We start from the raw sequence: 57,671 nt of genomic DNA on the forward strand, positions 1-57,671 counted from the left end.
AGCGCCATGACATTGCGACGGGCGCAACCGGGCGCAATCATGGCCTGCTGCACAGTGGTGCCCGTTACGCGGTGACCGACCCCGAATCCGCGCGGGAATGCATTGCTGAAAACCAGATCCTCAGACGCATTGCCCGCCACTGCATTGAACCGACCAACGGTCTGTTCATTACGCTTCCCGAAGACGATCTCTCATTTCAGCCAACCTTTGTGACCGCCTGCCGCGCTGCAGGGATTGAGGCTGACGTCATCGACCCCGAACTCGCGCGTCGTCTGGAACCGTCTGTCAACCCGGCCCTTATCGGTGCGGTGAAGGTCCCGGACGGCACGGTTGACCCTTTCCGCCTGACCGCCGCGAACATGCTGGACGCCCGTGAACACGGCGCACAGGTTCTGACCGGGCAGGAAGTGACCGGGCTTATCCGTGAAGGGAACCGCGTCTGCGGCGTACGTGTTTTTGATACGCAGTATAAGGAGCATGGCGAACTGTACGCCGCCGTGGTGGTCAACGCGGCGGGGATCTGGGGGCAACGCATCGCGGAGTACGCCGAGCTGTCTGTGCGCATGTTCCCGGCAAAAGGCTCGCTGCTGATCCTCGACCACCGCATTAACAACCACGTGATCAACCGCTGCCGCAAACCTTCTGATGCCGACATCCTGGTGCCGGGCGATACCATTTCGCTTATCGGCACCACCTCAACCCACGTGGACTATAGCGAGATTGATTACAACCGCGTGACCGCCGACGAGGTGGATATCCTGCTGCGCGAAGGGGAAAAGCTGGCCCCTGTGATGGCGCAGACCCGAATTCTTCGCGCCTATGCTGGCGTGCGCCCTCTGGTGGCGAGCGATAACGACCCGAGCGGGCGCAACGTCAGCCGTGGCATCGTGCTGCTCGACCACGCCGCACGCGATGGCCTGGATGGGTTTATCACCATCACCGGCGGCAAGCTGATGACCTACCGCCTGATGGCCGAGTGGGCAACCGATGCCGTCTGCCGCAAGCTGGGTAATAGCGAACGGTGTGTGACTGCAGAGCAACCTCTGCCTGGCTCGCGTCAGTCCACCGAGAAAACGCTGCAAAAAATCATCTCCCTTTCCGCCCCCCTGCGCGGTTCCGCCATCTATCGCCACGGAGACCGCACGCCGGTCTGGCTGGGGGAAGGACGGCTGAGCCGTAGCCTGGTGTGTGAATGCGAAGCCGTCACGGCGGGTGAAGTGCAATACGCCGTGGAGAATCTGACCGTCAACAGCCTGCTTGATTTACGTCGGCGCACCCGCGTGGGCATGGGCACCTGCCAGGGTGAGCTGTGCGCCTGCCGTGCCGCCGGGTTGTTACAACGTTTTCATACCACCACTGCCACCCAGTCGCTGGCACAACTCAGTGATTTCCTGAACGAACGCTGGAAAGGCATTCAGCCTGTCGCCTGGGGTGATGCACTGCGTGAAAGCGAGTTTACCCGCTGGGTCTACCAGGGGCTGTGCGGTCTTGAGAAGGAGCAACAGGATGAAATTTGATACCGTGATTGTCGGTGGTGGGCTGGCGGGTCTGCTCTGTGGTATCAGGCTAACGAAGCAGGGGCTGCGCTGCGCCATCATCACCCGGGGCCAGAGCGCACTGCACTTCTCGTCGGGTTCGCTGGATCTGCTGGATGAGGCATATCGCGATGCCCTGCCGCCAGAGCATCCCTATAACCTGACGGGCAGAGACACCGTCGACCGCTTCGCCCATGAAGCCGAAACCCTTCTGGCCGAGTGCGGTGCACGGCTGCAGGGTAACGCCCGGAAAAATCATCATCGGGTTACCCCGCTCGGCACCCTGCGCTCTGCCTGGCTCAGCCCGGAAGAGGTGCCTGTTGCCCCCTTTAACGCAGGACGGGTCCTGGTCGTGGGTATTAGCGGTTTTCTTGATTTCCAGCCCCACCTCGCTGCGGCATCGCTCTGTCGCCAGGGCGTGAACGCACAAACGGCTGAGATAGAGCTTCCTGAGCTTGACGTCCTGCGCGACAACCCGAGCGAGTTTCGCGCGGTGAATATTGCCCGTTTTCTCGACAACGACGATAAATGGCCGCTGCTGTATGCCGCGCTCCGGCCGCTTGCCGAAGGTTGCGACACGCTGTTTATGCCCGCCTGCTTTGGCTTAAGCGACAACCGGCTCTGGCGCTGGCTCTCGGATCGCCTGCCCTGCTCGCTTGGCCTGCTGCCGACGCTTCCCCCTTCTGTCCCCGGCATTCGCCTGCATACCCAGCTTCAGCGGCGGTTTATCGCTCAGGGTGGCGTGTGGATGGCGGGTGACGAGGTGAAAAAAATCACCCTGACGGATGGCTCGGTGAGCGAAGTCTGGACGCGTAATCACGCTGATATTCCGCTTCGCGCGCGTTATACGGTACTGGCAAGCGGCAGTTTCTTCAGCAACGGGCTGCTGAGCCGTCGGGACGGCATCCAGGAGGCCATTATGGGGCTGGATGTCCGGCAAACGCCCTCCCGCGCGGACTGGTATCAGAGTGATTTCTTCACCCCGCAACCCTGGCAGCAGTTCGGCGTGATTGTCGATAAGCAACTGCACCCGCAACTTTCTGGTCAGCCGGTCAGTAATCTCTATGCAATTGGCTCTCTTCTGGGGGGATACGATCCCATCGCTCAGGGTTGCGGCGGCGGGGTCTGCGCCATCACGGCGCTGTATGTGGCAGAGCAAATTGGCCAGCGCATGGAGGCTGAGCAATGAACGATACCCGGTTTGAAAGCTGCATCAAATGCACAGTTTGTACCACCGTCTGCCCGGTCAGCGGTGTGAATCCGCGCTACCCGGGTCCGAAACAGGCTGGGCCTGACGGCGAGCGCCTGCGTCTGAAAGACGGTGCGCTGTACGATGAGGCGCTGAAATACTGCATCAACTGTAAACGTTGCGAAGTGGCCTGTCCGTCGGACGTGAAGATCGGCGATATCATCCAGCGAGCCCGCGCGCGTTACAGCACGCAAAAGCCGTCCCTGCGCGATGCGATCCTGAGTCACACCGACCTGATGGGCAGTGTCTCCACGCCTTTTGCCCCGCTGGTGAATGCTGCAACGTTTCTCAAGCCGGTGCGAAAACTGCTGGATGCGACGCTGAAGATAGACCACCACCGCAGCCTGCCAAAATACTCTCACGGTACCTTCCGGCGCTGGTATACATCCGTGGCAGCGGAACAGGCGCAGTACACCGATCAGGTCGCGTTCTTCCACGGCTGCTATGTCAACTACAACCACCCGCAACTGGGAAAAGATCTGCTGAAAGTACTCAACGCGATGGGGACCGGCGTGCAGCTCCTGAATAAAGAGAAGTGCTGCGGTGTGCCGTTGATTGCCAACGGTTTTACCGATAAGGCGCGCAGACAGGCCAAAAGCAACGTCACGTCCCTGCGCGAGGCCATCGTTGATAAAGGGATTCCGGTGCTGGCCACCTCGTCCACCTGTACCTTCACCCTGCGTGATGAGTATCCGCACCTGCTGGACGTGGATAACACCGGTCTGCGCGAGCACATTGAGCTGGCGACGCGTTTCCTGTGGCGCAAACTGGACAGCGGGCAGACGCTGCCGCTGCGGGAACTACCGCTGAAAGTGGTGTATCACACACCGTGTCATATGGAGAAAATGGGCTGGTCGCTCTATACGCTTGAGCTGTTGCGGCTCATTCCGGGGCTGGAGCTGACGGTGCTGGACTCGCGCTGCTGCGGCATCGCGGGCACTTACGGCTTTAAGCGAGAAAACTACGAAACGTCACAGGCGATCGGCGCCCCGCTGTTTCGCCAGATTGAAGAGAGCGGCGCAGATATCGTGGTCACCGACTGCGAAACCTGCAAGTGGCAGATAGAGATGTCTACCAGCAAGCGCTGCGAGCATCCGATCACTCTGCTGGCGAAGGCGCTGGGCTAAACCGTGCCGGGGCAAAACGCCCCGGCAAAGGCATCACTCAACAAACAGCGATTCGACAACATTAATCCAGCCGTGTTCGCTGGCCACCTCTTTACCCTTCAGCCAGCGGCGCAGCATGTTCAGCGCCATCATGGCGCAGACCTCCTGACGTACCGCCAGACTGTGGCGGGTAATGCTCATTTTAACCCGCAAAGCATACGTGCCTTCCGGCGTCGCCAGCGCAAAGTTGAGATGTTCCTCATCCAGCCCCCCCACAAACAGCGCCAGGCCAGCAAAATGTTTCACCCTTCTTTCCGAAGCCCAGCGCGCGGTCTGCGCCAGCGTTTCCTGCTGGAACGGTACCACTTCACTGGCCAACAGCGGCGCACTGGCGCGCGACAGCTGTAGCGCCAGCAGGCCGCCGGTGAACTGTTCGCTTAAGGTCACGCTCAGCTGCCGAGACTGCAGATGTGACGCAATCTGCGCCGGCAGCCCCTCGGTGCCTTCAAAGATCAGGCTTTCACCTGCCACGCGCTGCACCTCCGGCCAGAGCGCCAACATCGCCGCCTTCTCTGAGGCCGGCCCTGTCAGCTTGAGTTCAATGATGGGCATGGAGGAGCGGTAGCCCATTGAGACACCGGGTGGCAGGGAGAGATGATCAAGACTCTGGGCCAGATCGCTTTCGGAGCGGCCAAACGTGGTCAGACGCAGGCAGAGCGGGGGCTCAGGCAGGGTAAAACGTTCGCGAAGGCGCGGCAGGATCTGCTGCTCGACCATCACTTTAAATTCTGACGGTACGCCCGGCGTGAAGAACATCAGGCAGCGGTTCAGCGTAATGGCAAACCCACACGCGGTACCCACGGGGTTATCGACCAGTTCGGCGCTGGCGGGAATTTCCGCCTGCTTGCGGTTGCTGGGTGCCATAACACGGCCACGTTCGGAGAAGAAACGCTCCATCTGCGCCAGCCACTCTTCATGCAACACCAGCCCTTCACCTTTTGCGGTCGCGGCGGCCAGGGCGCTGAGATCGTCGCTGGTGGGACCGAGCCCGCCGTTCACAATCAACACGTCGGCGTGTTCGCTACGCTCGCGCAGCACATTCACCAGTGACTCAAGATTGTCGCCCACCGTATTGCGACGCGTTAACGGTAATCCTTGCTCAAAGAAAAGATCGGCAAGCCAGGCAGCATTGGTATCAATAATTTGTCCATGCAGCACTTCGTCGCCGGTGGATAACATCTCCACGTTAATCATTGTGTTCTCCCGCTTATATGGTCAAAACACTATAGCGCAAATGGATGTCGGGAGAAGAGAGAAACTGGCGCGACAGAATGCCGCGCCGGCGTGATTAGAACCCTGCGCTGACCCCCACGTACGGACCGTCAGCCAGTGCGTTGTCGCGGTTGCCGTCTTTACCCGCCAGGTTCAGATAGCGATAGCCTGCTTCAATCGTAATCGGACGCATGATGGTCCAGCGCGCGCCCGCGTTGGCTTCTTCATAGCTGTCGATACCGCTGGAGAGCGAATCCGGTGAGTAGTAATACTCGCCAAACAGGCCGAAGCTATCGCCAATTTTCCACTGCAGGCCGCCGCCTACCGCCGCCGCGTAACCTTCATCACCGTCGTTCGGGTTAGTGTAAATCCCCTTACCGCCCACGGTAGCCAGGAACGGGCCAAGCGGAATGTTCAGACCCAGGCCGAGGCTTGCCGCATCGCCATCGTCATCGTTATGTGTCCAGCCGCCGGTCATCGCCAGACCGGAGGTCTCGGTCCCAAGGCCAAAGCCGAGGTGAGTATAATCCTGACCCGCCGAGCCGTTGAAGCTGATGGCGTTCGCCGCCGAAGAAACAACCATCAGGCCTAAGCCCACTAATGCCACTTTTTTCATTGTCGTGATCCCGCACAATTTTATAGAGAAGTCCCAAAACCGCGAGATTTTAACCTGAGTCGCCCGGGGATCAAGCACTCTGCGTGCGGCAGGCGAGTAGTTTGTAACGATTTGATACCCGGTGTTTTTTTACGTGAGCAGCAGAAAACGCATTTTAACGCTCAGGCCACCCAGCGTTTCGCTGCGCGTCAGCTGCAAAGGACTTCGGTGCAGACGGGCAATATCAGCGGCCAGCGCCAGCCCGATCCCTGACCCGGCGGCATCTCCGACGTTATCCAGCCGGTGGAAAGGCAGCATCGCCTGCTGGATCTGGTCCTCTTCGATGCCCGGACCACTGTCCTCCACGCTCAGCTCAACGGCGCCCTGATCTGTTCGCAGGAACACGGTCACTGTCCCTTCTGCAGGGGTATATTTGATCGCATTCTCCAGCAGGTTGGCGCACAACTCCCCCAGCAGCACGTCATCGCCTTCGATCATGACCGGCTGCTGCCGACCGTCATAGCCCAGGTCAATCGCTTTACTGCGCGCCTGCGCCAGCCGGGAGAAGCAGCAGTTTTGCACCACCTGAACCAAATCCACCGGCGCAAACTGGCCCTCCCCCTGCTCCTTACGCTTCACAGCGGAAAGCTGCAGCAGCCGTTCGGTCAGTACAATGGTGTCATCCAGGGTCGCATTCATTGCCCGCAGGCTCTCCTGCCACAGGGCGGGATCCTGACGCATCAGGGCAACGGAGACCTGGGTTTTCAGCACCGCCAGCGGGGTTTTGAGCTGATGCGAGGCATCCGCGTTGAAACGTTCCTGACGCGACAGCACGCCGCGCAGCCTGTCGATATAGCGGTTGAACGCCACAATCAGCAGCCGGGTCTCAGACCAGGGCAACAACTCCGGCAGCGGCGCGAGCAGGCCTGGATCACGACGCACCATCAACGAAGAGAGCTGGCGCATTGGGCGCAGTACGCGACGCAACAACCACGCGGTCAACACCAGGGTCAGCAGCACCAGCAATCCCTGAGAGACCCATGATGAAAAGAGCAACTGACTGGCGAGATAGCGGCGGGACTGGAGCGTCTCCGCAACATAAATCTCCGCCATGCCGACGATATTCCCTTCATTGACGGGCTGCAGCAGACGCGCGACACGGATCGCCTGCCCGCGATATTCGGTGTGATAAAACCAGGCCAGCGCCGGATAGAGCGTGGTGCGGGATGTTGCCGGGGGCATCCGGGGCAGATCGTCATAACCCGAGATTACCCGCCCGTCGGGATCGACCACTTTATAATAGAGCCGGTCGTTCATATTGAGTTCAAAGCTGTCGAGCACCACCCAGGGAACATTCACGCCCAGCCTGCCGTCGTGAACCTCCAGCCGCTCCGATATTGTTCGGGCAGAGGATAACAGCGTGCGGTCGTAAGCCTGCGTGGCCGCCTGCAATGCGCTGACATAGCTGTTAAATGCTGACAACCCCCACAGCAACAACAACGGAAGCCCAAGAAACAGCAGCAGTTGCAGGTAAAGCGACTGCGGCTTAACCCACCTCATCGCCGCACTCCAGCACATAACCCAGTCCGCGAAGGGTGGTAACCCTCACGCCGCTACCGCTGAGCTTTTTGCGCAGACGATGAATATAGAGATCGATACTCTCCGGGCTAACGTCGTCATTCAGGCTAAACACCTGATCGAACAGCTGCTGTCGGGAAACGGGCCGGGTCCGGCGATGCATCAACACCTTCAGCAGCGACAGTTCACGCGGCGTGAGCGACAGAGGCTCGTCGCGCAGCAGGAAAAAGCCTTCGTCGTCATATTCCAGCTCCCCAAGGCGCTGACGCTCCTGCGTTCGCCCTTCGCTTCTGCGCAACAGGGCGCGCAGCCGCGCGTCAAGCTCCTCCAGCTCAAACGGTTTCGGCAGATAATCATCCGCCCCGGCGTTGAGCCCTTTCACCCGGTCCGCCACGTTACTGCGCGCGGTGAGAAACAGGACGGGCAGCGTCTGACCGCGTTTACGCAGACGATGCACGACCTCCAGACCGTCAAAGCCGGGCATTCCGATGTCCAGAATGGCAACCGCATAGCTTTCTCCCTGCAGCAGATGGTCGGCAGCGCGCCCGTCAGAAACGCAGTCCACGGCAAAGCCCTCCTGCACCAGCGCTTTCTCCAGCCAGTGAGCCAGCTCACGATTATCTTCCGCCAGTAAGAGACGCATATCACATCCTGTAAAGTTGGTGTCGCTTTGAAAGGGAAATGAAAGGTTATTGTTTTAACAATCACGCAACGGAACCGCTACAAGGTGGTTCACATAATCAGAAAAAAGACCCGTACCCGTACTCCCGGAACTCCGGCGTGAGGATAAACGATGAAAAAACAACTACTTTCGACTCTTGCTGCAAGCGTATTGATGATAAGTGCCTCTGTCGTTCAGGCGCAGGATGCCCCGTCCCGCACCGAGTGCATCGCGCCGGCGAAACCCGGCGGCGGTTTCGATCTCACCTGCAAACTCATTCAGGTCAGCATGCTGGAGACCGGCGCTATCGCAAAACCCATGCGCGTGACCTATATGCCCGGCGGCGTGGGTGCCGTTGCGTACAACGCGATTGTCGCGCAACGCCCTGCGGAAGCCGGCACGGTGGTGGCTTTCTCCGGTGGCTCGCTGTTGAACTTGTCTCAGGGGAAGTTTGGCCGCTACGGCGTGGATGACGTGCGCTGGCTGGCAACCGTCGGTACTGACTACGGCATGATTGCCGTGCGCGCGGATTCACCGTGGAAATCCCTGAAAGACCTGCTGACCGCCATGGAAAAAGATCCGAACAGCGTGGTGATTGGCGCCGGTGCCTCCATCGGCAGCCAGGACTGGATGAAAGCCGCCCTGCTGGCACAGCAGGCGAAGGTTGATCCTCACAAGATGCGCTACGTGGCGTTTGAAGGGGGCGGCGAACCGGTGACGGCGCTGATGGGAAATCACGTTCAGGCGGTATCCGGCGATCTCAGTGAAATGGTGCCCTACCTGAACGGCGATAAAATCCGCGTGCTGGCGGTCTTCTCTGAGAACCGCCTGCCGGGCCAACTGGCGAACGTCCCTACCGCAAAAGAACAGGGTTATGACCTGGTCTGGCCGATTATCCGCGGTTTCTTCGTCGGGCCAAAAGTGACCGATGCCGAATATCAGTGGTGGGTCGAAACCTTCAATAAACTCCAGCAGACCGAAGCGTTTAAAAAGCAGCGCGATCTGCGCGGGCTGTTTGAGTTCAACCTGAGCGGCAAGCCGCTGGATGAGTACGTCAAAAAACAGGTCAATGACTATCGCGAACAGGCGAAAGCCTTTGGCCTTGCCAAATAACCGGAGGCGGTATGAGCGATCGTATTTTTGCCGGGATTTGGCTGCTGCTCTGCGTCGGTGGGATGTTCGTCGCCTGGCAGATCCACAGCGAATACAGCTATGAACCAGTGGGGCCGCGCCCTTTCCCGATGGGCATTGTTGGACTGATGCTGCTCTGCTCGGTGGCCCTGCTGCTCCGTCATCCGGATACCGTAGAGTGGCCACCGCGCCGTATTCTGCAGCGTCTGCTGGTGATGGTCATTGTTCTGCTGATGTACGCCTGGGGTTTTGAGTGGCTCGGTTTTCCGGTGGCAACCGCCATCCTGACGATGGTGATCGGCATGCTGTTTAACGCCACCCTCCCGGCGGCGGGGATTTCCGGCGCGGTAATGGGGATCTTGCTGTGGTTTGCCTTTGACCGCCTGCTGGATGTGACCTTACCGCTCGGCGCATGGTTTAATTAACGGAGCACGCTATGGATACCTGGATTTATCTCTCGCAGGGGTTCGCCGTGGCGATGACCCCGGAAAACCTGGTGATAGCCCTGATCGGCTGCTTTGTCGGGACCATTGTGGGTCTGCTGCCCGGCCTTGGGCCGATTAACGGCGTTGCCATTTTACTCCCGCTGGCGTTTGCCCTGCATCTGCCTGCGGAATCGGCGCTGATCCTGCTGGCGACGGTGTATATCGGCTGTGAATATGGCGGGCGTATTTCCTCCATCCTGCTGAACGTGCCCGGCGATGCGGCGGCCATTATGACCGCGCTGGATGGCTATCCGATGGCACGGCAGGGTCGCGGTGGCGTGGCGCTGTCCATCTCCGCGGTCAGTTCGTTTTGTGGTTCACTGATTGCCATCGGCGGTATCATTCTGTTTGCCCCTGCGCTGGCCCAGTGGTCGCTGGCGTTTGGCCCGGCAGAGTATTTTGCGCTGATGGTCTTTGCCATCGCCTGTCTCGGCAGCATGATGGCGCAGAATCCGCTGAAATCGTTTTTGTCCGCGCTGATTGGCTTAGGGTTAGCCACCGTCGGCGTGGATGCCAACACCGGGGTTTATCGCTTTACCTTTGACAGCGTGCACCTTTCCGACGGCGTACAGTTTATCGTGGTCGTGATTGGCCTGTTCTCGGTCTCTGAAATTTTATTGATGCTGGAACATACCAGCAGCGGACAGACGCTGGTGCGTAAAACGGGCCGCATGCTTTTCAGTGCCAAAGAGGGCGCACAGTGTATCGGCGCGACGCTGCGTTCGTCGGTGATTGGCTTCTTCGTCGGCATTCTGCCGGGGGCCGGGGCCACCATCGCCAGCGCCATCACTTACATGACCGAGAAAAAGCTCAGCGGCAACAGTGACAGCTTCGGCAAGGGCGACATTCGCGGGGTAGCGGCCCCAGAGGCTGCGAATAACGCCTCGGCCTGCGGTTCGTTTATCCCGATGCTGACCCTTGGCGTGCCGGGCTCGGGCACCACGGCGGTGATGATGGGCGCGCTGACGCTCTATAACATTACGCCTGGACCGGCCATGTTTACCGAGCAGCCGGATATTGTCTGGGGGCTGATTGCAGCGCTGCTGATCGCCAACGTGATGCTGCTGGTCATGAACATTCCGCTGATTGGTCTGTTCACCCGGATGCTGACAATTCCCCTGTGGTTCCTGGTGCCGGCTATCGCGGCCGTCTCTGCGGTGGGGGTGTATGCGGTACACAGCACCACTTTCGATCTGGTGCTGATGGTGCTGCTTGGCGTACTGGGCTACATCCTGCGTAAGATGCACTTCCCGATGTCACCGCTGATTTTAGGCTTTGTGCTGGGAGAGATGCTGGAGCAGAACCTGCGCCGCGCCTTGTCCATCAGCAACGGCAATATGTCTATTCTGTGGGACAGCAGCGTGACGAAGGTGCTGTTAGCGATGGCCATTCTGGTGATTGTGGTTCCGCCGGTATTGCGTCTGCTGCGTCGCCGCCAGCGCAAACCGGCACCGGATATCGGTTGATTATCCTTTCAACAGACGGGTGACCCACTGTTTTAATGCCTGGCGGGAGATCTTAATCCCGCCATTTTTGAGCTCTGCCGGCAGCATCAGCCAGTGCACCGGCTGCTCAAAGCGCGCCAGTTTACCCTGTACCCACGCCGGGAAGCCGGTGATATCGGTTCCCGGTTCACACTCCACCACCGCCACCGGACGCTGACCGAACTCGGCGTCATCGAGTGGGACGATAAACGCCTGGTTTATCTGCGGATGGCGGGCAATAACCCGCTCAAGGCTTTCCGGCTGGATCCCTTCGCCCCCGCTGAAAAAGAGGTTGTCCATTCGGCCAAGGATCGTCAGGCGCCCGTTATGCCATTCCCCGCGATCGCGGGTGGCAAACCAGCCCTGAGCATTGGTCAGCGGAATCAATGCACCGTCCCGCCAGTAACCTGCGGCCATACTTTGCGCTTTGATCCACACTTCACCGTCAACCACCCGCACCTCTCTGCCCGGCAGCGCAGCGCCGACGTCCGGTTCACCGTCCGCCTCTTTGGCACAAACCGTTGAGGCAAACTCCGTCAGACCGTAGCCACAGAAAGTGCGGATCCCCCGCTGACTCGCCTGCTGAGTCAGGTCAATGGGGATCGCGGCCCCGCCAAGCAGTACGGCTTTCAGCGCGACAGGCTGGTGTGCATTAAGCAGACGCCAGAGCTGCGTCGGTACCAGTGAGGCATGCGTACAGCCCTGCAGGGCCTGCGCCAGCGGCTGCTTCTCGCGGACGGTTAAGCGCGCGCCAGCCTGCAGCCAGCGCCACAAAATCCCCTGCCCGGAGACATGAAACAGCGGCAGGGAGAGCAGCCAGTCGTCTTCATCGTCGTAGGGCATCAGCGAAAGCACGCCGCGCGCACTGGCAAGATGGGCGGCACAGGTATGGACCGCCGCCTTGGGTAAACCGGTTGAACCGGATGTCAGCGTCATGGAAGCCAGCCGCGATGGTTGCCACACCACGCGACACCTGCCCGGCGCCTCGCGCATACTGAGCGCGACCAGCCCGTCGTAGACGCCGTCCAGCACCAGAGCAAAGCGCAGCGTCATCTGCGGGAGCAACACGTCCAGCAGCGGGTGCGGCAGCTGCGGGTTAACGGGAAGAATACGTGCCCCGCACTGAAGCAATGCCAGCCACGCCATCAGGGTTTGCGGGTGATTATGCGCCAGCAGCAGTACGCCGTCGCCCTCCTGCACACCCTGCAGCTGAAAGCCCGCGGCCAGTCTGTCGATGCGCGCACACAGCTGTTGCCAGCTGAGCGTCTCATCGTTCAGCCTCAGGGCCGGTTTATCAGCATACTGCGCGCACCAGTGTCGCCACGGCCAGTCGGTAAAACTCATAGCAACGGCTCCAGCCCCTCAACGTCAAGGAGCGGCAGCGTGCTGTCTGGCCACGGACGGATAAGCTGATTTTGCATCAGGTTCAGCGTATCGAGACCGGGGACAGTGTCTGGCGTTAACCAGGCGGCAATGCGCGCCAGTTGGGTTAGCCCCAGGCTGGACTCAATCGAAGAGCTGATGACCGCCGTCAGCCCGGCGGCATGGGCCGCCGCGACCTGCTCGCGTACCTTAGCAAGGCTGCCGGTCAACGTCGGTTTAATGACCACCGCGCGGACACCCGGTTCGGCGACAAACGCAAAGCCGTCTTCACGCAGGCTTTCATCCCACGCGATGGCAATGCCGGTTTCACGGGCAAACGCCCGGGAATCGTCGCGGGTTTTACACGGCTCTTCCAGAAACGCGATGCGACTGCGGTACGCCGGGTTTACGTACTTCGCGAACTGCTGCGCCTTCAGCGGCGTCCAGGCGCGGTTAGCATCCAGACGCAGATGCAGGTCGGGCAATGCTTCCAGTAAGAGGTTAGCGACCATCCCATCGCGTACCGCTTCATAGAGACCGACTTTGATTTTCGCCACTTTCTCGCCCGGCATGGCGGCGAGCAGCGCAAACAGTTCATCCGGATCGCCCGTACAGAGCGGTGCCGCGCGGTAATTAGCCTCTGCAGGCAAGCTACCGTCCAGCTCCGCCAGCGCGCAGCTAATACCAAAAGCCGCGGAAGGCACCTCCGGCAACGCCGGGTTCGCGCCCTCACGCCACTCACTGGCCCACGCCAGCAATACCGCCTGCGCGTCCTCCAGCGATTCAAGGCTAAAGCCCGGCAGCGGCGAAATCTCGCCCCAGCCTTCCTGCTCGCCCTGCTGCAGATGCACCAGCATGCCATCACGGGTTTTTAACCGCCGTTCACGCAGCACCACGCCCGCGTCCATCGGTATCTGCCAGCGGTAAACCTGCGCGCGACGCATTACGGATTCCGTTTATATTTGCTGAAGTCAGGCTGGCGTTTTTCGTTAAAGGCGTTGCGACCTTCCTGCCCTTCTTCGGTCATGTAGAACAGCATGGTGGCGTTACCTGCCAGCTCCTGCAGACCTGCCTGACCGTCACAGTCGGCATTCAGGGCCGCTTTCAGGCAGCGCAGCGCCATTGGGCTGTTTTGCAGCATTTCACGACACCAGCGCACGGTCTCTTTCTCGAGGTCGGCAATTGGCACCACGGTGTTCACCAGACCCATATCCAGCGCTTCCTGAGCAGTGTACTGACGGCACAGGAACCAGATTTCGCGGGCTTTTTTCTGACCGACAATGCGAGCCATGTAGGAAGCCCCCCAGCCACCATCGAACGACCCCACTTTCGGGCCCGTCTGGCCAAAGATGGCGTTCTCTGCGGCAATGGTCAGGTCACACATCATGTGAAGCACATGGCCGCCGCCGATGGAGTAGCCTGCCACCATCGCCACCACCGGTTTTGGACAGGTGCGGATCTGGCGCTGGAAATCGAGCACGTTCAGGTGGTGAACGCCAGAGTCATCCTGGTATCCGCCGTAATCGCCGCGCACTTTCTGATCGCCACCGGCACAGAACGCTTTTTCACCTTCGCCGGTCAGGACGATAACACCGATGTTGTCATCATAGCGCGCGTCTGCCAGCGCCTGAATCATCTCTTTGACGGTCAGCGGACGGAACGCGTTACGCACCTGCGGGCGGTTGATGGTGATTTTGGCAATGCCGTCTGCGGATTTGTGGTAACGAATGTCGGAGTAACCTTCGGAGCAGTCTTGCCATTCAACCGGCGCATAGAGCATGTGTTCATCAGGATAGATCATAGAGAGTCCTTTATTCGAAGACGCAGTATCTGAGCCAGACTCGCAGCAACCGCAGCGGGGTTTTCCCGGTGGGCGTTGTGTCCGGCATGGGGGATCGCATGGCGTACGGCGTGCAGTTCAGCCGCAAGGGCTTTGAACTTCTCATCACGTTCACCATATAAATAATCAAAAGCGACGTTGCAGGCGCTCAGTCCCGGACGCAAATCAGGCTGCACGGCCAGCGAGGTGGCCTCGAGCATCATCGCCAGAGTCGCGCCATTGTTCTGGCTACGCAGGCGAATAAGCGCCTGCCGCTGAACGTCCGTCAGGGAAGCAAATACGGGTTGTCGGTACCAGTCGGTGAAAACCACGTCGAGCGCCTCGGTACGAAAGCGCCGCGCCCAGCGGCGATCGGATGCCAGCCGCGCACTCCGCTCACTGGCATCCTGTAGCCCAGGATGGCCGCCTTCCACAATAATGCCCTTCAGCCCCTCTGGCTGCTGGCAGGCATGGAACATCGCAATGCGGCCGCCGAGGGAGTACCCCACCAGCCAGAAATTCAGTATGTTGTAACTAAGCAGGGTTCGGGTCAGCAAATCGCTCATCTCCTCGAACCCGGTCACGCCAGTATTGCCGGATTCACCGTGCCCCGGCAGGTCGAGATACAGCCGCGGGTAATCGCTCAGCGCCGCCCCGACCGTCTGCCACTCGCGGCAATCCCCGGAAAAACCGTGCAAAAAGACCAGCCAGGGATAACCTGGCTTTCCAGCCTGCTGCACGCCCGTAAGGATCACAGGTGGCTTACCTGGGCCAGCAGGCTTTGCAGTTTCTGCGCGCCGTCAGCATCGTTCACCACCAGCTCGATCAGCGTCGCACCGGGCTGTCGCCAGGCGCTGCTCAGGGCCGCATCAAGCGCCTCCCAGCTTTCCGGGCGATGGTATTTCAGGCTGAACATTGCCGCGGCGTGTTCAAACTGCACGTTCTGGGGCATCAGATAGAAACGCTCACGTTCGCTCTGCGGGGTGGGCAGCAGGGAGAAAATCTGTCCACCGTTGTTGTTAACCACAATCAGCACAAACGGTGCCGAAACCTGACGCAGCAGCGCCAGGGCATTGAGGTCGTACAGCGCGGAGAGATCGCCAACGATCGCCAGCGTAGACTTCGCGCTGGCACGCTGTACGCCCGCCGCCGTGGAGATCAACCCGTCAATGCCGCTGGCCCCCCGGTTACTGTAGACCGGGTAACCGGCTGGCAGCTTTGAAAAGGCATCTATCAGGCGAACCACCAGGCTGTTGCCGACAAACAGCTGCCCCTGCTCGGGCAGATACTGACGAATACGGTGTGCCAGCCCGGCCTCACTGAACGCTTCGCAGCTCGCCTGGGTTAACGCCCAGGCCTGTTCCGAAAGCGCCGGGATCGCAACGGCCCAGGGCTTGCGTTTTTCAGCCGGATGGAGCGCAAGCCAGGCGTCAATCTCACTGACCAGACGACGACCACGATGGTGCGCCGGGTCGAGCCGCCCGTCCAGCGAGTCCACCAGCCAGTACTCTTCCGGATCACAGGTAGCCTGCCACTGCAGTAACCGTTTGCCGGTCAGGCCTGAGCCGAGCTGGATAATAATCTGCGCCTGCGCAAGCTCGGTGACCGCCTTCGCATTCCCCAGCCAGAGATCGGCACACGGCAGCGGCTGACCGGTCTGGGAAAGTACGTCGCCAATCAGCGGCCAGCCAAGGGTTTGCGCCCATTCCGCAACCAGCTTGCCTTGCGCGGCGCTCATGCGCCCGGCAACCACCACGCCACGCTTCTGCCGCCAGAAGAACCAGTCACGTTGTCTGGCGCTTTCAGGATGCGGTTGTGCACGCAGCCACGGCTTTTCACTTTGCCACCACTCACCCAGGGTGCGCTGCCATTCAAGACCGGTGTCATCCATTTCGCCATACAGCGGTTCGGCAAACGGACAGTTAATATGCAGCGCCCCGCTGCGCAGTGTCCCGATGGCATGATCGATTGTCGAGACCAGCCAGCTTGCCGGAATATCCTGAGTAGGACGCGGTAACGCGATTGCCTGTGAAGGATGCGAGGCAAAGATGCCCGGCTGACGAATGGCCTGGTTGGCGCCACAGTCGATAAGCTCGGGGGGACGATCCGCGGTCAGCAGGATCAGTTTCTCCCCGGTTAATCCGGCTTCGATCAGCGCCGGATAGAGGTTTGCCACCGCGGTACCGGAGGTCACAATCACCGCAACAGGCTCGTTGCTGACTTTCGCCAGCCCCAGCGCCAGATGGCCAAGCCCGCGTTCATCAAAATGAGTGTGGTGAATAAATGCCCGGTTTTCAGCGGCCGCCAGCGTCAGCGGGGTTGAACGAGAACCCGGTGCAATACACACGTGCCTGACGCCATGGCGAGTCAGGGCTTCAAGGATCACCGCCGCCCAGCGTCGGTTAAAAGAACTTACTGACATGAGATTGTCCGGTATCAAGAATGCGACACAGTATAAATAATAGAAAAAATTGGAATTTTGATATGAATCGGGATTGCGCGAATCAGTCTTAATCCCTTAGGAGCAGAGAGCGCAGTCCGGCCGCTTTGTTTTCTATCTCCTGCCACTCCTGCTCCGGGTCAGAGCCGCTGACAATTCCCGCCCCGGCGTACAGCCGCAGGGCGTCTTCGTAAACACGGGCAGAACGCAACGCCACGCAGAACTCGCTTTGTTCAGGGGATAAATACCCGGCAGAACCGGCGTACCACTCGCGGTCGAACGGCTCGTTATGGTGGATAAAGTCGCGCGCCGCCTGACGCGGCAGACCGGCGACGGCCGCCGTGGGCTGCAGAACATGCAGGCATTGTGCATCGTCAGCGTGTTTGAGCTCGGTCCAGATACAGCGACGCAGATGCTGTACTTTACGCAGCCGAACAACCTGGGCGGGCAGCACCTCCAGCGTCTGGGTATGGTGCTGGAGCCGCTGGCAAATATCTTCCACCACCAGCATATTTTCACGCTGATTTTTGTCGTCGTTCATCAGCCAGTCGCCCAGCCGTTCGGCCTGTTTATCATCGGTATGGCTGGCGACGGTGCCTGCCAGCGCTTCCGTGCGCAGCAGCTTGCCGCGTCTACGCCACAGGCGCTCGGGGGTCGAGCCGAGAAACGCGTTGCTGGCATCGAACACCATGCAGAAATGGTAGCAGTTCAGGTTCAGGGCGCGGCTGGCAGCCATCAGTGCGACAGGATTAACAGAGTGCTTAAACTGCAGGTCGGTTGCCCGGGCGAGCACCACCTTTTCAAAATCACCGCGTGCGATGGTCTGGGTTGCCTTGCGGATAAGGCGCAGCCATTCGGGTTGTTCCGGATGATGCTTTTCCTGCACAACCTCAACGGACAACGGACGAATGGGTCTCGCCTCACCGAGCTGCTGGAGAAAATCCAGCGCGGCGCGGGCATCATCGTGAAGTGAACTGTCGCTCCATAGCTGCAGGCGTAACGTGGCCTGTCCGGCGGTACGTCGCCACAGCAGACGCGGTAAAAACAGACTGCCCTGCTCGGGATTAAACGCATTCAGGCCGCAGATACGCGTGTCGCGGGCCGCATCATGCGCCTGCAAAAACTGTGAGGCAAATGCCAGAGAGGAGAAATGTGCGACGGCACCAAGCGCAGCAAGTTCTTCATCACCGTTACGCTGTTGCCAGTAAAACTGAGGATAGCAATGCTGAACACCCAGCCAGGCCAGGGGATCGAAGGCGTCGTTTAACGGGAAAGAGACGTCGAAGTGATGTAAACCGGGTGCAGCGGGTAACGCTTGCGTAAGCTGGCTACGCAGATGCTCCAGCGCGGTGGAAATCGAATTCACGCGAACCTCTCCCTGTTAAAACCGCATATTATACGGGGTACTGACCATAAATAGCAGTACCCACGTATAGGGAGTGGTTAACCGTATAAGGAACGTTAACGGCGGGCTAAAAGCAGCCCCAGCACCAGTCCGACAGCTGCCCCTACCCCGATGCCTTGCCATGGTTTTTCATGGACGTAATCATCGGCACGGTATACTGCCTTTTTCGCGCGGTAGTAGTAATTGTCCGAAGCATGGCTGACGCGATTTTTAACATCATCCAGTGCTTTTTCGGCACGGGCTTTCAGCTCAATATATTTCTGATCGGCAGGGTCGCCCGACGAACGTAACACCTCTTCCAGCGTTTCGCTCAGCAAGGCCAGGTCGTCATCGATACGGGTATCCCAGGATTGAAATGACATATTTTTCTCCATGTTAGTACACCAGTCCGCTAACTATAGCCAACGACTCGCCATTACGCCTGTTTCGCTTCCCGCGCCATGCCGATGTGTGGAATACCGTCCTCATCGTACACGTCCGTCACGGGCGTAAACCCCAAATGCCCGTAAAACGGTTGCAGGTGCGCCTGCGCGCCCAGATATAACGCCTTGTCCGGCCACTGTTTTTGGCACGCTTCCAGCGTTTTTTCCATCAGCTGATAGCCCAGTTTTTCACCACGCGCGTTGCCGCTGATAATCACGCGACCAATCACGACAGGCTCAAAATCGTCTTCGCTTTTCAGAATCCTCGCATACGCCACCAGCGCGTTGTCCCGCCAGCCAAGAATATGGCGATTCTCGCCAATAAGATCATCGCCATCGATATCCTGATACGGGCAGGTTTGTTCAACAACAAACACTTCGCAACGCAGTTTAAGCAGCGCGTAAAGTGACGCTACCGTGAGCTCACTATGGTGTAAATCTTGCCACTGGATCATGTCAGTCTCCTTCCTGGGTTCATCACGTTATACTAAACCCCTCCCCGTTCGGCAAAGGGCTGATTACGTTATGGAACTGATTTTTCTCGGTACGTCCGCTGGAGTGCCAACCCGATCACGAAATGTGACCGCGATTCTGCTGGATTTGCAGCACCCGACGCGGGGTGGATTATGGCTTTTTGACTGCGGTGAAGGAACGCAGCATCAGCTGTTACATACCCCGTATCATCCCGGCAAACTGGATAACATTTTCATTACCCATCTGCATGGCGACCATCTGTTTGGCCTGCCTGGTCTGCTGTGCAGCCGCTCAATGGCGGGCAATGCCAACCCGCTGACGATTTACGGGCCTGCGGGTATCCGGGAATTTGTCGACACCACGCTGCGCCTGAGCGGCTCATGGACAGATTATCCCCTGGAGGTGGTGGAGATAACCGCTGGTCTGGTGCTGGATGACGGTGTGTATCGGGTGACAGCCCAACCCCTGAGCCATCCGGTAGAGTGCTATGGTTATCGCATTGAGGAGCAGGATAAACCCGGCGCGCTCAATGCGTCGGCGTTACTGGCCGACGGGATTAAACCCGGGCCGCTGTTCCAGCGCCTGAAGCAGGGCGAAACCGTGACGCTGGAAGACGGGCGCATCATCAACGGGCAGGATTATCTCGCCGCCCCGCAGCCCGGGAAAAAACTGGCGATTTTCGGCGACACGGCCCCATGCCCGGCGGCGTTGCTGCTGGCACAGGGTGTGGATCTCATGGTGCATGAAGCCACCCTCGAGGCGGCGATGGAAGAGAAAGCCAACAGCCGGGGCCATAGCTCTACGCACCAGACGGCGCAGCTTGCGCGTGACGCGGCCGTCGGGAAACTGATCGTCACCCATGTCAGCTCGCGCTACGACGCCCGGGGCTGTGAACGCCTGCTGGCAGAGTGCCGTGAACGGTTCCAGGAATGTGAGCTGGCCGAAGATTTCGCTAAGGTCAGCGTTTAGTCCTTCATTTTTCTCTCAGAGTGCCGATAACGATTAAAAGGTCAGCATTTCTCTCGAGGGTAGAATGGATAATTTCCAGAAAGATATTGATGACAGGGCGAATCTCACCCTGTCGAACCGTTTTGAACTGTTGCTGTTCCGTCTTGGCACCTCTCTGAACGCAAATAAATCCGAGCTGTTTGGCATTAACGTCTTTAAGCTGCGTGAAATTGTGCCGATGCCAGAGTTCACGAAACCCGCCGGGATGAAATCACCGCTGATGGGCATGGTGAATATTCGCGATCAGGTTATCCCGGTAATCGACCTGGCTGCCGTGGCGGGCTGTAAGCCAACCACCGGGCTGAACATCCTGCTGATCACGGAATATGCCCGCAGCGTGCAGGCTTTTGCGGTGGAATCCGTTGAGAACATCATGCGTCTTGACTGGAAGCAGGTGCACGCGGCGGAAACTGCCGTCAGCGGGCGGTACATCACCAGTATCGCTTGTCTGGATGAGAAGACCGATACCAATGAGCTGGCGATGGTGCTCGACGTTGAGCAGATCCTGTATGACATCACCCCGGCCAACCACGACCTGCATGCCACGGATCTGAAGACCACGAAATTCCACATCAAGCCCGGTGCCGTCGCGATTGTCGCCGAAGACTCTAAAGTGGCACGCTCGATGCTGGAAAAAGGTCTGCAGGCGATGGAGATCCCGGCGCAGCTGCATATCACCGGCAAAGACGCGTGGGAGAAAATTAGCGTGCTGGCGGCGCAGGCTCAGGCTGAAGGTGTTCCGATTACCGATAAGATTGCACTGGTGCTGACCGACCTGGAAATGCCGGAGATGGACGGCTTTACCCTGACGCGTAAAATCAAAACCGACCCGCTGTTGAAAGATATTCCGGTGGTGATCCACTCTTCCCTCTCCGGCAATGCTAACGAAGATCATATTCGTAAGGTGAAAGCCGACGGTTACGTGGCAAAGTTTGAGCTCAATGAACTGTCGTCAGTCATTGAAGAAGTCCTGGATCGGTCGATGAAGAAGATTGACGGTCCGCTGATTAGCCGTAAACAGCTGGCTTAACTTTCAGCAGGCTCACGCCTTCCCGACAGGGCAAGGGCGCAAGCCAACAAAAAACCCGCCGAGGCGGGTTTTTTTATTCACTACGGTCAAACAGCAACGTGATTACATCAGCGGCATCGCGTGCTGCACGATGGTGATCAGCGGCTGTGGATAGATACCGAAGATCAGTACCAGCAGCGCGGAGATCAGTACCACGATACCACCGGCGCTGTATTGCCAGTTACGCGGCGCATCGCGGTTCAGCTGCTGAGGTGCACTCAGATACAGACTCACGGCCACACGCAGGTAGTAGTAGAGACCGATTGCAGAGCCGATCACCACGCCCGCCGTCAGCCACCACAGGTGTGCCTGCACACCCACTGCCAGCACGTAGAACTTACCGATAAAGCCCAGCGTCATCGGAATACCCGCCAGAGAGAGCATCATTACTGTCATAACGGCGGACAGAATCGGACGGTGCCAGAACAGACCACGGTAGGAGAACAGGGAATCTGCATCCGGACCACGGTACGGGCTGGACATCAGGCTCACCACGCCGAACGCGCCGAGGCTGCTGAACAGGTAACCGGCCAGATAAACACCGACGGTCTCCATCGACATCTCACCGCTCTGCAGCGCAATCAGTGCCACCATCAGGTAGCCCAGATGGGAGATAGATGAGTAGCCCAGCAGACGTTTAATGTTGGTCTGGCTCAGCGCCATCAGGTTACCGAAGATGATGGAAGCAAACGCGATGATGCCCAGCACCACTCGAACCGCTTCGCTGTCACCCACCGGCGCGTACAGGAACAGACGCATCACCACCCCGAAGATAGCGATTTTGCTCGCCGTCGCCAGGAAGGTTGAGACTGGAGCAGGCGCGCCCTGGTAGACGTCTGGCGTCCACAGGTGGAACGGAACCAGAGAAAGCTTAAAGCCAAGTCCAACAATCATCATGCCCAGACCCGCCAGCAGCAGCGGTTCGTGCAGCATACCGTCGCCGAGGCTCTTGCCGAGCGCCATGAAAGAGAGGTTTCCGGACTGTGCGTACAGCAGCGCAATACCAAACAGCAGGAAAGACGACGCGGCAGCAGACAGAATGGTGTACTTGATGCTCGCTTCCAGAGAACGTTTCTGACGGAAGGCGTAACCAATCAGACCGAACAGCGGCAGAGAGATAAGCTCAATACCGAGGAACAGCGCAGCCAGATGGTTCGCATTCGCCAGCAGAATACCGCCCAGCGCGGCAATCAGTACCAGCAGGTAAAACTCTTCTTTGTTGTCGTTGTAGCCTTCCAGCCATGGGTACGCAAACGTACAGGTTGCCAGGCTCGCCAGCAGAACCAGACCCGAGTACAGCATGGCATAGCCGTCAACGCGCATCAGTGGAGTGACGTCCATCGCCCCGCCCTGGCCAACAAACCAGAGAGAGACTAATGCGGCGTTCAGACCGATGACCGACAGCGTGGCATTCAGGAAGTGATTGCGTCGCCACGCAATGGAGAGCATCACAACCACCACCGTCAATCCGACGATCAGCAGCGGTAGCAGCGCGATCAGTTGTTGTGGAGTTATTGTCATGGCGAATTACGGCCTTGTAGTAGAAGCAGAATTAACAAACCACTGCTGGATATTCCCCATCGCGGAGTGCGAGGTATCCAGAATTGGCTGCGGGAAGAAGCCCAACAGCACCAGCAGTACGACCAGCAGCAGGATGATGAACAGCTCACGCAGCGACATCCCCGGCAGTTCTTTTGCAGCAATTTCGCTCTTCGCTTTACCGAAGTAAGCGCGATGCAGCATCGCCAGCGAGTAAACGGAAGCGAACACCAGACCAAAGGTGGAGATCACGGTAATGACCGGCACCACTTTGAAGCTGCCGAACAGAATCATAAATTCGCCGACGAAGTTACCGGTACCTGGCATACCCAGCGTGGCCACCGCGAAGAACATAGAGAGCGCTGGCAGCCATTTAATTTTGCTCCACAGACCGCCCATCATACGCATGTCACGGGTGTGAAGACGTTCGTACAGCTGACCACACAGGATGAAGAGACCGGCTGCGGACAGACCATGCGCAATCATCTGGATAACCGCACCCTGGTAAGCCAGCTGGCTGCCGGTGTAGATGGCAATCAGTACAAAGCCCATGTGGGAAACGGAGGTGTACGCAATCAGACGTTTAATGTCGTACTGCGTGAAGGCCATCCAGGCACCGTAGAAGATACCGATCACACCAAGCCACATCGCAATTGGCGCGAACTCAGCGGACGCATTCGGGAACAGCGGCAGAGCGAAACGCAGCAGACCGTAGGCCGCGGTTTTCAGCAAGATCCCCGCCAGGTCAACGGAACCCGCCGTTGGCGCCTGTGAGTGCGCGTCTGGCAGCCAGCCGTGCAGGGGAACCACCGGCATTTTCACCGCGAAGGCAATGAAGAAGCCCAGCATCAGCAGGTATTCCACACCGTGAGACATCGGGGTCTTCAGCAGGTCTTCATAGTTGAAGGTCCAGATACCGGTCGCCGTATGGTGAACAAACACCAGCGCCAGAATCGCAATCAACATCACCAGACCGCTCGCCTGGGTATAGATGAAGAACTTGGTTGCCGCCGTGATACGCGTTTTACCGTCGGACGCCTTATGGCCCCACAGCGCGATCAGGAAGTACATCGGCACCAGCATCATCTCCCAGAAGAAGAAGAACAGGAACATGTCGATGGCAAGGAACACGCCGATAACGCCGCCCAGGATCCACATCAGGTTCAGGTGGAAGAAGCCCTGGTATTTTTCAATTTCTCGCCAGGAGCAGAGTACCGCCAGAACGCCGAGCAGACCCGTCAGCACCACCATCAGCAGCGACAGACCGTCGATAGCCAGGTGAATGGTTATCCCAAAACGCGGGATCCACGGCAGAATAAATTCAGACTGCCACTGCGGAATCCCCGCAGACTGCGTCAGAGAGTAGCCACCCTGCAACCACAGTTGCAGACCAAGCGCGAGCGTCAATCCCATGGTGATCAGCGCGATCCAGCGCGGCATCTTCACGCCAAAGCGTTCAGTCTGCCAGCACAGGAAGCCGCCGATGAAGGGAATTAATATTAGCCAGGGTAGTAACATGGCGATTTACATTCCTTTTTAAGGCCCCCAGCAGGGGCCTGATTTTCAACGAATTCGAATAAAATTCACTTAACGATCAACGCAACACCATCAGCAGCGCCAGCACGACAACCGCACCGATGCTCATGGACGCCACATACCAGCGCAGGTAACCGTTCTCGCTGAACAGCAGGCCTTTACCTGCAAAGCGGGAAAGGATCGCCGGGATATTCATCAGGGAGTTCAGCGGATCGCGTTTTAGCAGCCACGCAATGCCCAGGAACGGCTTGACGAAGATCATGTCGTACAGCCAGTCGAAGCCCCACGCGTTGTACCACCAGGTCCCCAGCAGGCGGCCTGGCGCACTGTTGGCAACGGCAGTCACCAGCGTGCGTTTGCCCAGCCACAGCCATGCTGCGATAAGGATGCCCGCGATAGCGACCACACCCGAGGTAATTTCAAGCGTCAGAACGCGACCGTGCTCAAGCTCGGTGGTGTCCGGCAGTACGCCCTGCAGCGGTGGCACAATCAGTGCGCCAACGAAGGTGGAGAGTACCAGCAGCACAATCAGCGGCAGGTGATGAGTAATCCCCTTCCCTGCGTGAGCGTGAATTTGTTCTTTACCGTGGAATACGATGAAAATCATACGGAAGGTATACAGGGAGGTCATGAACGCACCGACCAGTCCCGCAACCATCAGATTGATATGACCATTCGCCATGGCACCGGCAAGGATTTCGTCCTTACTGAAGAAGCCCGCGGTAATCAGCGGCAGTGCCGCCAGCGCCGCGCCGCCCACCAGGAAGCAGACATAAACCAGCGGAATGGACTTACGCAGTCCGCCCATCTTGAAGATGTTCTGCTCGTGGTGGCAGGCCAGAATCACGGAACCGGATGAGAGGAACAGCAGCGCTTTAAAGAACGCGTGCGTCATCAGGTGGAAAATGGCTGCGTCCCATGCCTGAACACCCAGTGCCAGGAACATATAACCAATCTGGCTCATGGTGGAGTACGCGAGAACGCGTTTGATGTCGGTTTGCACCAGCGCGGCAAAGCCTGCCAGCACCAGCGTTACCGCACCAACGATACCCACCAGATGCAGAATTTCCGGCGTCATCAGGAACAGACCATGCGTACGCGCAATCAGGTAGACCCCAGCGGTAACCATGGTTGCGGCGTGGATCAGCGCGGAGACAGGCGTTGGACCTGCCATCGCGTCGGCCAGCCATGTCTGCAACGGCAGCTGCGCGGATTTACCCACGGCACCACCCAGCAGCATCAGCGTTGCCCACCACAGCATGTCATTGCCGGCAGCGAAGTGCGCTGGCGCCAGTTCCACCATTTCACGGAAATTCAGCGTGCCCAGTTCGTTGTAGAGAATGAACAGCGCGAAGGCGAGGAAGACGTCACCCACACGGGTCACGACAAACGCTTTCATGGCCGCTGCGCCATTCTTCGGATCGGTATAGTAGAAGCCGATCAGCAGATAAGAGCAGAGACCCACGCCTTCCCAGCCGAGATACATCAACAGCAGGTTATCGGCCAGCACCAGAACAACCATGCTCGCGATAAACAGGTTGGTGTAGGCGAAGAAGCGGGAGTAACCCTCTTCACCGCGCATATACCAGGAGGCAAACATGTGGATCAGGAAGCCCACGCCGGTTACCACGGAGAGCATGGTCAGAGAGAGACCATCCAGCACCAGGTTGAAACCGATGTTGAAATCACCGACCGACATCCAGGTCCACAGCGGTACGCTGAAGGCCTGACGCCCGTTATTAAAGAAGTCGATACCCGCATACGCTGTCACCAGCGCAGCCAGACCCACAGAGCCCATGCCGACGGTGGCGGACAGATTCTCAGACCAGCGGCCACGAGAAAACGCCAGCAGCACGAAGCCAATCAGCGGAAAAATAATGGTTAAGGCAAGCATGTTCATCCACGCAACTCACTTACTGAATCGATGTTCAGGTTCTGGCGGCGACGATGGAGCTGCAGTAACAGCGCCAGGCCAATACTCGCTTCGGCAGCCGCGAGGCTGATGGCGAGAATGTACATCACCTGACCATCGGTCTGGCCCCAGTAGCTTCCGGCGACCACGAAGGCCAGCGCGGAGGCGTTAATCATGATTTCCAGACCGATCAGCATAAACAGCAGATTGCGGCGGATAACCAGACCGGTTAAGCCCAGAACGAATAAAATCGCAGCGAGGATCAGTCCATGTGTTAAGGGGATCATGCGCGTTCCTCCGTTTTTCTTTTCGCGCGGTCGTCAGTGCGGTTGCTCAGCAACTCACCAGCACGCTCTTCGCGGCCAACGTGGAAGGCGACAACCAGGCCCGCCAGCAGCAGCATAGAGGCCAGTTCAACCGCCAGGACGTATGGGCCAAACAGCGTAATACCCACCTCTTTAGCGCCGATTGGCGTGCCGTCGATGCCCTGATCATTCACGCCCAGAATGGCGTAAACAATGACCACCAGCATGATGGCCGACAGGATCGCCGGGCCAATCCAGACCTGCGGTTTTAACCACTGACGTTCCTGCTCAATTTCAGAGCCGCCCAGGTTCAGCATCATCACCACGAAGACGAACAGCACCATGATGGCCCCGGCGTAGACGATGATCTCCAGCGCACCAGCAAAGTGCGCGCCCAGCGCAAAGAACACCCCGGAAATAGCCAGCAGCGAGATAATTAAGTACAGCAGCGCATGCACCGGATTGGTGTGCGTAATCACTCGCAGCGTAGCCAGGATGGCGATAAGGCCACAGATATAAAAAGCGAATTCCATTGCCCTCTCCTTACGGTAACAGGCTCTTGACGTCGATAGGCTTAGCTTCGTTCTCTGCTTCGCCCTTATCTTTGCCGTCGATTGCCATACCCGCCATCCGGTAGAAGTTATATTCCGGGTATTTGCCCGGACCGGAAATCAGCAGATCCTCTTTCTCGTACACCAGGTCCTGACGCTTATACTCACCCAGTTCGAAGTCCGGGGTCAGCTGAATCGCCGTGGTTGGGCACGCTTCTTCACACAGACCGCAGAAAATGCAGCGTGAGAAGTTGATGCGGAAGAACTCAGGATACCAGCGGCCATCTACCGTCTCTGCTTTCTGCAGAGAGATACAGCCCACCGGACACGCTACCGCACACAGGTTACAGGCAACGCAGCGCTCTGAACCGTCCGGATCGCGCGTCAGCACGATACGGCCACGGTAGCGCGGCGGCAGATATACCGGCTCTTCCGGGTACATCCGGGTTTCGCGTTTGGCAAACGCGTGCAGGCCGATCATCCAGATACTGCGTACCTGAGTGCCGAAACCTACCAATAATTCTTTTAAGGTCATGGTCTATAGCCCCTTATGGCTGCTGCCAGAGAATGACAGCCGCCGTTACCAGCAAGTTGATGAGCGTCAGCGGCAGGCACACTTTCCAGCCGAAGGACATTACCTGGTCATAACGCGGACGCGGTAACGCTGCGCGAATCAAAATGAACATCATCATGAAGAACGCGGTTTTCAGCGCGAACCAGATGAACGGCGGTAAGAACGGGCCATGCCAGCCACCAAAGAACAGCGTTACCATCAACGCGGAAATGGTGACAATACCGATGTACTCGCCCACGAAGAACAGACCGAATTTCATACCGGAATATTCGATGTGGTAACCGTCGGCCAGTTCCTGTTCGGCTTCTGGCTGGTCAAACGGGTGACGGTGACACACCGCCACGCCCGCGATAGCAAAGGTAATAAAACCAAAGAACTGCGGGATAACGTTCCAGATGTCAGCCTGGTTGTTGACGATGTCGGTCATGTTGAATGAACCGGCTTGCGCCACCACACCCATCAGGGAAAGCCCCAGGAATACTTCGTAGCTCAGCGTCTGCGCAGAAGCACGCATCGCACCCAGCAGGGAGTATTTGTTGTTACTGGACCAGCCCGCGAACAGCACCGCATACACGGCGAGGCCTGCCATCATCAGGAAGAACAGAATGCCGATGTTCAGGTCAGCCACCACCCAGGTCGGGCTGACAGGAACAATCGCGAACGCCAGCAGCAGCGAGGTAAAGGCGATCATCGGTGCCAGAGTAAAGATCACGCGGTCAGAGAAGCGCGGGATCCAGTCCTCTTTAAAGAACATCTTGATCATGTCCGCTACCAGCTGGAGTGAACCACCCCAGCCCACGCGGTTCGGCCCGTAACGGTTCTGGAACAGACCGAGCAGACGACGCTCACCAAAGCTCATGAACGCGCCACAGGTGACGACCACCAGCAGGATAACTATCGCTTTCAGAATGCTCAGCAGGATGTCGATAAGATCCGGCGTTAACCAACTCATGCTTTTGCCTCCTGCAGATTATCAAGACGCGCACCCGCCAGTACCGGCGCGATGCCAGGCATACCCATCGGCAGACCCACCTGCCCTGCTGTCAGACTTTCAGAGATAATCAGCGGCAAGCTGATTGTCTGGCCATCGTAACTAAAGGCGATGTTCGCACCCGCGTTAACGCCAAGCTTCGCGGCATCTGCCGGGTTAAGCTTGATGTACGGCTGCGGCATGCGGCTCTGGAATACCGGAGAACGCTGGGACAATTCGTCACTACCGAACAGATGGTAGTACGGCGCAATACGCCAGTTCCCTTCCTGCGCCTGGAAGCTCGCCGGCACGGTGGTGAAGAAGTCCAGACCGGTGTCGGAAGCTTCAATCAGACGCACGCCCGGGTCACCGTGGCGCAGAGAGCCGCCCACTTCAGCCTGGAATTTGTTCCATGCCTGCGGGGAGTTCCAGCCTGGTGCCCATGCGAACGGAACCTGAGAGCGCGGTGCAGACGGCTGGTTGTTCCCTTCCATTGAGAAGGCAAACATCGTGTCTTTATCCTGCGGCTGACGAGGTTCGTGAACGCTGATGTTGGCACGCATCGCGGTACGACCGCTGTAACGGTGCGGTTCACGCGCCAGTTTCTGGCCACGAATACGGAAGCTTGCGTCAGGAGCCGCATCTTTGATGCCAGCCAGCTGAGGCAGTTTTTCCACGACCGCGTCGATAACATGGTCGAGCTGCGTCCAGTCCACTTCACGGCTCTGAACAGTGCTGTGCAGAGAGTGCAGCCAGCGCCAGCTTTCCAGCATTATGGTGTTGCTGTCGTAGTACGCCGGGTCATACACCTGGAAGAAACGCTGTGCGCGGCCTTCGTTGTTGATAACCGTACCGTCGCTTTCCGCGAAGCTTGCCGCAGAGAGCACCAGGTGCGCTTTGTCCATAATCGCGGTGCGCTGATGGTCAATTACCATCACCAGCGGCGCTTTGGAGAGCGCTGCGTCAACGCGTGCGGCAGAAGCATGGCGATGCAGGTCGTTTTCCAGCACAACAACGGCGTCAGCGGCACCGGATTCCAGTTCGCTTAACGCAGCTTCCAGAGAGCCACCGCCAATCATTCCCAGACCGATGCTGTTCACCGCACGGGCAATCATGGTCACGCCAACGTCTGCACCACGGCCTTTCAGCGCTTTAGCCACGTTCGCGGCAGCCTGGATGATCTCCGCGCTACCGGCGTTAGTGCCGGAAACAATCAGGGGTTTCTTCGCACCCGCCAGGGCCTGAACAATCACATCAACCTTGTTCTGCAGGTCGCGATCGAGACCTTCAACGGCCGGAGAATTGCTGTCCAGCGCATGAGCAATCGCAAAGCCAAGACGGGCCTGGTCTTCAACCGGCGCGCAGTAGGTCCACGCCGCGATATCGTCCAGACGCGTGTTGTCGACGTTGGTCACAAACAGAGGATGCTTCGCACGCTGACCGATGTTGAGGATTGCCGCAATCTGCCAGTCAGCCACTTTCTGAGCCGCCGCCATTTCACGTGCTTTACCTTTGACCGCCTGACGAACCGCCAGGGCAGCGCGAGCGCCGGTCTGCGTCAAATCTTCACCCAGCACCAGAACCGCATCATAAGATTCAATTTCACGCAGCGCTGGGGTATGAATACCGCCTTCACGCAGCACTTTCAGTACCAGCTGCAGACGTTCCTGCTCGCCCTGAGCGATACCGGTGTAGAAGTTTTCCGCCCCAACCAGCTCACGCAGCGCAAAGTTACTTTCGATGCTGGCGCGCGGGGAGCCGATACCGATCACTTTCTTCGACTGGCGCAGAATATCTGCCGCGCCCTGCATCGCCTGTTCAGCGTTCAGGGTGATGAAGTCATCACCACGGCGTTGAACGGGCTGACGTGGACGGTCTTTCAGGTTCACGTAGCCGTAGCCGAAACGACCGCGGTCGCACAGGAAGTAATGGTTAACGGTACCGTTATAACGGTTTTCAATACGACGCAGTTCGCCATAGCGCTCACCCGGGCTGGTGTTACAGCCCAGCGAACACTGCTGGCAGATGCTTGGTGCAAACTGCATGTCCCACTTACGGTTGTAACGCTCGGAGTGGGTTTTATCGGTGAAGACGCCGGTTGGACAAATCTCGACCAGGTTACCGGAGAATTCGCTTTCCAGCGTACCGTCTTCCGGACGACCAAAGTAGACGTTGTCATGCGCGCCATACACGCCCAGATCTTGTCCGTCTGCGTAATCTTTGTAGTAACGCACGCAGCGGTAGCAGGCGATGCAGCGGTTCATTTCGTGAGAGATGAACGGCCCCAGATCCTGGTTGCGGTGGGTACGTTTGGTAAAGCGATAGCGACGGAAGCTGTGACCGGTCATTACGGTCATATCCTGAAGGTGGCAGTTACCGCCCTCTTCACAGACCGGGCAATCGTGCGGGTGGTTGGTCATCAACCATTCCACAACGCTTTCACGGAACTGTTTGGCTTCTTCGTCATCAATCGAAATAAAAGTGCCTTCGGTGGCTGGCGTCATACAGGACATCACCAGGCGACCACGCGTGTCTTCCGCGTTTTGATATTGCTTCACCGCACACTGGCGGCAAGCACCGACGCTGCCCAGCGCCGGATGCCAGCAAAAATACGGAATATCAAGGCCGAGCGACAGACAAGCTTCCAGCAGGTTGTCCGCCCCGTTGACCTCATACTCTTTGCCGTCTACATGAATCGTAGCCATTAGCATGCTTCCAGTTGGCTCAGTCGTAACTGAGCGTTAATCAAAATTCTGTTTTACCAGCGCGCTTTCAGCAGGTTCGGCTGAATCCCATTGATGGCATGGGTATTGCTGAACGGCTGCTTGATGCCTGCTTCGAATTCGTCGCGGAAATATTTAATCGCGCTCTGCAGTGGCTCAACGGCGCCTGGTGCGTGGGCACAGAAGGTTTTCCCTGGACCCAGGAATCGACACAGTTGCTCAAGTGTCTCGATATCGCCAGGCTGGCCTTCGCCACGTTCGATAGCACGCAGGATCTTCACGCTCCACGGCAGACCATCACGGCACGGTGTACACCAGCCGCAGGACTCGCGGGCAAAGAACTCTTCGAGGTTACGCACCAGCGATACCATGCCGATCTCGTGGTCGACGGCCATCGCCAGCGCCGTACCCAGACGGCTGCCTGCTTTACCAATGCTTTCGAATTCCATCGGCAGATCAAGATGGGCCTCGGTCAGGAAGTCGGTCCCTGCACCGCCTGGCTGCCAGGCTTTGAATTTCAGGCCATCACGCATGCCGCCAGCGTAGTCTTCAAGAATTTCACGTGCGGTGGTGCCAAACGGCAGTTCCCAGACGCCAGGGTTCTTCACGCGACCGGAGAAGCCCATCAGCTTGGTACCGGCATCTTTACTGTTCGAGATGCCCTGATACCACTCCACGCCATTGGCGAGGATTGCCGGGACGTTACACAGGGTTTCGACGTTGTTTACACAGGTCGGTTTACCCCAGACGCCAGAGCTTGCCGGGAAAGGTGGCTTGGAACGTGGGTTCGCACGGCGGCCTTCAAGGGAGTTAATCAGTGCGGTCTCTTCACCACAGATATAACGCCCTGCCCCGGTGTGCACGAACAGCTCGAAGTCAAAACCGGTGCCAAGGATGTTTTTACCCAACAGGCCCGCTTCAGTGGCTTCGGCAATCGCGCGACGCAGGTTTTCAGCCGCTTCGATGTATTCACCGCGCAGGAAGATGTAACCCCGGTACGCTTTCAGCGCGAACGCGGAGATCAGCATGCCTTCCACCAGCAGGTGCGGCAGCTGTTCCATCAGCAGGCGGTCTTTATAGGTGCCCGGTTCCATTTCATCAGCGTTACACAGCAGGTAACGGATGTTCATGGATTCGTCTTTTGGCATCAGGCTCCACTTCAGACCGGTGGAAAAGCCTGCGCCGCCGCGCCCTTTCAGGCCAGCGTCTTTGACCGCACTGACGATGTCGTCCGGCGCCATGCCGCCCAGGGCTTTACGCGCACCGGCATAGCCGTTTTTGCTCTGGTATTCGTCGAGCCATACCGGCTGTTTGTCATCACGCAGACGCCAGGTCAGTGGATGAGTTTCAGCAGTACGAATTACAGTTTTCATTTGTACTGCTCCAGCAGGTCAGGAATGGCTTCCGGCGTCAGATAACTGTGAGTATCCTCATCAATCATCATGGTCGGCCCCTTGTCGCAGTTCCCCAGGCAGCAGGTTGGCAGCAGCGTAAAGCGGCCATCGAACGTGGTCTGGCCTGGCTTAATATTGAGCTTTTTCTCAATCGCTGCCTGAATGCCCTGATAACCGGTAATGTGACAAACCACGCTGTCACAGTAGCGGATCACATGGCGACCCACCGGCTGACGGAAGATCTGGCTGTAGAACGTGGCTACGCCTTCTACGTCACTTGCCGGAATGCCCAGCACTTTTGCGATCTCATAGATCGCCCCATCCGGCACCCAACCACGCTGTTTCTGTACGATTTTCAGCGCTTCAATGGACGCCGCACGCGGGTCTTCGTAGTGGTGCATCTCGTGCTCAATGGCGGCACGTTCTGCTTCACTCAGCTCAAAAGCCTCGGTTTGTGGTTGTTGATTCTCGTGCATAATTAGCGGTCCACATCTGACATAACAAAATCGATACTACCCAGATACACAATCAGGTCGGAGACCAGACTGCCGCGGATGGCGGACGGGATCTGCTGCAGGTGCGCAAAGCTTGGTGTACGCACGCGGGTACGGTAGCTCATGGTGCTGCCGTCACTGGTCAGGTAGTAACTGTTAATACCCTTGGTCGCTTCAATCATCTGGAAGGATTCTTGCGCCGGCATGACCGGACCCCAGGAAACCTGCAGGAAGTGGGTGATCAGGGTTTCGATATGTTGCAGCGTGCGCTCTTTCGGCGGCGGCGTCGTCAGCGGGTGATCCGCCTTGAACGGGCCTTCCGGCATGTTGTTGAGGCACTGCTCAAGGATGCGCAGACTCTGGCGCAACTCTTCAACTTTCAGCATCACGCGGGTGTAGCAGTCGGAAACACCGCCGCCAACCGGGACTTCGAAGTCGAAGTTTTCATAGCCAGAGTAAGGGCGGGCTTTACGCACGTCGAAATCAATACCGGTTGCGCGCAGACCCGCACCTGTCGTACCCCACTCCAGCGCTTCTTTCGCACCGTAGGCTGCAACGCCCTGGGAACGGCCTTTCAGGATGGTATTACGCAGTGCGGCTTTCTCGTAAGAAGCCAGACGTTTTGGCATCCAGTCGAGGAATTCACGCAGCAGACGCTCCCAGCCGCGCGGCAGATCGTGTGCCACACCGCCGATACGGAACCAGGCCGGGTGCATACGGAAACCGGTGATGGCTTCTACCAGATCGTAGATTTTCTGACGATCGGTAAAGGCAAAGAAGACCGGTGTCATCGCGCCAACGTCCTGAATGAACGTGGAGATATACAGCAGGTGGCTGTTGATACGGAACAGTTCGGAGAGCATCACGCGGATGACGTTAACGCGATCCGGTACGGTGATACCTGCCAGTTTCTCAACGGCCAGCACGTATGGCATTTCGTTTACGCAACCGCCGAGGTACTCGATACGGTCGGTATACGGAATGTAGCTGTGCCAGGACTGACGCTCGCCCATCTTCTCAGCACCACGGTGGTGGTAACCGATGTCCGGTACGCAGTCGACAATCTCTTCGCCATCAAGCTGAAGAATAATACGGAAAGCACCGTGCGCAGAGGGGTGGTTTGGACCGAGGTTGAGGAACATGAAGTCCTCGTTTTCCGTCCCGCGTTTCATGCCCCAGTCTTCCGGCTTGAAGGTCAGCGCTTCCATCTCCAGATCCTGCTTGGCTTTCGTCAGCTCAAACGGGTCGAATTCAGTTGCACGTGCCGGGTAGTCTTTACGCAGCGGGTGGCCGGTCCACGTCTGCGGCATCATGATGCGCGTCAGATGCGGGTGGCCGTCGAAGGTCATCCCGAACATTTCCCAGGTTTCACGCTCATACCAGTTAGCGTTCGGGAAAAGTTTAGTGATCGTCGGCAGATGCATGTCGTTTTCAGACAATGCCACCTTGAGCATGATATCCGTATTACGGTCTATTGAGATCAGGTGGTAGAAAACGGAAAAATCCGCAGCAGGGAGACCCTGGCGGTGCGTACGCAGACGTTCATCCATGCCGTGTAAGTCAAACAGCATGACGTAAGGTTTTGGCAATTTCTTGAGGAAATCGACCACTTCCAGTAATTGCTCACGCTTCACCCAAACAACGGGTACCCCGGTGCGGGTCGCCTGAACAGTAAAGGCATCCGGCCCAAAACGGTTGCGCAGTTCGCCAATGACAGGGTCATCCAGATGATCCCGTGTTTGCCAGGCGGCTTCTTGCGCGGTTAAGTCGGTCATATTGTTCACCATTGCAAATGGTCCGTGGTGACTGTAGGGCGTGGCTTCGCGCTATTTGAGTAGTGATATGCGAAGGTTTACTCCATGCCCACAGGCGCAAATTAAATTTCGTCAGGCGTACGCAGATTGGTTACTGCAATACGTTCGCCGCGTTTACGCTCGCGCTCAGACTGCATGTTGGCGCGGTAAACACCCTGATCGCCAACCACCCAGGAGAGCGGACGACGTTCTTTACCGATAGACTCCTGCAGCAGCATCAGCGCCTGCATGTAAGCTTCCGGACGCGGCGGACAACCCGGGATGTAAACATCCACTGGAATAAACTTATCTACGCCCTGTACGACGGAATAAATGTCGTACATACCGCCAGAGTTTGCACATGCGCCCATGGAAATAACCCATTTTGGCTCCAGCATCTGGTCATACAGACGCTGAATAACAGGTGCCATCTTGGTAAAGCATGTACCTGCCACCACCATCAGGTCAGCCTGACGTGGGGAAGCACGCAGTACCTCTGCCCCAAAACGCGCAACGTCATGCACCGCAGTGAATGACGTCACCATTTCAACGTAGCAGCAAGAAAGGCCAAAGTTGTAAGGCCAGATGGAGTTCTTACGACCCCAGTTGACCATATCGTGCATGGCATGCTCGAGTTTGCCCATGTACACGCTTTTATTGACTTCTTGCTCCAGGGGGTCGGTTACGATCTCCTGTTTTTGCAGGGGGTAACGGTCATTCTCACCGTTAGGATCTATGCGGGTGAGCGTATAATCCATCTTATTGCCTCGCTGTTACTGCTGACGATTAGAGATACTGTTTTCCGGGTTGATGTGTTCACGACGTGAACGCGCAGGCGTCCAGTCAAGCGCGCCAATACGCACCAGATAAACCAGACCGGCCAGTAACACTAAAATGAAAATTGCGGCCTCGACAAAGCCCACCCAACCACTTTCGCGGATGGAAGTTGACCATGCGAAAAGGTAAAGCGCTTCCACGTCAAAGATGACGAAGAACATGGCTACCAGATAGAACTTGGCAGACAGGCGTAAGCGAGCGGAACCTACTGAATCAATACCTGATTCGAAAGGTGTGTTCTTGTGCCTTGCACGGGCGCGACCGCCCAGGAACCAGCCGCCGACTAACATCAGGCAGCACAGGCCAATGGCTACAATAAGAAAGATTGCGAATGCCCAGTGATGAGCGATGACTTCTGTGGATGTTGACATACTCATTGCTTACTCATCAAAAGTGATACCTACGACACTGCTCTTGCTGGCAGATGGGCATCACATCGATTCATGGGGAGGAACGAAAAACCTTACACTAACTGTCAGAAATGAGACGTAGACAGCAAAATGATGGGGTTTTTTACTCCTTTCTATAACCTTTTGTCAACTTTAACAAAGGTTTCTTCACATTAAATTACATCGAGCGATTCTCATTAACATTTGGTGCCCTTTAACCCTGGTGGGTACCTGAGTTTACGTCAAATGCATGTTGTTGAATCGTGTCCGTTTTGGAAGTAAAAAAAATAACCCTCCTATTTTGACAGGATTTGCCAACGATTCCTCCCCCCAAAGAGGAGTATTTTCTTGATCTGAGACACGCTTTTGTTAATTCACCCAAAAAACCAGCAACATATTTCCTGTTTTATTAACATCGAGGCGAGCTGGAGGGAGACTGAACGGGAAACGCACAACATTTGAACAAAAGCATTTATCTCACTGATAAATAGACACTATCCTAAAAATCCACGCGGTGATCGCGGGTATTACTGCCAAAAAAAAGCCACTGCAGGCGAAAATCGCGTGAGTGGCTTTTTTTTACATTTACAAATTGTTACCAGAATTTTGAGCTGTCGATCACTCAAAGTCCCCTTCAACGATCAGGGAATCATCCCCCCCTTCGGAGGTAACATGTTCGAACTGCCATGGATTATGGAAGTTTTCCATCGCCTCGAACACGACTTTCGCCAGTTCGTTATTGCTGGACGTATTGTGGCAGAGCAGATACTCCGTATCAGGCAAAGCAGGAAGACCATCTGATTTACCCAGTACGCGCAGATCCGGACTCATCATTTCTACCGGACGGGCCGTTACCCCAAGCCCCGCTTTCACGGCAGCACGTACCGCTGGCAATGTGGAAGCCACATAAGCCAGACGCCATGGAATGCTGGCCTCATTGAGCGCCGACAACACCATATCGCGGAACGGGCTCGGATCATCCAGTAATACCAATGGAATTGGCTCACCTTTTTGCAGCACATATTCAGCGGCGCAATACCAATGCGTCGGAGACGTGCGCAACGTCAGGCAATTAAATTGCCCTGGACGGTGCGTGGTCACCACCAGATCGACCTTATTCTCATTTAACATCTCAATCATAAAAGCATTTCGTTTTACGCTAACGTCCAGCGCAAGCTTCGGATAAACCGAACTAATTCGATTGAGAAGAAATGGCAATATTGTGTCTGCTGACTCATCAGACGCACCTAACGTTAGCACCCCTTGCAGGTTGCTATACATTAATGACATACATGCTTCGTCATTAAAGCGAAGTATTTTCCTGGCATAACCCAGAAGCTGAATACCGTGTTCCGTTAAGAGCTTATTACGCCCGTGACGGGCAAAGAGCTCTTTACCAACCAGTTGTTCCAGCCGTTGCATTTGCTGGCTAACGGCGGACTGGGTTCGGCAAACGGCGGCAGCAGCAGCTGCAAAAGTGTTGAGATCGGCGACCGCAACAAACGTTCTCAGCAGATCGAGGTCGAGATTCATTATCGGACGATTTGCATTTATCATATCTTTTCACTTTCAGGTTGCTCGTGCGGAGCTGCCCGGGTTGAAGCTGTGTGTGTAACAGTTAAGCAATTCCCTCTGAAGGTTTTCCCTCGCATCCCGGCCCGGCAGACTGCCTGACAGATAGTTATTGTGCTGTTTTAATATCAACAGTCAGAAAGCACGTTTCATGACGTTATTTTTATTCTCTTAAACGTTCAGGATATTTAGATGTTTGCAGGTTTATGTAAATTCCATTAAGGGTGATACACCCTTTCTGCCATCTTTCTCGCAGTGCTGTCAACGTAGCAGGAGATGTTTAACCCATTCCGGCCAGAGATAACTCTAACAATAACAATCAATTAATTCAGAAAACCTGTTCCACAAATACAAAACATATGTATCTGTGCCCAGCTTTCCTGAAAGACATCTTAACCCAAATCCACTTTATTTATAAGTCTTATTGCAATATTGCGGATTTATGAGGGTTGTTAAGCTTCTCAACTAATTTTATTAAAATTAACTAAAGTTGCATTTTGTTGGTTAATAATAAATAAATTTTAATTTAGATTAAGGCCATTCATTAATAACACTTAACATTAATTTCACATGAGTAACTTTTAGCCAATGCACACTATTACAATGCCACGTAACGAAGCATTCAGGTTTTACGAAAGGTCACTCAGCGTAACTGCCACGCAGGTTGCGGATATTATTTATTTTTATCAGCACAATATACAACTTTTATATTCCTTAACAGCACAATAAACCTATTATCACACCATTAACCTTACTTTACGTCAGTTAAATTGTTCTCTGATAGCGAAAAAGATTCACTCCATTTTCATTCACTCCACAAAATCTTCTCCTGCCCGCCCTTCAAAACGAAGCGAGGGGGGAGTACATTATTCCGTGCTGACTTCCACGGCAGGGAGTGGCAACAAACGCGAAAAGGTTAAAGGTTCATGTCCCCTATCGAAAAATCCAGCAAGCTAGATAACGTCTGTTACGACATCCGTGGCCCGGTTCTGAAAGAGGCTAAACGCCTTGAAGAAGAAGGCAATAAGGTTCTGAAACTCAACATTGGTAACCCTGCGCCATTTGGTTTTGAAGCGCCGGATGAGATTCTGGTTGATGTGATCCGCAACCTGCCCACTGCGCAAGGCTATTGCGATTCAAAAGGACTTTACTCCGCACGAAAAGCCATCATGCAGCACTACCAGGCGCGCGATATGCGTGATGTTACCGTTGAAGATATCTATATCGGCAACGGCGTCTCTGAGCTGATCGTGCAGGCCATGCAGGCGCTGCTGAACAGCGGCGACGAAATGCTGGTTCCCGCGCCGGATTATCCGCTGTGGACGGCGGCCGTATCCCTGTCCAGCGGTAAAGCCGTGCACTATCTTTGCGATGAGTCCTCTGACTGGTTCCCGGATCTCGATGATATTCGTGCGAAAATTACCCCACGCACGCGCGGCATCGTCATTATTAACCCGAACAACCCAACGGGCGCGGTCTACTCAAAAGAGCTGCTGATGGAGATCGTGGAGATCGCCCGCCAGCACAACCTGATCATCTTTGCCGACGAAATTTACGACAAGATCCTGTATGACGCGGCGCAGCACCACTCTATCGCCGCACTGGCTCCGGACCTGCTGACCGTGACTTTTAACGGCCTGTCTAAAACCTACCGTGTGGCCGGTTTCCGTCAGGGCTGGATGGTCTTAAACGGCCCGAAAAAACATGCGAAAGGCTATATTGAAGGGCTGGAAATGCTCGCCTCTATGCGTTTATGTGCCAACGTGCCGGCGCAGCATGCTATCCAGACCGCACTCGGCGGCTATCAGAGCATCAGCGAGTTTATCGTGCCGGGCGGGCGTTTATATGAGCAGCGTAACCGCGCGTGGGAGCTTATCAACGATATTCCAGGCGTCTCCTGCGTGAAGCCGAACGGCGCACTCTACATGTTCCCGAAAATCGACGCGAAACGCTTTAATATTCATGACGACCAGAAGATGGTGCTCGATTTCCTGCTGCAGGAAAAAGTGCTGCTGGTTCAGGGTACCGCCTTTAACTGGCCGTGGCCGGATCACGTGCGTATCGTTACCCTGCCGCGTGAAGATGACCTCGAGATGGCCATCAGCCGCTTTGGACGTTTCCTCTCAGGTTACCACCAGTAATCTTAAAATCAGGCTACTTCGGTAGCCTGATTTGCATCTTGCCTCCCCTCCCCGCACAATGAAGTCTGTCGCAGTGAAGACAAAAGGTAACCTATGAGTCAGAGTCATTTCTTTGCCCACCTCTCCCGCCTTAAACTGATCAACCGCTGGCCGCTGATGCGCAATGTCCGCACCGAGAATGTTTCGGAGCACAGTCTGCAGGTTGCGATGGTCGCTCACGCTCTGGCTGCCATCAAAAACCGGAAATTCAACGGGCAGGTTAACGCTGAGCGTATTGCCCTGCTGGCGATGTATCACGATGCCTCGGAAGTGCTGACCGGGGATTTACCGACACCCGTGAAATATTTCAACTCGCAGATAGCCCAGGAATATAAGGCCATTGAGAAGATTGCTCAGCAGAAACTGATCGACATGGTGCCGGACGAGCTGCGCGATATTTTTGAGCCGCTGATTGATGAGCATCAGTACACGGAAGAGGAAAAATTGCTGGTTAAGCAGGCGGATGCGCTATGCGCTTACCTGAAATGTCTGGAAGAGCTGTCCGCGGGGAATAACGAATTTCTGCTGGCGAAAACGCGTCTGGAAAAAACGCTGGAATCACGCCGCAGCGAAGAGATGGATTATTTCATGCAGGTGTTTGTGCCGAGCTTCCATTTGTCGCTAGACGAGATCAGTCAGGACTCCCCTCTCTGACGGTATGCCGGGTCGCGACATCGCCACCCGGCATCAGGGTTTAAAACGGGAACAGCACGGGAATCAGTATCACGCACACCACCATCACCAGCACGGTGAAGGGCACGCCTATCTTCACAAAATCACTGAATTTGTAATTCCCCGGGCCAAGCACCAGCGTATTGACCGGTGACGAGACCGGAGTCATAAACGCTGCAGATGCCGCCATAGCGACGATCATGGCAAACGGGTACGGCGAAACCCCCATTGATTTCGCCATCGCCAGTGCAATGGGTGCCATCAGGACGGCCGTGGCCGTATTGGAGATAAACAGGCCTATCGTGGCGCACATGATAAACAGGCAGACCAGCATCATGTAAGGCCCGTATCCACCGCCTGCGTCCATGAGTCCCTTGACGATCAAATCCACCCCACCGGTTTTTTGTAACGCCAGGGCAAAGGGCATCATCCCGACAATCAGAATGATGCTCGGCCAGTGAATGGCTTTGTAGGCGCTTTCGGCATCAATACAGCGGAATTTACCCATCAGAAGACAGGCGATAATGGCCGCAATGGGGTTTGGAATTTCGTCAGTTAGCATCAGTGCGACCATCAACACCAGGCAAAAAATCGCATGCGGTGCCTGGCTGTGCGCCGGAGAAGCATCGCTCTCTTCAACCGGCATATTAAGTACCACAAAGTCGCGGCCTTTCTGCCCAAGCTGACCGATCAGTTTCCAGTTGCCGACGACCAGGAAGATATCACCGAGCAGGATAGGCTCATCCACTACCGCCCCTTCCATCGCCACGCCATCACGCTTTAAACCCACCACATTCAGCCCATAGCGGGTCCTGAAGCCGATTTCGCGCACGGTTTTACCCAGTAATTCTGATTCCGGGATCAGCGACACTTCGGCCATGCCGACATCCAGCGCCTGGTCTGAGAAATACTCCCCACGTAGCACCATGGGTTCCAGCAACTGTTCACTGCAAAACTCGCGCAAATCGACATCGGCGGTGGACATATCAATCAGCAAAACGTCGCGTGCACGGAATTCCGACACCCCGTTGACGTTAACGATAACCCGCCGAAAACGACGCCAGCGCTCTACGCCGATCACGTTCGCGCCATAGCGCTCGCGCAGCTTCAGGTCGTCAAGACGCTGGCCAATGAGGGGCGAGCCGGGGCGGATAGCCAGACGGCGCGCCCGCCCGGTCAGACGGTACTCTTTGATCAGATCGCGGAAGGTCCGTCGTTTCCAGCCGTCTTTGCTTTTATCCTGTTTTTCCCCCTTCAGGGCAAAACGGGTTAACAGCATGTAGACCACGCCCAGCACCAGAATCACCAGTCCAAGTGGGGTCACGCTGAAAAAGCTAAAGCCTTCAAACCCTTCGCGGATTAGCTCACTGTTGACGACCAGGTTCGGCGGGGTCGCCACCAGCGTCATCATCCCGCTGATAAGACCGGCAAAGCTCAGAGGCATCATCAGGCGCGACGGCGAGGTTTGCATCCGCATGGAGACGCTCAGCACCACCGGGATAAAGATGGCGACGACGCCCGTGGAGCTCATAAACGCCCCCAGCCCGGCAACCGTCAGCATCAGGTAGATCAACATTTTGGTTTCGCTGTTGCCGGCCACCTTGACCAGCCACGACCCCATAATGGTCGCCACGCCAGTGCGCACCAGCCCGTCGCCAATAATAAACAGGGCGGCAATCAGGATAACGTTGGGATCACTAAATCCGGAGAAAGCCTCCGGCAGCGTGAGCGTACCGCTCAGCACAAAGGCAACGATGACAAACAAGGCGATGGCATCCATGCGCACCTTGCCTGAGGCAAAGAGAAGGATGGCGATTAAAAGCAGGCTCAGGACCCAAATCAGTTCACCGTTCACAACATATCCTTGTCAGTGGAGGAGACAAAATTTTGCCATAAAAAAGCCCCAACAATGTGGGGCTATATCATGGGATTACATTTTAAGCGAGACGGTTACAACTCCGTCCGGTGCCTTCGCAACGTTAATCGCCGTCAGCGTGTTAAGCACCAGATCCGCCTCGTTCAGGCGGGGTGAACCCGCCGGAACATTAACGGCGATGACGTGGCTTCCGGCGTTCAACCCCGCCAGGACGCCTGCGGCCGCATCCTCCACCACCACACAATCGGCTGGTGCCAGGCCAAGCAGTTCGGCACCGAGCAAAAAGGCATCCGGTTCAGGCTTGCCGCGCTTCACGCGCTCTGCCGTGATAAACACTTCGGGCGTCGGTAACCCTGCGGCCTTGTGGCGAGCATGGGCAACGGGCACCGAGCCGGAGGTGACGATCGCCCACGGGATTTGGGCTTCGTTCAGATGTTCAAGCAGTTCACGCGCCCCCGGCAGCGCTGTGATGCCATCCGTGTCGGTGGCTTCAATGTGCTCAAGATAGCTGAACTCCGCCTGAATCTCTTCCTCAGAACGTCCTGCTAAGAAGTGCCGCAATGAGGTTATGGCCTGTTTGCCATGGATAAAATTCAGTACTTCCTGATGGTCAATGCCATGTCTGTCCGCCCAATGGCACCATGAACGCTCCACAACCGGCAGCGAATCCACCAGCGTACCGTCCAAATCAAACAGAAAACCTCTACACTGCACAAGCACCTCCGTCAGGCATTAATAATTTGTTGAATCTCATTGTTACTTAAATGGTACTGGCGCGGGCAGGCGTGCCAGACGCTCAGCATGCGCTGATATTTTTCCCACATTGGGGTCTGCGCATTGAAGCCGTGTGTGCCCGCGTCAAAATGGGTATAGCGCCCTTCCGTGTTCACCATAAAACGCACATAGCTCAGATAACGCGCTTCCGTTGCGGCATCAAAGCCCAGGAAGGTGACGCGACGTTCGTCAATGGACTGCTGATCTTTGAGATTGGTCCAGGAAACATGCAGGGCGTGATACATTTCCATAATGTCGATCACGGTGCGGCAGGTTTCTTCTTTCATCTCACCAAACTCGCGGTCCAGTTCACGCATCTGCAAACCAAAGCCACGTTCGACGATTGTCTGCAGGCGGCTGTAGCGCTCAGCGTTATCGGGATCAAGCATAGTCATCATTTTGTACTGGTTGGACAAAATCAGACGTTGAGCATGGGTCATTTCCATCTTTCGACTCCTGTAGCGCATTGCACTGTAAAAAAAAGACACGGTAACGGTGAGTTACTGTGCCTTCTTTTATTCGTCGTTTCGATGATCAATCACAAGTCATCGAGGAATGTTTTGTCGAGTTGCTTAAAAGCGCGCTTGAGCGTGTCAGCCAGCGCCTGGTAATCGGGCTTGCCTTCGACCGGGGCAAGCGCCTGCCCGGCTTCCTCCAGTTTCCCGCGAACTTCATAAAACCAGTGTAAAATAGAAGGCGGGAGTGGCGTGATAGAACGTTTACCTAACCACCACAGACCCTGCATCGGCAGACTTAACGCGAAAAGTGCCGTCGCAACGGCCGGGCCAAGCTGCCCGCCCAGCGCGATTTGCCAGCAGAGCGTAAAGATGGCGACAGGTGGCATAAAGCGAATCGCATAGCGCGTGGCGCGGATCGTGCGGTTCTCAATAAACATGGGCGCAAGGCGCTTTTCCATTGGCCACGTCTTTGCGTAATGCTGTCCCCGACGAAACAGACTGAAAAAATTCACGGACGGGTTCTCTGGTGTCGACATGGCTGTACCTCAACTTCACATATAAAAATTAAAATTTTCGTGCAAAACCACAACAGGCTATGACAACGTTCAAAATATTTTGTCATCAGCACCCCGTATCGGGTATTCTGTGCCAGCCTGATAGGCCCTTAGACGAGAACCATTAACTCGTCAAATTATCGCATATTATGCCATTGGCTGAAAAATGTTCAAAATGGCATAAAATCATATGTATTTCTTCCATCATGCCACAATGTTCGTTTGGCATGATGTTAATCATAAATGTCTGAGTCATTATGCGTTACGCTTTTAGACTCCCTGACGTTTTTTTAGCCACGTATCAATAATAGGTACTTCCATGTCGAGTAAGTTAGTACTGGTTCTGAACTGCGGTAGCTCCTCACTGAAATTCGCCATCATCGATGCGCTCAACGGTGACGAATACCTCTCTGGTTTGGCCGAATGTTTCCATCTGCCTGAAGCACGTATCAAATGGAAGATGGACGGCAGCAAACAGGAAGCGGCTTTAGGTGCAGGCGCCGCTCACAGTGAAGCGCTGAACTTTATCGTTAACACTATTCTGGCACAAAAACCAGAACTGTCTGCTCAGCTGACTGCGATTGGTCACCGTATCGTCCACGGCGGCGAAAAATACACCCGTTCCGTCGTTATCGACGAAACGGTTATCCAGGGCATTAAAGACTCTGCCTCTTTCGCACCGCTGCACAACCCAGCTCACCTGATCGGTATCGCTGAAGCGCTGAAATCCTTCCCGCAGCTGAAAGACAAAAACGTGGCTGTGTTCGACACTGCGTTCCACCAGACCATGCCGGAAGAATCTTACCTCTATGCCCTGCCGTACAGCCTCTACAAAGAGCACGGCGTCCGTCGCTACGGCGCGCACGGCACCAGCCACTTCTATGTGACTCAGGAAGCCGCTAAAGTGCTGAACAAGCCGGTTGAAGAAGTTAACATCATCACCTGCCACCTGGGCAACGGTGGTTCTGTTTCTGCTATCCGCAACGGTAAATGTGTTGATACATCCATGGGTCTGACCCCGCTGGAAGGTCTGGTGATGGGTACCCGTTCCGGTGACATCGACCCGGCTATCATCTTCCACCTGCACGACACCCTGGGCATGAGCGTTGATCAGATCAACAAAATGCTGACCAAAGAGTCTGGCCTGCTGGGTCTGACCGAAGTCACCAGCGACTGCCGTTATGTTGAAGACAACTACGCAGAAAAAGCAGACGCTAAACGTGCAATGGACGTTTACTGCCACCGTCTGGCGAAGTACATCGGCTCTTACACTGCGCTGATGGACGGTCGTCTGGACGCGGTTATCTTCACCGGTGGTATCGGTGAGAACGCGGCAATGGTTCGTGAACTGTCCCTGGGTAAACTGGGCGTTCTGGGCTTCGAAGTTGACCACGAGCGTAACCTGGCTGCCCGCTTCGGCAAGTCTGGCTTCATCAACAAAGAAGGCACCCGTCCGGCTATCGTTATCCCAACTAACGAAGAGCTGGTCATCGCGCAAGACGCGCACCGCCTGACTGCCTGATTCCACACCGCCAGCAATGCTGGCGGTGCTGTTTTGTAGCCCGCCCCCTGTCGGCGGTAACGAAAGAGGATAAACCGTGTCCCGTACTATTATGCTGATCCCTACCGGAACCAGCGTCGGTCTGACCAGCGTCAGCCTTGGCGTTATCCGTGCTATGGAACGCAAAGGCGTTCGTCTGAGCGTCTTTAAGCCTATCGCCCAGCCTCGTGCCGGTGGCGATGCGCCAGACCAGACCACCACCATCGTGCGTAAGAACTCCAATCTGCCAGCGGCTGAACCGCTGAAGATGAGCCACGTTGAATCTCTGCTGTCCAGCAACCAGAAAGACGTGCTGATGGAAGAGATCATCGCCAACTATCACGCTAACACGCAAGACGCGGAAGTGGTGCTGGTTGAAGGCCTGGTCCCGACCCGCAAACACCAGTTCGCTCAGTCTCTGAACTTCGAAATCGCGAAAACGCTGAATGCGGAAATCGTGTTCGTCATGTCCCAGGGTACCGATAACCAGGAACAGCTGAAAGAGCGTATCGAACTGACCCGCAGCAGCTTCGGCGGCGCGAAAAATACCAACATCACCGGCGTTATCGTTAACAAACTGAACGCACCGGTTGATGAACAAGGTCGTACCCGTCCTGACCTGTCCGAAATCTTCGATGACTCTTCTAAAGCGAAAGTGGTTAAAGTTGATCCGGCGACTCTGCAGGATTCCAGCCCGCTGCCAGTACTGGGCGTGGTGCCATGGAGCTTCGACCTGATTGCTACCCGTGCAATCGACATGGCGCGTCACCTGAACGCTACCGTGATTAACGAAGGCGACATCAACACCCGCCGCGTGAAGTCTGTGACCTTCTGTGCGCGTAGCATTCCGCACATGCTGGAACACTTCCGCGCAGGCTCCCTGCTCGTGACCTCCGCTGACCGTCCTGACGTGCTGGTTGCTGCGTGCCTGGCCGCGATGAACGGTGTGGAAATCGGCGCCATTCTGCTGACCGGTGCTTACGAGATGGATCCACGCGTAAGCAAGCTGTGCGAGCGTGCGTTCGCCACTGGCCTGCCAGTCTTTATGGTGAACACCAACACCTGGCAGACCTCTCTGAGCCTGCAGAGCTTCAACCTGGAAGTGCCGGTTGATGACCATGAGCGTATCGAGAAAGTGCAGGAATACGTTGCGGGCTACATCAACGCAGACTGGATTGAATCCCTGACGGCGACCTCCGAGCGCAGCCGTCGTCTGTCTCCTCCGGCCTTCCGTTACCAGCTGACCGAGCTGGCGCGTAAAGCGGGCAAACGTGTTGTTCTGCCAGAAGGCGACGAACCACGTACCGTTAAAGCGGCTGCCATCTGTGCAGAGCGCGGCATCGCGACCTGTGTGCTGCTGGGTAACCCGGATGAAATTAACCGCGTTGCTGCCTCTCAGGGCGTTGAGCTGGGTGCAGGCATTGAAATCGTCGACCCGGAAGTGGTTCGCGAAAGCTACGTTGCACGTCTGGTTGAACTGCGTAAGAGCAAGGGCATGACCGAAGCCGTTGCGCGTGAGCAGCTTGAAGACAACGTTGTGCTGGGCACGCTGATGCTGGAGCAGGACGAAGTTGACGGTCTGGTTTCCGGTGCGGTTCACACCACGGCGAACACCATCCGTCCACCGCTGCAGCTGATCAAAACGGCGCCAGGCAGTTCTCTGGTGTCTTCCGTGTTCTTCATGCTGCTGCCTGAACAGGTTTACGTTTACGGTGACTGTGCGATCAACCCGGATCCAACTGCAGAGCAGCTGGCTGAGATCGCTATTCAGTCTGCCGATTCCGCGATTGCCTTCGGTATTGAACCTCGCGTGGCAATGCTCTCCTACTCCACCGGTACTTCTGGTGCAGGTAGCGATGTAGAGAAAGTCCGTGAAGCGACGCGTCTGGCGCAGGAAAAACGTCCTGACCTGATGATCGACGGTCCACTGCAGTATGATGCCGCGGTTATGGCTGACGTTGCGAAATCCAAAGCACCGAACTCACCGGTTGCGGGTCGCGCTACCGTGTTCATCTTCCCGGATCTGAACACCGGTAACACCACCTACAAAGCGGTGCAGCGTTCTGCAGACCTGATCTCCATCGGGCCAATGCTGCAGGGTATGCGCAAACCTGTGAACGACCTGTCCCGGGGCGCGCTGGTTGACGATATCGTCTACACCATCGCTCTGACCGCGATCCAGTCTTCACAACAGCAGTAATACGTTACTGACTAAAAAGGCGACCCGAAGGTCGCCTTTTTTATTTACAACAACTCCCTCGCCGCCGACACAATGTCGTGTGCCGTCAGGCCATACTCCTTCTGCAGGAAGTCCTGTGTCCCCACCTGGCCGTAACGCTCCTTCACGCCCACCCGACGCATCGGCACCGGACAGGTTTCCACCAGCACTTCCGCCACTGCCGATCCCAGCCCGTTATGAATGCTGTGGTTTTCGCAGGTCACGATACGTCCGGTTTTCTCGGCGTAGTTTTTCACCAGCATCCGGTCAATCGGCTTAAGGGTAAACATGTCGATCACCGCGGCGCTGACGCCCTCCTGTTCGAGCTGACGCGCCGCTTCAAGCGCTTCCGCCACCATAATGCCGTTGGCAATCAGGGTGATGTCACTGCCTTCGCGCAGTACGTTGCCCTTGCCAAGCGTAAATGTCGAACCCGGCGCATACACGCTCGGGGCCTGCTTACGGATGGTACGCACCCAGTAGAAACCTTCGAGGTCAATAAGCTGGCGCAGTACATCTTCAAACATCACCGCATCCGTTACCTCCAGCACCACCGAATGGGCCAGCCCCCGCACGATGCCCATATCTTCAAACGACATATGCGTGCCGCCGTTATGACAGGCCGTCACGCCGGCATCTGAAGCAATGACCTTCACATTGTTACGCTGGTAGTCCAGGGACATAAACAGCTGGTCGAAACAGCGACGGCTGGCGAAGGCGGTAAAGGTATGCACGAACGGCTTGCGTCCGGTCAGCGACAGCCCCGCCGCCGTCCCCATAACGTTAGCTTCCATGATGCCGCAGTTAATCACATGCTGCGGATAATCACGCGCCACGCCATCCATCGCCATTGAACTCATCAGATCCGCCTCGAGGGCGATAATGTCGCTCCCGGCTTCAATCTGCTGTGCCACAAACCCCGCGTAGACTTTACGCATCTCGACGGCGTCTTTCTGACCTGCAGGTGCAACCTTAATCATGTGAAGCCTCCAGTTGGCGAATCGTCTCGTTGAGGGCCGCCTTGCTCTCGGCGGTTAATCGCAGATGGTGCGAGTTACTCAGTTGCTCCAGATACGGCACGCCCTGCCCTTTGATACTGTCGAGGATCACCACCAGCGGGCGAGCATCCGCCGCCGGAACCAGCGATGTCACCTCCAGCAGTGCCGGAATGTCATCTCCTTTCACCGTCACCACGTCAAACCCGAAGGCACGGAATTTTCCTTCCAGATCGAACGCACAGATAATGTCGTCGAGTTCGCCATCAAGCTGCTGTTTGTTCCAGTCAACGAATACCGTCAGGTTATTCAGGCGATGGTGTGCAATAAACTGGAACGCTTCCCAGCACTGCCCTTCGTTCAGCTCGCCGTCGCCGACGATACAGAAAACCCGGTTGGGGCGTCCCGCCAGCTTATGCGACAGCGCCATTCCACCGGCGATGGAAATCCCCTGCCCCAGCGAGCCGGTGGTAGCATCCACCCCGCGCGTTTTTAGCCGGTCCGGATGGCTCGGCAGGCGCGTACCATTCTGGTTCAGCGTGCCCAGCTCTTCCATCGGGAAGTAGCCTTTGATCGCCAGGGTGCTGTACAGCGCCGGGCCAGCATGTCCTTTTGACAAGACAAAGTAGTCACGCTCTGGCCAGTCCGGGTCGGCCGGGTCAATTTTCATCACTGCGCCGTACAACACGGCCAGGGTTTCAACAACCGACATACTGCCGCCGTAGTGACCAAAGCCCAGCTGGGTCAGCATTTTCAGCGTTTCAAGGCGGATCTGACGCGCCAGATGGGTTATCTCATTCTCATTCATGATTTGGCTCCGGTGTTTTCCTGCGCGTTATCGCCCGCAGATTTGTTTTTAGCGAACACGTTGTACGCCACCAGCAGTGCGAACAACGCCACAACAAGGCCGGTGATGGCAAGCGGCGACAGGAAGCGCGCCAGGTTACCCAGTACGATCCCGACAGCGCCAAAGTCAGCGTCCGAGAACGTGGTATTGGCAAATCCAATTGCCCCCAGCACCGGCAGCAGCAGAACCGGCAGGAAGGTGATCAGCAGGCCGTTGGCAAACGCACCAATCATCGCTCCACGACGCCCCCCGGTGGCGTTACCAAACACGCCCGCGGTGGCGCCGGTGAAGAAGTGCGGCACCACACCAGGCAGAATCAGCACCCAGCTGAACTGCCCACAGATAAACAGACCCACCAGCCCGCCAAGGAAGCTGAACAGGAAGCCAATCAGCACCGCATTTGGCGCATACGGATAGACAACCGGGCAGTCCAGAGCCGGACGTGCATTCGGCACCAGTTTTTCAGAAAAGCCGGTAAAGGCCGGGACGATTTCCGCCAGAATCAGGCGCACACCCTGCAGGATGATGAACACCCCCGCGGCGAACGTGATGGCCATGATGATGGCATAGACCAGATAGTTCTGACCGCCGCTAAAGGTCGCCTCAACGTAGTCACGCCCGGCGCTCACCGCCATGATCAGGTAGATGATCATCATGGTCAGCGAGATGGAGATAGAACTGTCGCGCAGGAAGCTCAGGTTCTTCGGCAGGTTCATCTCTTCAGTCGAGCGAGAGCCTTTGCCGAACTTGCTGCCAATCCAGCCGGAGAGAACATAGCCCAGGGTACCGAAGTGACCAAAAGCGATGTCATCGTTGCCGGTAATGCGCTTCATGTAACGCTGCGCCAGCGCCGGGAAGAAGGCCATCACCAGACCGAGGATCAGCGACCCGGTAAAGACCAGACCAACGCCCTCAAAGCCCGCCACGGTGAGGATGACCCCAATCATGCATGCCATGTAGAAGGTGTGATGCCCGGTCAGGAAGATATACTTCAGACGCGTAAAGCGGGCGACAATGATATTTGCCACCATACCGAATGCCATAATCAGCGCGGTAGAGGCACCGTATTTCTCCAGCGCAATAGAAACAATTGCCTCGTTATTGGGAATAATGCCCTGAATATTAAAGGCGTGTTCAAACATTCCGCCTAACGGATTTAATGACCCAACCAGCACCGTGGCCCCGCCGCCAAGCACAATAAAACCGAGTATGGTTTTAATGGTCCCTTTCACCACATCAGAAAAAGATTTCTTCTGAGCGACCAGGCCAATTAAGGCTATTAATCCCACCAGAACCGACGGGACTTTTAATATATCAACAACGAAATTCAGCGTTTCAAGGATAAACATATCCACCTCGCCTTATCAGGATTATTGTCTGTCGAACCAGGCGCGGAGCTGCGCTTCGAGTTCGTTGATATCAATGATGTTGTTGATCACCACCAGCTGGCTTTCCGGCACGCTGGCACTGGCGGCAATGTCCTTCGCCATCACGAAAAGATCGGCGGCACCCGGCGTTGCCGAGGAGAGATCGGAGTGTTCAACGTCGGCGTCAATGGCCAGCTTCTTGAGCACCTTTTTAATATTCATTTCGACCATAAAACTACTGCCCAGGCCTGAACCGCAAATAGCCATAATTTTCATTGTTGTCCCCTTTTTTTGAGTAGAGCACGCCCCATCACGCTAAACGTAATGTTGTGATAAATCGGATGAGAGAATTAAATCAGAAGCGGTCAATAATCGTTTTAATATCCTCCAGGGTATTCGCCTGATGCAATTCAGCCATATCGTCGTCGCTGGAAAATAATTCAGCGAGGGCAGAGATCATGTCGATGTGACTGTGTTTATCCGGCGCCGCGAGCATAATAATAACATCCACGGGATCGAACTCACCGGCACCAAAAGAGACTCCCTTTTTCAGTTTTAATAATGAGAGGCCTAATCCTTTGGCCCCCTCTTCCGGCCGCGCATGCGGCATGGCCAGCCCGGGTGCCAGCACATAATAAGGTCCTAGTGCATGATGCTGCTCAATGATGGCCGTCACGTATTCCGGGCCAATCACCTGCAGATCCAGCAACGGTTTCGCACATATTTCCAGCGCCTGCGGCCAGCTTTCCACGCTCTCCTGCAGCGTGATGGTTGTATCATATATCCACTTTTTCAGCATTTCTCCGTCCCGCCACAATGCAAAAGATGAGCAAACTTTATTCAACACATCCCTTATTGACTGCGATCGGGATCACAAAGATAGCGCTACCAATCGCTAACATTCAGAAGTGTGATAGCGCTATCAAATTGTAATCATGGCGTGAATTCACAGCAAAAAAAGGGATTTAAGGCGTATACTGCGTTTCACGTGAAACGAAGGATGATAATAAAAACGCGTCTGGTCAGCAGGAAGGTGTATGTCTCTAACCCGAAAACGGCGCAGTACCGGTAAAGTGACACTCGCCGATGTCGCACAGCTTGCCGGGGTGGGCACGATGACCGTGTCCCGTGCACTCCGCACGCCTGAACAAGTTTCCGATAAACTGCGAGAAAAAATAGAAGCCGCTGTACAGGAATTGGGTTACATGCCTAATCTCGCTGCCAGCGCGCTGGCCTCGGCATCGTCATGGACGATTGCGATGGTCGTTCCTAATCTCTCCGAATCCGGTTGCTCGGAGATGTTCGCCGGGCTTCAGCAGGTGCTGCAGCCTGCCGGCTACCAGATCATGCTGGCCGAATCACAGCATCGACTCGAGCAGGAAGAAAAATTGCTGGAGACGCTGCTGGCGTCGAACATTGCCGCTGCGATTTTGCTCAGCGTTGAACACTCCGATACTGTCCGCCACTGGCTGAAAAACGCCTCCATTCCGGTCATGGAAATGGGGGCCATGCGCGCCGATCCTATTGATATGAATATCGGGATTGATAACGTCGCGGCGATGTACGAACTGACGGAGATGGTTATTAAGCGCGGCTACCAGAATATTGGCCTGCTGTGTGCTAACCAGGAGCAGTGGATTTTCCAGCAGCATTTACAGGGCTGGTACAAAGCGATGCTTCGCCACCATATGTCACCAAACCGGGTGATTAACGCCGCCATGCCACCGAGTTTTTCCACGGGTGCGGCGCAACTGCCGGAGTTCCTGCTGGCGTGGCCGGAGCTGGATGCACTGGTGTGCGTGTCGGATGAACTGGCCTGCGGGGTACTTTATGAATGCCAGCGTCGGCGCATAAAAGTACCGGACGATCTGGCCGTGGTGGGTTTTGGCGATAGCGACGTCAGCCGGGTCTGTCAGCCACCGCTGACGACCATGGCTGTGCCACATCGTAAGATTGGGATTGAAGCGGGACGCGCGTTACTGGAACGTCTGAATGATGGAGACTGGCGCGACCATAAACCCATCGCGTCCAGCCTGTGTTTGCGGGAGAGCTGTTGAGGCTTACTCCGCCTCTTCCTCTTTTTCCGCTTTCGTGGATTCGTTTTTAGCGTTGCGGGTCATCCACAGCGCCAGCGCTTTTAACGAATCCGGGGTGAACTCGTCGCAACGCGCGGTAATTTCTTCCGGCGTCATCCAGTTCACTTCGCTCACTTCTTCTTCCTGCAGGGCGAACGGGCCATGGGAAACGCAGCTAAACAGCCCGCCCCAAACGCGGCAATGCTCGTCCTCGAAATAGAACTGACCATGCTCGGCAAACGGCACGCCGGCAATCCCTAACTCTTCTTCCGCTTCACGACGCGCGGAGTCCAGCAGAACTTCATCCGCCTGAACAACGCCGCCTGCAGTTGCATCCAGCATACCAGGGAGAAAATCTTTGGTGTCCGTGCGGCGCTGAACCAGAATTTTGCCCATCCCGTCATGCACAACGATGTATGTCGCACGGTGACGCAGACGCTCCGCGCGCATTTGTTCGCGGCTGGCCTGCGCGATCACTTCATTCTCTTCGTTGACAATGTCAACCCACTCTGTACTTGCCAAATGACTCTGCTCCACCATCGGGAAACCTTCTCGTCTAAGCGCTCTTTCGGCGCGTTTGCAGTTGAGGTGTAACTTACGGATTAATCGCTATTTGCGCAATAACTTGCTGATCATTAAGTGCGATTACGCTTAACGTATTCTCATCGAGCATGCCATAGCTTGCTGGATTTCCACCTTTCGGTATGCTGACCGAACCGGGGTTAAAGTGATACATCTCGCCGCGTTTTTCTGCCACCGGAATATGAGTATGACCGTAAACCAGGACATCGCCAGCCGCCAGTGCCGGGAGATTTTCCGGGCTAAAAAGATGACCATGGGTCAGGAACAGACGGCTATTTTCCATCAGCACCTGTTGCCAGGGGGCAGTGATGGGAAAATCCAGCAGCATCTGGTCCACTTCACTGTCGCAGTTACCGCGAACGGCGATAATGCGCGAAGCATACTGGTTGAGTTTTTCCGCTACCTGCGCCGGTGCATAGCCTTCCGGCAGCGCATTGCGCGGACCATGATTTAACACATCCCCCAGAATCACCAGCCATTGCGCCCCGCTTTGAGCAAACAGAGAAAGAACACGCTCGGTCGCGGGCAGCGAACCATGGATATCAGACGCAAACATCAGTTTCATCAGTCACTCCCTGGAAATCAGACTGCCCTATCATACCTGAAGCGTCAGGCTATATCAGCCCGCCCGCTTAGCGGAGAGTGCCACATAGCGCTGCACTGAGGCGCGTTGCCACTGAAACGCGGCATAATCCACCAGCAGCTGAGGCACCTCATCCCCATTGAGGATCAGACGGTTCAGCATCAGCGCCAGATCGGTATCGGCAATACACCACTCGCCGAATAAATTCGGATTACCATGAGCCAGCAGAGAAGACGCGGTATCGATCAGTTTTTGGGCACTGGCCGCACCGTCTTTACTCAGCGCCGGTTTTTTTACCCCGGCAAACACCACATCCGTGGAGCGTTCCACGCGAATCGGCACCAGATCGCTGCGCAGCCACGCCTGGATCTGACGTGCGCGGGCACGTTTTTGCAGATCGTGAGGGTAGATGCGCTCCCACTCAGGTGGTGCGAACCGATCTTCCAGATACTCATCGATCGCCGACGATTCACTCAGCGCGAAGCCATCAATGTCCAGCACCGGCACGCGACGGGTCAGGGCGTAGCCCTGCCACTGTGGTTTCAGATGTTCACCGCCGTCCAGATCCACCGTCTTTAGCGTAAATGACAGTCCTTTTTCGGCCAGCGCCACATACGCGCTCAGAACATAGGGAGAAAAGAAATCTGCATCGGACCATAACGTGATTACGGGCTGGTTCATAACATCCTCATCGGCTGATCGGTTTTCATTCAACATATAATCTCTTTGCCTCGCTGTCACTTGATGAAAACTCACGATTTACAACAACCACCTATACTCATTTTTCATGGCGTCACTATTTTCACTGACAGGAGTTGAGAATGATCGACCTTTATTATGCCCCCACCCCGAACGGCCATAAGATCACCCTCTTTCTTGAGGAAGCCGAACTGGATTACAGGATCATTCGCGTGGATATCAGCAAAGGCGATCAGTTCAGTCCTCTCTTTCTGGCTATATCGCCAAACAATAAAATCCCGGCCATTATTGATAACCATCCTGCCGATGGGGGCAAGCCGTTGAGCCTGTTTGAATCCGGAGAAATATTGCTCTATCTGGCAGAGAAGACAGGCAAATTGCTGAGCGGAGATCTGCGCGAGCGTCACCACACGCTGCAGTGGCTTTTCTGGCAGACGAGCGGTCTGGGGCCGATGCTCGGACAAAACCACCATTTTACTGCCTACGCACCGCAGCCGATTCCTTATGCTATCGAACGCTATCAGGTGGAAACCCAGCGGTTATACGGCGTTCTGAACCGTCGGCTTGAGAAAGCACCGTGGCTCGGCGGGGATCATTACAGCATCGCCGACATTGCCTGCTGGCCCTGGGTGAATACCCATGAAAAGCACCGCATTGACCTGGCGTCTTACCCGGCGGTGAACAACTGGTTTGAACGAATCCGCACGCGTCCGGCCACCGAACGCGCCATGCAAAAAATCCAGCAAATTTAAGCCGGTGGCTGGTGTGTGACTGAGAGGCTCTCATGTATTATGTGAAGGAAATTCTGACACGGAGAAGACCTGCAATGTCACAGCATGACGCTATTATTCGTATAAAAAATTTACGCCTACGCACCTTCATCGGAATCAAAGAGGAAGAGATTGCCAACCGTCAGGATATCGTGATTAATGTGGTTATCCACTACCCGGCTGAGAAAGCGCGGGCCAGCGAAGATATTAATGATGCGCTGAACTACCGCACGATAACCAAAAAAATCATCCAGTACGTGGAAAACAACCGCTTCTCTTTACTGGAAAAATTAACTCAGGATGTGCTCGACATCGCACGCGATCATCACTGGGTCACTTATGCTGAAGTAGAGATCGATAAACTTCACGCCCTGCGTTACGCCGATTCCGTCTCGATGACGTTAAGCTGGCAACGCCAGGCGTAACCCTGGAGGTTGTATGAAGATTTTGCTGACCGGCGGTACCGGCCTGATTGGTCGCCATCTCATTGCGCGTCTGCAGGCGTTGCATCACGACATTACCGTGGTGACGCGCAGTCCAGAGAAAGCGCGCCAGGTGCTGGGCGCAGGTATCGACATCTGGAGAAATCTGGCCGAGCAGCAGAATCTGGACGGGTTTGACGCCGTCATCAACCTGGCAGGCGAACCGATCGCCGATAAGCGCTGGACGGAAGAACAAAAACAGCTCCTGTGCAGCAGCCGGTGGACCCTTACCGAGAAGCTGGTTGAGCTTATCCGCAACAGTCATACCCCGCCGTCGGTTCTCATTTCGGGTTCTGCCGTAGGGTATTACGGCGATCTCGGCGAGGTGGTGGTAACGGAAGAAGAGCCGCCCCACAACGAGTTCACCCATAAACTTTGCGCCCAGTGGGAGCGTATCGCCTGTGCTGCGCAAAGCGATCATACCCGCGTCTGCCTGCTACGCACCGGTGTGGTCCTTGCCCCGAAAGGCGGCATTCTGGCGAAGATGCTCCCCCCTTTCAGGCTCGGTCTTGGCGGGCCAATCGGCAATGGCCGTCAGTATCTGGCGTGGATCCATATCGACGATATGGTCAACGGTATTCTCTGGCTGCTGGATAACGATCTGCGCGGGCCGTTTAATATGGTTGCGCCCTACCCGGTACGAAATGAACAGTTTGCCCATGCTCTCGGACATGCCCTGCATCGCCCGGCGATTTTGCGCGTGCCTGCTACGGTGATCCGCCTGATGATGGGTGAAGCATCCGTGCTGGTGTTAGGCGGGCAACGGGCCCTGCCAAAACGGCTGGAAGCGGCCGGGTTTGCGTTCCGCTGGTATGACTTAGAAGAGGCGCTGGGGGATGTGGTGAGATAATGTTACAGTGATATGCCATGTTCCGACGAAATGGCATATCTATGGCAACCATTACCACTCCCCGGCTCCACCTCACGCCCTTCGAACCCACTGACTGGCCTTTTTTCCGTGCCCTGCGCGAGGATCGCGCCATCATGCAGTATATGGCCGCTATCGCCCCGGAAAAAGAGACCCGACGCCTGTTTGCCGCACGTCTGACGGCAGCGCATGTGTTCGTTATCCGCTTACGCGATGAAGAGACCCCACTGGGCGATATCGGCCTGCAAATTAGCGCTGAAAATCGTGAGGAGGCGGATATCGGCTATACGGTCGTGTCTGCCGCGCAGGGCCAGGGCATCGCCAGTGAGGCACTGCGCGCGGTGTGTGACTACGCATTTAACCAGACGGGCGTAAAGGCGATTAACGCATATGTGCTGGCAGACAACTGCGGGTCAGTCCGGGTACTGGAGAAAGCGGGTTTTGTGC

General features: G+C 56.2%; 55 protein-coding genes (2 of these 55 cut by a window edge). 17 read left to right on the forward strand and 38 right to left on the reverse strand.

Features of this window, described 5'->3' with window-relative positions:
* The 3 genes in view from glpA to glpC are tightly spaced (each overlapping or abutting the next) and all read left to right on the forward strand, a layout consistent with a single transcriptional unit that may run on beyond the window.
* Positions 1-1,517, forward strand: the 3' portion of a protein-coding gene (gene glpA / locus AC2FAP_RS10475) for an anaerobic glycerol-3-phosphate dehydrogenase subunit A (protein WP_032678599.1). 112 nt of this gene lie to the left of the window's left edge; the window shows 1,517 of its 1,629 coding nt (coding positions 113-1,629); its start codon lies beyond the left edge, outside the window; its stop codon occupies positions 1,515-1,517.
* Positions 1,507-2,724: a glycerol-3-phosphate dehydrogenase subunit GlpB gene (gene glpB / locus AC2FAP_RS10480; RefSeq protein WP_025203599.1), complete on the forward strand. Its 1,218-nt coding sequence runs from the start codon at positions 1,507-1,509 to the stop codon at positions 2,722-2,724. The genes glpA and glpB overlap by 11 nt, the downstream gene beginning before the upstream one ends.
* Positions 2,721-3,911: an anaerobic glycerol-3-phosphate dehydrogenase subunit GlpC gene (glpC, locus tag AC2FAP_RS10485; protein ID WP_138614406.1), complete on the forward strand. Its 1,191-nt coding sequence runs from the start codon at positions 2,721-2,723 to the stop codon at positions 3,909-3,911. Before glpB ends, glpC begins: the two co-directional genes overlap by 4 nt.
* 33 nt (positions 3,912-3,944) lie before the next feature.
* Here the strand turns inward: glpC and AC2FAP_RS10490 are convergent, their stop codons facing one another.
* The 4 genes from AC2FAP_RS10490 to tctD form a co-directional block, all read right to left on the reverse strand.
* Entirely contained in the window at positions 3,945-5,144 is a 1,200-nt protein-coding gene (locus tag AC2FAP_RS10490) for a nicotinamide mononucleotide deamidase-related protein YfaY (protein WP_014170973.1), read from the reverse strand.
* Positions 5,145-5,238: 94 nt separating this feature from the next.
* Complete coding sequence (locus tag AC2FAP_RS10495) at positions 5,239-5,778, reverse strand: YfaZ family outer membrane protein (protein ID WP_020883156.1); 540 nt, start codon at positions 5,776-5,778, stop codon at positions 5,239-5,241.
* Positions 5,779-5,907: 129 nt separating this feature from the next.
* Positions 5,908-7,317, reverse strand: a complete 1,410-nt coding sequence (locus AC2FAP_RS10500; RefSeq protein ID WP_041162790.1) for a sensor histidine kinase — start codon at positions 7,315-7,317, stop codon at positions 5,908-5,910.
* Positions 7,304-7,978, reverse strand: a complete 675-nt coding sequence (gene tctD / locus AC2FAP_RS10505; protein WP_014170976.1) for a transcriptional regulator TctD — start codon at positions 7,976-7,978, stop codon at positions 7,304-7,306. Before tctD ends, AC2FAP_RS10500 begins: the two co-directional genes overlap by 14 nt.
* 150 nt (positions 7,979-8,128) lie before the next feature.
* Here tctD and AC2FAP_RS10510 point away from each other — a divergent pair, with 150 nt between their 5' ends.
* From AC2FAP_RS10510 to AC2FAP_RS10520, 3 genes are read left to right on the forward strand one after another with little or no spacing between them, the layout of a single operon-like run.
* Entirely contained in the window at positions 8,129-9,109 is a 981-nt protein-coding gene (locus tag AC2FAP_RS10510; RefSeq protein ID WP_014170977.1) for a Bug family tripartite tricarboxylate transporter substrate binding protein, read from the forward strand.
* Between the two features lie 11 nt (positions 9,110-9,120).
* Entirely contained in the window at positions 9,121-9,552 is a 432-nt protein-coding gene (locus tag AC2FAP_RS10515) for a tripartite tricarboxylate transporter TctB family protein (RefSeq protein WP_020883153.1), read from the forward strand.
* Positions 9,553-9,563: 11 nt separating this feature from the next.
* The gene (locus AC2FAP_RS10520; protein WP_014170979.1) at positions 9,564-11,078 is read left to right on the forward strand and encodes a tripartite tricarboxylate transporter permease; all 1,515 of its coding nucleotides are present in this window, start codon (positions 9,564-9,566) and stop codon (positions 11,076-11,078) included.
* Here AC2FAP_RS10520 and menE read toward each other — a convergent pair whose 3' ends face one another.
* From menE to AC2FAP_RS10560, 8 genes are all read right to left on the reverse strand, one after another.
* On the reverse strand, positions 11,079-12,440 hold the full coding sequence (menE, locus tag AC2FAP_RS10525) for an o-succinylbenzoate--CoA ligase (protein WP_449541817.1): 1,362 nt from the start codon (positions 12,438-12,440) through the stop codon (positions 11,079-11,081). It abuts the gene before it with no gap.
* Positions 12,437-13,402, reverse strand: coding sequence for an o-succinylbenzoate synthase (gene menC, locus AC2FAP_RS10530; RefSeq protein ID WP_149376357.1), 966 nt, complete (start codon positions 13,400-13,402; stop codon positions 12,437-12,439). Before menC ends, menE begins: the two co-directional genes overlap by 4 nt.
* A complete protein-coding gene (gene menB, locus AC2FAP_RS10535) occupies positions 13,402-14,259 on the reverse strand; it encodes a 1,4-dihydroxy-2-naphthoyl-CoA synthase (RefSeq protein ID WP_014170982.1) in 858 nt (285 codons plus the stop codon). Before menB ends, menC begins: the two co-directional genes overlap by 1 nt.
* Complete coding sequence (menH, locus tag AC2FAP_RS10540; RefSeq protein ID WP_250369138.1) at positions 14,256-15,032, reverse strand: 2-succinyl-6-hydroxy-2,4-cyclohexadiene-1-carboxylate synthase; 777 nt, start codon at positions 15,030-15,032, stop codon at positions 14,256-14,258. Before menH ends, menB begins: the two co-directional genes overlap by 4 nt.
* Positions 15,029-16,699, reverse strand: a complete 1,671-nt coding sequence (gene menD, locus AC2FAP_RS10545; RefSeq protein WP_138614416.1) for a 2-succinyl-5-enolpyruvyl-6-hydroxy-3-cyclohexene-1-carboxylic-acid synthase — start codon at positions 16,697-16,699, stop codon at positions 15,029-15,031. The genes menH and menD overlap by 4 nt, the downstream gene beginning before the upstream one ends.
* Before the next feature lie 88 nt (positions 16,700-16,787).
* Complete coding sequence (gene menF / locus AC2FAP_RS10550; RefSeq protein ID WP_252069892.1) at positions 16,788-18,083, reverse strand: isochorismate synthase MenF; 1,296 nt, start codon at positions 18,081-18,083, stop codon at positions 16,788-16,790.
* 95 nt (positions 18,084-18,178) lie between these two features.
* Positions 18,179-18,484 carry a stress response protein ElaB gene (elaB, locus tag AC2FAP_RS10555; protein WP_020883147.1) on the reverse strand — a complete coding sequence of 102 codons (306 nt, stop codon included), beginning with the start codon at positions 18,482-18,484 and terminating at the stop codon, positions 18,179-18,181.
* A 53-nt stretch (positions 18,485-18,537) separates the two neighbouring features.
* The gene (locus AC2FAP_RS10560) at positions 18,538-18,999 is read right to left on the reverse strand and encodes a GNAT family N-acetyltransferase (RefSeq protein WP_104440161.1); all 462 of its coding nucleotides are present in this window, start codon (positions 18,997-18,999) and stop codon (positions 18,538-18,540) included.
* 70 nt (positions 19,000-19,069) lie between these two features.
* On the opposite strand from AC2FAP_RS10560, the gene rbn reads away from it, so the two are divergent.
* Together rbn and AC2FAP_RS10570 are read left to right on the forward strand one after the other, a co-directional pair.
* The gene (gene rbn, locus AC2FAP_RS10565) at positions 19,070-19,987 is read left to right on the forward strand and encodes a ribonuclease BN (RefSeq protein ID WP_449541816.1); all 918 of its coding nucleotides are present in this window, start codon (positions 19,070-19,072) and stop codon (positions 19,985-19,987) included.
* A 64-nt stretch (positions 19,988-20,051) separates the two neighbouring features.
* Positions 20,052-21,056 carry a chemotaxis protein gene (locus AC2FAP_RS10570; RefSeq protein ID WP_014170989.1) on the forward strand — a complete coding sequence of 335 codons (1,005 nt, stop codon included), beginning with the start codon at positions 20,052-20,054 and terminating at the stop codon, positions 21,054-21,056.
* Between the two features lie 102 nt (positions 21,057-21,158).
* Here the strand turns inward: AC2FAP_RS10570 and nuoN are convergent, their stop codons facing one another.
* The 14 genes from nuoN to lrhA all read right to left on the reverse strand — a co-directional run bounded on the left by nuoN (position 21,159) and on the right by lrhA (position 37,669).
* Positions 21,159-22,616 (reverse strand): NADH-quinone oxidoreductase subunit NuoN, encoded by a 1,458-nt coding sequence (gene nuoN, locus AC2FAP_RS10575; RefSeq protein ID WP_014170990.1) that lies wholly within the window; start codon positions 22,614-22,616, stop codon positions 21,159-21,161.
* A gap of 6 nt (positions 22,617-22,622) precedes the next feature.
* Complete coding sequence (gene nuoM, locus AC2FAP_RS10580; protein ID WP_014170991.1) at positions 22,623-24,152, reverse strand: NADH-quinone oxidoreductase subunit M; 1,530 nt, start codon at positions 24,150-24,152, stop codon at positions 22,623-22,625.
* Between the two features lie 76 nt (positions 24,153-24,228).
* A complete protein-coding gene (gene nuoL, locus AC2FAP_RS10585; RefSeq protein WP_014170992.1) occupies positions 24,229-26,070 on the reverse strand; it encodes an NADH-quinone oxidoreductase subunit L in 1,842 nt (613 codons plus the stop codon).
* The gene (nuoK, locus tag AC2FAP_RS10590) at positions 26,067-26,369 is read right to left on the reverse strand and encodes an NADH-quinone oxidoreductase subunit NuoK (protein WP_003861496.1); all 303 of its coding nucleotides are present in this window, start codon (positions 26,367-26,369) and stop codon (positions 26,067-26,069) included. The genes nuoL and nuoK overlap by 4 nt, the downstream gene beginning before the upstream one ends.
* On the reverse strand, positions 26,366-26,920 hold the full coding sequence (gene nuoJ / locus AC2FAP_RS10595) for an NADH-quinone oxidoreductase subunit J (RefSeq protein WP_014170993.1): 555 nt from the start codon (positions 26,918-26,920) through the stop codon (positions 26,366-26,368). Before nuoJ ends, nuoK begins: the two co-directional genes overlap by 4 nt.
* 10 nt (positions 26,921-26,930) lie before the next feature.
* Positions 26,931-27,473 carry an NADH-quinone oxidoreductase subunit NuoI gene (nuoI, locus tag AC2FAP_RS10600; RefSeq protein ID WP_003861491.1) on the reverse strand — a complete coding sequence of 181 codons (543 nt, stop codon included), beginning with the start codon at positions 27,471-27,473 and terminating at the stop codon, positions 26,931-26,933.
* 13 nt (positions 27,474-27,486) lie between these two features.
* A complete protein-coding gene (gene nuoH, locus AC2FAP_RS10605) occupies positions 27,487-28,464 on the reverse strand; it encodes an NADH-quinone oxidoreductase subunit NuoH (protein WP_014170994.1) in 978 nt (325 codons plus the stop codon).
* Entirely contained in the window at positions 28,461-31,187 is a 2,727-nt protein-coding gene (gene nuoG, locus AC2FAP_RS10610; RefSeq protein WP_040018032.1) for an NADH-quinone oxidoreductase subunit NuoG, read from the reverse strand. Before nuoG ends, nuoH begins: the two co-directional genes overlap by 4 nt.
* 53 nt (positions 31,188-31,240) lie before the next feature.
* Positions 31,241-32,578: an NADH-quinone oxidoreductase subunit NuoF gene (nuoF, locus tag AC2FAP_RS10615; RefSeq protein WP_014170996.1), complete on the reverse strand. Its 1,338-nt coding sequence runs from the start codon at positions 32,576-32,578 to the stop codon at positions 31,241-31,243.
* Complete coding sequence (nuoE, locus tag AC2FAP_RS10620; RefSeq protein WP_014170998.1) at positions 32,575-33,075, reverse strand: NADH-quinone oxidoreductase subunit NuoE; 501 nt, start codon at positions 33,073-33,075, stop codon at positions 32,575-32,577. The genes nuoF and nuoE overlap by 4 nt, the downstream gene beginning before the upstream one ends.
* Positions 33,076-33,077: 2 nt before the next feature.
* Positions 33,078-34,880: an NADH-quinone oxidoreductase subunit C/D gene (nuoC, locus tag AC2FAP_RS10625; RefSeq protein WP_014170999.1), complete on the reverse strand. Its 1,803-nt coding sequence runs from the start codon at positions 34,878-34,880 to the stop codon at positions 33,078-33,080.
* Between the two features lie 89 nt (positions 34,881-34,969).
* Positions 34,970-35,644, reverse strand: coding sequence for an NADH-quinone oxidoreductase subunit NuoB (gene nuoB / locus AC2FAP_RS10630; RefSeq protein ID WP_003861482.1), 675 nt, complete (start codon positions 35,642-35,644; stop codon positions 34,970-34,972).
* A 15-nt stretch (positions 35,645-35,659) separates the two neighbouring features.
* On the reverse strand, positions 35,660-36,100 hold the full coding sequence (gene nuoA / locus AC2FAP_RS10635; protein ID WP_014171000.1) for an NADH-quinone oxidoreductase subunit NuoA: 441 nt from the start codon (positions 36,098-36,100) through the stop codon (positions 35,660-35,662).
* A gap of 630 nt (positions 36,101-36,730) precedes the next feature.
* Entirely contained in the window at positions 36,731-37,669 is a 939-nt protein-coding gene (gene lrhA, locus AC2FAP_RS10640) for a transcriptional regulator LrhA (protein WP_485452928.1), read from the reverse strand.
* A gap of 941 nt (positions 37,670-38,610) precedes the next feature.
* Between lrhA and alaA the strand changes: the two genes are divergently transcribed.
* Positions 38,611-39,825: an alanine transaminase AlaA gene (gene alaA, locus AC2FAP_RS10645; RefSeq protein WP_014171002.1), complete on the forward strand. Its 1,215-nt coding sequence runs from the start codon at positions 38,611-38,613 to the stop codon at positions 39,823-39,825.
* A gap of 93 nt (positions 39,826-39,918) precedes the next feature.
* Complete coding sequence (gene yfbR, locus AC2FAP_RS10650) at positions 39,919-40,518, forward strand: 5'-deoxynucleotidase (protein ID WP_014171003.1); 600 nt, start codon at positions 39,919-39,921, stop codon at positions 40,516-40,518.
* A 40-nt stretch (positions 40,519-40,558) separates the two neighbouring features.
* On the opposite strand, the gene AC2FAP_RS10655 is transcribed toward yfbR, so the two are convergent.
* The 4 genes from AC2FAP_RS10655 to yfbV form a co-directional block, all read right to left on the reverse strand.
* Complete coding sequence (locus tag AC2FAP_RS10655; RefSeq protein ID WP_014171004.1) at positions 40,559-42,391, reverse strand: SLC13 family permease; 1,833 nt, start codon at positions 42,389-42,391, stop codon at positions 40,559-40,561.
* Between the two features lie 75 nt (positions 42,392-42,466).
* Positions 42,467-43,126, reverse strand: a complete 660-nt coding sequence (locus AC2FAP_RS10660) for a sugar phosphatase (RefSeq protein WP_047356572.1) — start codon at positions 43,124-43,126, stop codon at positions 42,467-42,469.
* An 11-nt stretch (positions 43,127-43,137) separates the two neighbouring features.
* Entirely contained in the window at positions 43,138-43,632 is a 495-nt protein-coding gene (locus AC2FAP_RS10665; RefSeq protein ID WP_020883140.1) for a YfbU family protein, read from the reverse strand.
* 92 nt (positions 43,633-43,724) lie between these two features.
* Positions 43,725-44,180: a terminus macrodomain insulation protein YfbV gene (yfbV, locus tag AC2FAP_RS10670; RefSeq protein ID WP_008502875.1), complete on the reverse strand. Its 456-nt coding sequence runs from the start codon at positions 44,178-44,180 to the stop codon at positions 43,725-43,727.
* 337 nt (positions 44,181-44,517) lie between these two features.
* On the opposite strand from yfbV, the gene ackA reads away from it, so the two are divergent.
* Both ackA and pta read left to right on the forward strand, forming a co-directional pair.
* Positions 44,518-45,720, forward strand: coding sequence for an acetate kinase (ackA, locus tag AC2FAP_RS10675; protein WP_014171008.1), 1,203 nt, complete (start codon positions 44,518-44,520; stop codon positions 45,718-45,720).
* A 76-nt stretch (positions 45,721-45,796) separates the two neighbouring features.
* Entirely contained in the window at positions 45,797-47,938 is a 2,142-nt protein-coding gene (gene pta, locus AC2FAP_RS10680) for a phosphate acetyltransferase (RefSeq protein WP_014171009.1), read from the forward strand.
* A gap of 44 nt (positions 47,939-47,982) precedes the next feature.
* Here the strand turns inward: pta and AC2FAP_RS10685 are convergent, their stop codons facing one another.
* From AC2FAP_RS10685 to AC2FAP_RS10705, 5 genes are all read right to left on the reverse strand, one after another.
* Positions 47,983-48,936: a transketolase family protein gene (locus AC2FAP_RS10685; RefSeq protein ID WP_025203581.1), complete on the reverse strand. Its 954-nt coding sequence runs from the start codon at positions 48,934-48,936 to the stop codon at positions 47,983-47,985.
* Positions 48,929-49,759, reverse strand: a complete 831-nt coding sequence (locus AC2FAP_RS10690) for a transketolase (protein WP_121339224.1) — start codon at positions 49,757-49,759, stop codon at positions 48,929-48,931. The genes AC2FAP_RS10685 and AC2FAP_RS10690 overlap by 8 nt, the downstream gene beginning before the upstream one ends.
* Positions 49,756-51,147 (reverse strand): PTS ascorbate transporter subunit IIC, encoded by a 1,392-nt coding sequence (locus tag AC2FAP_RS10695; protein WP_020883137.1) that lies wholly within the window; start codon positions 51,145-51,147, stop codon positions 49,756-49,758. Before AC2FAP_RS10695 ends, AC2FAP_RS10690 begins: the two co-directional genes overlap by 4 nt.
* 21 nt (positions 51,148-51,168) lie before the next feature.
* Positions 51,169-51,441, reverse strand: a complete 273-nt coding sequence (locus tag AC2FAP_RS10700) for a PTS sugar transporter subunit IIB (protein ID WP_014171013.1) — start codon at positions 51,439-51,441, stop codon at positions 51,169-51,171.
* 79 nt (positions 51,442-51,520) lie between these two features.
* Positions 51,521-51,964 (reverse strand): PTS sugar transporter subunit IIA, encoded by a 444-nt coding sequence (locus AC2FAP_RS10705; protein WP_025203579.1) that lies wholly within the window; start codon positions 51,962-51,964, stop codon positions 51,521-51,523.
* Between the two features lie 238 nt (positions 51,965-52,202).
* On the opposite strand from AC2FAP_RS10705, the gene AC2FAP_RS10710 reads away from it, so the two are divergent.
* Positions 52,203-53,222, forward strand: a complete 1,020-nt coding sequence (locus AC2FAP_RS10710) for a LacI family DNA-binding transcriptional regulator (protein WP_153852580.1) — start codon at positions 52,203-52,205, stop codon at positions 53,220-53,222.
* 3 nt (positions 53,223-53,225) lie between these two features.
* Here the strand turns inward: AC2FAP_RS10710 and yfcD are convergent, their stop codons facing one another.
* Genes yfcD through yfcF form a run of 3 tightly spaced genes read right to left on the reverse strand, consistent with a single transcriptional unit; the run spans position 53,226 to position 55,086 of the window.
* Positions 53,226-53,780 carry an NUDIX hydrolase YfcD gene (gene yfcD / locus AC2FAP_RS10715; RefSeq protein WP_014171016.1) on the reverse strand — a complete coding sequence of 185 codons (555 nt, stop codon included), beginning with the start codon at positions 53,778-53,780 and terminating at the stop codon, positions 53,226-53,228.
* A gap of 55 nt (positions 53,781-53,835) precedes the next feature.
* The gene (yfcE, locus tag AC2FAP_RS10720; protein WP_014171017.1) at positions 53,836-54,387 is read right to left on the reverse strand and encodes a phosphodiesterase; all 552 of its coding nucleotides are present in this window, start codon (positions 54,385-54,387) and stop codon (positions 53,836-53,838) included.
* Positions 54,388-54,441: 54 nt separating this feature from the next.
* Positions 54,442-55,086 (reverse strand): glutathione transferase, encoded by a 645-nt coding sequence (yfcF, locus tag AC2FAP_RS10725; protein ID WP_049022765.1) that lies wholly within the window; start codon positions 55,084-55,086, stop codon positions 54,442-54,444.
* A gap of 140 nt (positions 55,087-55,226) precedes the next feature.
* On the opposite strand from yfcF, the gene yfcG reads away from it, so the two are divergent.
* From yfcG to AC2FAP_RS10745, 4 genes are all read left to right on the forward strand, one after another.
* Positions 55,227-55,856, forward strand: a complete 630-nt coding sequence (gene yfcG / locus AC2FAP_RS10730) for a GSH-dependent disulfide bond oxidoreductase (protein WP_050737138.1) — start codon at positions 55,227-55,229, stop codon at positions 55,854-55,856.
* 74 nt (positions 55,857-55,930) lie between these two features.
* A complete protein-coding gene (gene folX, locus AC2FAP_RS10735; RefSeq protein WP_020883131.1) occupies positions 55,931-56,299 on the forward strand; it encodes a dihydroneopterin triphosphate 2'-epimerase in 369 nt (122 codons plus the stop codon).
* A 13-nt stretch (positions 56,300-56,312) separates the two neighbouring features.
* Entirely contained in the window at positions 56,313-57,206 is an 894-nt protein-coding gene (locus AC2FAP_RS10740; protein WP_014171021.1) for a TIGR01777 family oxidoreductase, read from the forward strand.
* 41 nt (positions 57,207-57,247) lie between these two features.
* Positions 57,248-57,671, forward strand: partial view of a GNAT family N-acetyltransferase gene (locus tag AC2FAP_RS10745; RefSeq protein ID WP_449541815.1) — the 5' portion only. The gene runs 86 nt beyond the window's last position; 424 of the gene's 510 nt are visible here — the first part of the coding sequence; it begins with the start codon at positions 57,248-57,250; the stop codon falls past the right edge of the window.

This window comes from Enterobacter cloacae complex sp. 394I7 (genome assembly GCF_057320345.1).

Bases quoted from the DNA above. Each gene is read 5' to 3' on its own strand.
- yfcF (WP_049022765.1), bottom strand. From the start codon at position 55,086: ATGAACCAGCCCGTAATCACGTTATGGTCCGATGCAGATTTCTTTTCT.
- nuoI (WP_003861491.1), bottom strand. From the start codon at position 27,473: ATGACCTTAAAAGAATTATTGGTAGGTTTCGGCACTCAGGTACGCAGT.
- nuoC (WP_014170999.1), bottom strand. From the start codon at position 34,880: ATGGTGAACAATATGACCGACTTAACCGCGCAAGAAGCCGCCTGGCAA.
- menE (WP_449541817.1), bottom strand. From the start codon at position 12,440: ATGAGTTTTACCGACTGGCCGTGGCGACACTGGTGCGCGCAGTATGCT.
- AC2FAP_RS10520 (WP_014170979.1), top strand. From the start codon at position 9,564: ATGGATACCTGGATTTATCTCTCGCAGGGGTTCGCCGTGGCGATGACC.
- AC2FAP_RS10685 (WP_025203581.1), bottom strand. From the start codon at position 48,936: ATGATTAAGGTTGCACCTGCAGGTCAGAAAGACGCCGTCGAGATGCGT.
- menC (WP_149376357.1), bottom strand. From the start codon at position 13,402: ATGCGTCGCGCGCAGGTTTACCGCTGGCAGATACCGATGGACGCGGGC.
- nuoM (WP_014170991.1), bottom strand. From the start codon at position 24,152: ATGTTACTACCCTGGCTAATATTAATTCCCTTCATCGGCGGCTTCCTG.
- AC2FAP_RS10560 (WP_104440161.1), bottom strand. From the start codon at position 18,999: ATGATCCAGTGGCAAGATTTACACCATAGTGAGCTCACGGTAGCGTCA.
- folX (WP_020883131.1), top strand. From the start codon at position 55,931: ATGTCACAGCATGACGCTATTATTCGTATAAAAAATTTACGCCTACGC.
- AC2FAP_RS10515 (WP_020883153.1), top strand. From the start codon at position 9,121: ATGAGCGATCGTATTTTTGCCGGGATTTGGCTGCTGCTCTGCGTCGGT.
- ackA (WP_014171008.1), top strand. From the start codon at position 44,518: ATGTCGAGTAAGTTAGTACTGGTTCTGAACTGCGGTAGCTCCTCACTG.
- nuoJ (WP_014170993.1), bottom strand. From the start codon at position 26,920: ATGGAATTCGCTTTTTATATCTGTGGCCTTATCGCCATCCTGGCTACG.
- yfcE (WP_014171017.1), bottom strand. From the start codon at position 54,387: ATGAAACTGATGTTTGCGTCTGATATCCATGGTTCGCTGCCCGCGACC.
- nuoN (WP_014170990.1), bottom strand. From the start codon at position 22,616: ATGACAATAACTCCACAACAACTGATCGCGCTGCTACCGCTGCTGATC.
- AC2FAP_RS10705 (WP_025203579.1), bottom strand. From the start codon at position 51,964: ATGCTGAAAAAGTGGATATATGATACAACCATCACGCTGCAGGAGAGC.
- nuoF (WP_014170996.1), bottom strand. From the start codon at position 32,578: ATGAAAACTGTAATTCGTACTGCTGAAACTCATCCACTGACCTGGCGT.
- AC2FAP_RS10700 (WP_014171013.1), bottom strand. From the start codon at position 51,441: ATGAAAATTATGGCTATTTGCGGTTCAGGCCTGGGCAGTAGTTTTATG.
- lrhA (WP_485452928.1), bottom strand. From the start codon at position 37,669: ATGATAAATGCAAATCGTCCGATAATGAATCTCGACCTCGATCTGCTG.
- alaA (WP_014171002.1), top strand. From the start codon at position 38,611: ATGTCCCCTATCGAAAAATCCAGCAAGCTAGATAACGTCTGTTACGAC.
- elaB (WP_020883147.1), bottom strand. From the start codon at position 18,484: ATGTCATTTCAATCCTGGGATACCCGTATCGATGACGACCTGGCCTTG.
- nuoK (WP_003861496.1), bottom strand. From the start codon at position 26,369: ATGATCCCCTTAACACATGGACTGATCCTCGCTGCGATTTTATTCGTT.
- AC2FAP_RS10495 (WP_020883156.1), bottom strand. From the start codon at position 5,778: ATGAAAAAAGTGGCATTAGTGGGCTTAGGCCTGATGGTTGTTTCTTCG.
- nuoG (WP_040018032.1), bottom strand. From the start codon at position 31,187: ATGGCTACGATTCATGTAGACGGCAAAGAGTATGAGGTCAACGGGGCG.
- rbn (WP_449541816.1), top strand. From the start codon at position 19,070: ATGGAACTGATTTTTCTCGGTACGTCCGCTGGAGTGCCAACCCGATCA.
- yfbV (WP_008502875.1), bottom strand. From the start codon at position 44,180: ATGTCGACACCAGAGAACCCGTCCGTGAATTTTTTCAGTCTGTTTCGT.
- menD (WP_138614416.1), bottom strand. From the start codon at position 16,699: ATGTCAGTAAGTTCTTTTAACCGACGCTGGGCGGCGGTGATCCTTGAA.
- AC2FAP_RS10490 (WP_014170973.1), bottom strand. From the start codon at position 5,144: ATGATTAACGTGGAGATGTTATCCACCGGCGACGAAGTGCTGCATGGA.
- yfcG (WP_050737138.1), top strand. From the start codon at position 55,227: ATGATCGACCTTTATTATGCCCCCACCCCGAACGGCCATAAGATCACC.
- AC2FAP_RS10740 (WP_014171021.1), top strand. From the start codon at position 56,313: ATGAAGATTTTGCTGACCGGCGGTACCGGCCTGATTGGTCGCCATCTC.
- AC2FAP_RS10570 (WP_014170989.1), top strand. From the start codon at position 20,052: ATGGATAATTTCCAGAAAGATATTGATGACAGGGCGAATCTCACCCTG.
- AC2FAP_RS10690 (WP_121339224.1), bottom strand. From the start codon at position 49,759: ATGAATGAGAATGAGATAACCCATCTGGCGCGTCAGATCCGCCTTGAA.
- yfbR (WP_014171003.1), top strand. From the start codon at position 39,919: ATGAGTCAGAGTCATTTCTTTGCCCACCTCTCCCGCCTTAAACTGATC.
- glpC (WP_138614406.1), top strand. From the start codon at position 2,721: ATGAACGATACCCGGTTTGAAAGCTGCATCAAATGCACAGTTTGTACC.
- tctD (WP_014170976.1), bottom strand. From the start codon at position 7,978: ATGCGTCTCTTACTGGCGGAAGATAATCGTGAGCTGGCTCACTGGCTG.
- AC2FAP_RS10710 (WP_153852580.1), top strand. From the start codon at position 52,203: ATGTCTCTAACCCGAAAACGGCGCAGTACCGGTAAAGTGACACTCGCC.
- yfcD (WP_014171016.1), bottom strand. From the start codon at position 53,780: ATGGTGGAGCAGAGTCATTTGGCAAGTACAGAGTGGGTTGACATTGTC.
- nuoH (WP_014170994.1), bottom strand. From the start codon at position 28,464: ATGAGTTGGTTAACGCCGGATCTTATCGACATCCTGCTGAGCATTCTG.
- glpB (WP_025203599.1), top strand. From the start codon at position 1,507: ATGAAATTTGATACCGTGATTGTCGGTGGTGGGCTGGCGGGTCTGCTC.
- AC2FAP_RS10500 (WP_041162790.1), bottom strand. From the start codon at position 7,317: ATGAGGTGGGTTAAGCCGCAGTCGCTTTACCTGCAACTGCTGCTGTTT.
- AC2FAP_RS10510 (WP_014170977.1), top strand. From the start codon at position 8,129: ATGAAAAAACAACTACTTTCGACTCTTGCTGCAAGCGTATTGATGATA.
- nuoL (WP_014170992.1), bottom strand. From the start codon at position 26,070: ATGAACATGCTTGCCTTAACCATTATTTTTCCGCTGATTGGCTTCGTG.
- menB (WP_014170982.1), bottom strand. From the start codon at position 14,259: ATGATCTATCCTGATGAACACATGCTCTATGCGCCGGTTGAATGGCAA.
- AC2FAP_RS10695 (WP_020883137.1), bottom strand. From the start codon at position 51,147: ATGTTTATCCTTGAAACGCTGAATTTCGTTGTTGATATATTAAAAGTC.
- nuoA (WP_014171000.1), bottom strand. From the start codon at position 36,100: ATGAGTATGTCAACATCCACAGAAGTCATCGCTCATCACTGGGCATTC.
- AC2FAP_RS10665 (WP_020883140.1), bottom strand. From the start codon at position 43,632: ATGGAAATGACCCATGCTCAACGTCTGATTTTGTCCAACCAGTACAAA.
- nuoE (WP_014170998.1), bottom strand. From the start codon at position 33,075: ATGCACGAGAATCAACAACCACAAACCGAGGCTTTTGAGCTGAGTGAA.
- nuoB (WP_003861482.1), bottom strand. From the start codon at position 35,644: ATGGATTATACGCTCACCCGCATAGATCCTAACGGTGAGAATGACCGT.